The sequence below is a fragment of the Acidovorax radicis genome, from assembly GCF_020510705.1.
Lineage (GTDB): Bacteria > Pseudomonadota > Gammaproteobacteria > Burkholderiales > Burkholderiaceae_C > Acidovorax > Acidovorax radicis_A.
The window spans coordinates 458464-516134 of sequence record NZ_CP075184.1 but is presented as its reverse complement, the minus strand read 5'-3'; the positions used below and the strand labels follow the sequence as shown (position 1 = coordinate 516134).

Here is a 57671-nt window from a genome sequence, read left to right as displayed (position 1 = left end):
GGGCAGATCGGCTTTCGACAACAGCCCACCTTGTACCGCCGCCTGCCGAAGCAGCTCGGTGCAGCCGCGCTGGCGCAGTGTTTCTTCATCCAGCCACTCTGCCGCAGTATTCAGGGCGATGCCATTGATACGGGCAATAGGGGCTGGAGCCGCTGGGCCCTGCCCTTGTTGTGCTTGGGCGACCGGTGCCTGCTGGCCCAGATCCATCGTGCCCACGGTGGCGGACAGGGCTTCGTAAGCCGCAGCCTGCTCAGCCGTCAAAATATTTTGGGAGGCAGCGCTTTGGCTGGCTTCCGTGGAGCTGCAACCGCAGCTCCCGCTTCCACATCCGCTCATGGTGTGCTCCTTGGATCGAGGTAAAGGGCTTGCTTCAGTGGCCGCTATGGTTTTGCGGCGGCATGTTGTGGCCGGGCCGCAGGTTCAGGCGGCGCGCGCGCACCACTTGATAAGGACGCAGCACGTAGGCCAATGTCCCGAAGCCACTCCACACATGCACCAGACGGGTAAACGGGAAAATCAGAAAGATGCTCATCCCGAGGAACATGTGCGTCTTGAAGATCCAGCCTGCGCCGGTCAGCAGCTCTACCGCACCGCTGCGGAACGTGACGATCCGTTGCCCCCACTCTGCCAAACGCATCATCATGGAACCGTCCAGATGCTGGGCCGACAACGGGATGGTGGCCAGGCCCAAGGCCAGTTGCAGCCACAACAGCACCAGAATCAGGATATCGCTCGTCTTTGACGTGGCGCGAATACGATCATCCGACAAGCGGCGGTGCAGCAGGATGGACAATCCAACGAACCCCATCAAACCAGCAGCGCCACCAGACACCATCGCCATCATCTGCTTGGCACCGGCGCTCATGAAGTGCTCATAAACAAAATGGGGCGTGAGCATGCCCACCGTGTGCCCAAAGAACAGGAACAGCACCCCTACGTGAAATAGGTTGCTGCCCCATCGCAGGCTGCCGGCGCGCAACAACTGCGATGAATCGCTCTTCCAGGTGTACTGGTCGCGATCAAAACGAATCCAGCTGCCCACGAAGAAAACCGTCAGGCAGACATACGGGTAGATACCAAAAAGGAGGGTATCGATCCATGCGTTCAAAGTCATACGTTGGCTCCTTCAGGTGCACGCGTGGTGCGAACGAAATGCAGCGGTTGTTCTGCGCCGGGTTTGGACTGGCCGTCGGTGCTGCACCCCCCAAACGCCTCGGGCTCTGCCCACGCTTCATCCATGGCGGGCTCGGGCGTGAGCGCCACCGACTGCACCCGCTGGCCAGAGACCTCGAGCACAGCGGCCACGACGCTGGCGTAGGGGCTGCCTTTGGCCATCAAGGCACTGAACAGCGCATTGAGGATGTGCGCCATCTCGCCGAGAAACTCGCGCGCCACCTCAGGCGGCTGGGTGGATGCAAATTCGAGCACCACAGGCAAGTGGTCGGGCAGCTCTTCGGCTTCAAACTTCAGGCCCGCCCGCTCGTAGGTCTGCAGCAAATCCACCAGCGCCGGGCCCCGTTCACGCGAGTCGCCGTGAACATGCTCGAACAGGTGCAGCGAGGTCTGGCGACCCCGGTCGAAATTGTCGACATAACGCGCCTCGGCCTCCAGCGGGTCGAGCGCGCCCAGATGGCCGCACAAAACATCGATCTCGGCCAAGCGCTCGGGGGTGAGCGCCTGCTCCAGCTTGAGCGCGTCCATCAACTGCGGCAGTGCACTGCGATGCTGCGCATCGGGGTAGCTCAGCAAATACGCAAGGGCACGCAGCGTCAGGCGCATGGATACCGGGTTCTTTTTGAACATGGTGTATTCCTTCTATTTAGTTAGCCCATGGCGCCCGCAACGAACGGGGCGTGTGGGACTGCCACGGCGTTGTCGCAAGGACGGCCAGCAAGGGCCGCCCCCGCAGCAACGGCCGTCGTCCCCCTTGAGGGGGAAGGCGCAAAGCGACTCAGGGGGTGCTTCATACCGTGGCCTTGATCGGGATGGTGCGGGGCTTTTTGCCGCCAAACATGCTCGTTTCGGTGGCGCCATCAGAACAACCGTTACCAAACGAGAAACCACAGCCGCCACGAATGTCGAACGCGTTTTCTGCGTATTCGCGGTGTGCCGTGGGGATGACAAAACGGTCTTCGTAATTGGCAATCGCCATCACCTGGTACATCTCTTCCACCTCGGCCATCGACAGACCGGCCTGCTTGAGCACGGCCAGGTTCTGGCGCTGCTCAACGTGTTTGTCGCGCTGGTAGGTGCGCATGGCCAGCATGCGCTCCAGCGCACGCACCACGGGGCCGGTGTCTCCGGCCGTGAGCAAGTTGGCCAGGTACTGCACGGGAATGCGCAGCTGCGACACGTCGGGGATATCGCCATTCACACCCACATGACCGGCATTGGCAGCGGCCGTGATGGGCGAGAGCGGTGGCACATACCAGACCATGGGCAGCGTGCGGTACTCGGGGTGCAGCGGCAGGGCCACCTTCCACTGCACCGCCATCTTGTAGACGGGGCTGTTGCGGGCGGCTTCCATCCAGTTGTCGGCGATGCCGTCAATCCGCGCTTGCTTGATGACCTCGGGGTCGTTGGGGTCGAGAAAGATGTCGAGCTGCGCCTGATACAGGTCGCGATCGCGCTCCACGCTGGCGGCCTCCTGAATGCGGTCTGCGTCATACAACAACACGCCCAGATAGCGAATGCGGCCCACGCAGGTTTCCGAGCACACAGTCGGCTGACCAGCCTCGATGCGGGGGTAGCAGAAGATGCACTTCTCGGCCTTGCCCGACTGCCAGTTGTAGTAGATCTTCTTGTAGGGGCAGCCGCTCACACACATGCGCCAGCCGCGGCACTTGTCCTGGTCGATCAGCACAATGCCGTCTTCCTCGCGCTTGTAGATCGAGCCCGACGGGCACGATGCCACGCACGCCGGGTTCAGGCAGTGCTCGCACAGGCGCGGCAGGTACATCATGAAGGTGTTTTCGAACTGGCCGTAGATGTCCTTCTGGACATTGTCGAAGTTCTTGTCCTTGTTGCGCTTGTCAAACTCGCCGCCCAGGAGCTCCTCCCAGTTGGGGCCCCATTCGATTTTCTCCATGCGCTTGCCGGTGATCAGGCTGCGGGCCCGCGCCGTGGGCATCGCCTTGCTTTCGGGCGCCGACTGCAGGTGGTCGTAGTCAAACGTGAAGGGCTCGTAGTAATCGTCGATCTGCGGCAGATTGGGGTTGGCGAAGATGCGCATCAGCAGCTTCCACTTGCCGCCCTGGCGGGGCGCAATGGAGCCGTCGGGGTTGCGCACCCAGCCGCCGTTCCAGCGGTCCTGGTTTTCCCACTCCTTGGGGTAACCGATGCCGGGTTTGGTCTCGACGTTGTTGAACCAAGCGTATTCCACACCCGGGCGGCTCGTCCAGACGTTTTTGCAGGTGACGGAACAGGTATGGCAGCCAATGCACTTGTCCAGGTTCAGCACCATGCCGATTTGTGCGCGAATTTTCATCGTGTTTCTCCTTGTCGTCGGCTTCAGGCGTGGGCGGCCGTGGTGGTGGTGGTGGCGGGCTCGTCATCCAGCCAATCGACCTTGTTCATCTTGCGCACGACCACAAACTCATCGCGGTTGGTGCCGATGGTTCCGTAGTAGTTGAAGCCGTAGCTGTACTGCGCGTAGCCACCAATCATGTGGGTGGGCTTGAGCACAATGCGCGTGACCGAGTTGTGGATGCCGCCGCGTGTGCCGGTGATCTCCGAGCCGGGGGTGTTGATGGTTTTCTCTTGCGAGTGGTACATCATCACCATGCCGTTTTTCACGCGCTGGCTCACCACCGCACGGGCGGCAATCGCGCCGTTGGCGTTGAAGACTTCAATCCAGTCGTTGTCCACAATGCCGGCGGATGCTGCGTCGTCTTCGCTGATCCACACCACCTGGCCACCGCGATTGAGCGTCAGCATGATCAGGTTGTCGCCATACGTGCTGTGGATGCCCCACTTCTGGTGTGGCGTGATGAAGTTCAGCGCAATCTCGCGATTGCCATTGGGCTTCTTGTTGTGCACTTCGTGCAGCGCCTTCAGGTGCACGGGTGGACGGTAGCTCACAAAACCTTCACCGAAGTCGCGCATCCAGGGGTGGTCTTGATAGAACTGCTGACGGCCCGTGAGCGTGCGCCATGGGATGTACTCATGCACATTGGTGTAGCCCGCGTTGTAGCTGACCTTCTCGCTTTCCAGTCCGCTCCAGGTGGGCGAGCTGATGATCTTGCGCGGCTGCGCCTGGATGTCGCGGAAGCGGATCTTCTCGTCCTCGCGGTGCAGCGCCAAGTGCACATGATCGCGCCCGGTCTGCTTGCTCAGCGCCTCCCAGGCCTTGCAGGCCACGTGGCCGTTGGTCTCGGGGGCCAGCATCAGCACCACCTCGGTGGCGTCGATGTCGCTCACGATGCGCGGCATGCCCAGCGTCACACCCTCTTCCTTCACACGCCCGTTGAGGTCACCGAGCTGGCCCACTTCGGTCTGTGTGTTCCAGCCAATGCCCTTGCCTCCGTTGCCGACTTTTTCCATCAGCGGGCCAAGGGCCGTGAAGCGCTTGTAGAGATTCGGATAGTCGCGCTCCACCACTTGAATCTGTGGTGCGGTCTTGCCAGGGATGAGTTCGCAATCGCCCTTCTTCCAGTCGCGCACGCCATACGGCTGGGCCATTTCACCGGGGGTGTCGTGCATGATGGGCGTGAGCACCACCTCTTTTTCGACGCCCAGGTGGCCCACGCTCATCTCGCTGACGGCCTTGGCAAAACCCTTGTAGATATCCCAGTCGCTCTTGGCCTGCCAGGCAGGATCCACCGCCGTGGACAGCGGGTGGATGAAGGGGTGCATGTCGCTGGTGTTGAGGTCGTTCTTTTCGTACCAGGTGGCGGTGGGCAACACGATGTCGGAGTACATGCACGTGGTGCTCATACGGAAGTCGAGCGTGACCAGCAGGTCCAGCTTGCCCTCGGGCGCCTTGTCGTGCCACGTCACTTCTTCGGGTTTGGCCTCGTCTTTGCCGAGATCCTTGCCCTGCACGCCGTGGGTGGTACCCAGCAGGTGCTTAAGGAAATACTCGTGCCCTTTGCCTGACGATCCCAGGATATTGGAGCGCCACACGAACATGTTGCGCGGCCAGTTGTCGGGGTGATCCGGGTCCTCGCAGCTCATCTGCAGCGTGCCGTTCTTGAGCGACTGCACCACGTAGTCCTTGGCGTCCATGCCCGCGGCGGCAGCGTCTTTCACCACCTGCATCGGGTTGGTCTTGAGCTGGGGCGCCGAGGGCAGCCAGCCCATGCGTTCGGCGCGCACGTTGTAGTCGATCTGGGCACCGTGGTAGGCGCCCTCATCGGCCAGCGGCGAGAGGACTTCCTCCATGCCCAGCTTTTCATAGCGCCACTGGTCGGTGTGCGCATAAAAGAAGCTGGTGCTGTTCATCTGCCGGGGTGGGCGAATCCAGTCAAGCGCAAAGGCCAGTGCCGTCCAGCCCGTTTGGGGGCGCAATTTTTCCTGGCCCACGTAGTGCGCCCAGCCACCACCGCTTTGGCCGATACAGCCGCACAGCATCAGCATGTTGATGATGCCACGGTAGTTCATGTCGCTGTGGTACCAGTGGTTCATGGCCGCGCCGATGATGATCATCGACTTGCCATGGGTCTTGTGTGCGGTGTTGGCAAACTGGCGCGCCACCGTGATGATCTGGTCGCGCGGTACGCCCGTGATGGCTTCTTGCCATGCGGGGGTGTAGGGGCGGTCGCTGTCATACGTCACACCAGCCTCTTCGCCCGGCAAACCACGGTCCACGCCATAGCTGCCGGCCAACAGGTCGAACACCGTGGCCACCATCACGTGGCCCTCGGCCTGGTGGCCCGACAACTCCAGATGCGACACCGGAACCCGGCGCACCATCACGTCGCTGCCCTGGTCGTTGGCGGGGAAGTTGGGGGTCTGCACGCCACCAAAATACGGGAAGGCGACATCAGCGATGTCGTGGGCCTGCTCGCCGTCTTCGATGACCGACAGCTTGAGCTTGACGTCGTTGCCGGTGCGTGCGTCCTTGTTCTCCAGGTTCCACAGGCCCTGGTCAGGGCGGCCATCGGTGCCCCAGCGGAAACCGATCGAGCCATTGGGCAACGTGACCTGGCCCAGCTCGTCGTACCCCACGGTTTTCCAGTCGGGGTTGTTGGACTGGTCGAGCTGGTTGGGGAAGTCGCTGGCGCGCACGTAGCGGTCGGGCACCATCACCTTGCGGCCGTCGGGCAGTGTTTTTTCTTTCAGCACCACCAGCAAAGGCAGGTCGGTGTAGCGGCGTGCGTAGTCGTCAAAGTAGGCGCTGCGGCCCTTGCCCCCGTCCTTGAAATAGAACTCTTTGAGGATGACGTGGCCCATGGCCATGGCCACGGCGGCGTCGGTGCCCTGCTTGGGGTGCATCCACAAATCGCCCAGCTTGGCCACTTCGGAATAGTCGGGGGTGATCGACACCACCTTGGTGCCCTTGTAGCGCACCTCGGTCAAAAAGTGCGCATCGGGCGTGCGCGTTTGGGGCACGTTGGAGCCCCAGGCGATGATGAACGAGCTGTTGAACCAGTCGGCGCTTTCAGGCACGTCGGTCTGCTCGCCCCACACCTGCGGGCTCGCTGGTGGCAAATCGCAATACCAGTCGTAAAAACTCATGCACACGCCGCCGATCAGGCTCAGGTAGCGGCTGCCAGCGGCGTAGCTGATCATGCTCATCGCCGGGATGGGCGAGAAGCCGATGATGCGATCAGGCCCGTGCTTCTTGATGGTGTACACGTTGGCCGCGGCGATCATCTGGTTGACTTCCTCCCAGGTGCTGCGCACAAACCCGCCCAGGCCGCGCTGCTTTTGCCACTCGCTCTTGGCCGCGTCGTTTTCAACAATGCTGGCCCACGCATCGACCGGGCTCTTGGCCAGCGCGATAGCGGCGCGCCAGTGTTTGAGCAGGCGGCCACGCACCATGGGGTACTTCACACGATTGGCGCTGTACAGATACCAGCTGTAGCTGGCACCACGCGAACAACCACGAGGCTCGTGGTTGGGCAGGTCAGGCCGGGTGCGGGGGTAGTCGGTCTGCTGGGTTTCCCAGGTGACGATGCCGCCCTTGACATAGATCTTCCACGAACACGAGCCCGTGCAGTTCACGCCGTGGGTGCTGCGCACGATCTTGTCGTGGGCCCAGCGGTCGCGGTACGCATCTTCCCAAGTGCGATCTTCGCCATTGGTTTCGCCATGGCCTTGGGCAAAGGTCTCGCGGGGCTGCGAGAAGTAGGTGAGACGATCAAGAAAGTGGCTCATCGGGGGCTCCTTGTTCTGAGTTTTGAGGGCGGGCTGATCAGGGGAGAAATCAGCAAGGCATCTCGGCGTTCTTGCGGGCGTAGTACCACCAGGTCACCACGATGCAGACGAGATAGAAGGCGGCAAAACACCACAGTGCAGCGTTGGGGCCACCCGTCAATGCGATGGAGCTGCCGTAGCTCTTGGGGATGAAGAATCCACCGTAGGCCGCAATGGCGGCGGTAAAGCCCAGCGTGGCGGCACCCAGGGTGTTGCCTTCCTTTTGGGCGTTGGCCAGGGCGGCCGGATCATTGGAGTTCACGCCCCGCATGGCCTCGGTCAGGAAGATCACGGGAATCATGCGGAACGTGGAACCGTTGCCAATACCGGTGGTAAGAAACAGCACCAGAAAACACAGGAAGAAACCCGCGAACTGCCCTGCATTGCCGGCCGATGGCAAAAAGAACGTCACCCCCACCACGGCCAGGCCCATGACGATGAAGTTCCACAGCGTGACGCGCGCACCGCCGAGCTTGTCGGCCAGCCAGCCCCCAAAAGGCCGCACCACAGCACCCACCAGCGGGCCCAGCCAGGCGTAGGCCAGCGGGTTGACGCCCGGAAACTGGCTCTTGATGAGCAACGGGAAACCAGCGGCATAACCAATGAACGAGCCGAAGGTGCCCAGATACAAAAGGCACATCACCCAGTTATGCTTGCGCTTGAAGATGGCGGCCTGTGCGCCAAACGAGGCCCGTGCATCGGCGATGTCGTTCATGCCGAACCAGGCAGCCACTGCGGCCAGTGCGATCCATGGCACCCAGATGAAGGCGGCGTTCTGTGTCCACACCTGAACGGTGTTGCCATTCTTCATGACCGTCTGCGCGTCGCCGCCAAAGATGCCGAAGATGCCGGCAGTGACCACCAGCGGGCTCAAGAACTGCACCACCGACACACCCAGGTTACCGAGACCCGCATTCACGCCCAGCGCCGATCCCTTGCGCTCCTTGGGGAAGAAGAAACTGATGTTGGCCATGCTGGAGCTGAAGTTGCCACCGCCCAGACCACACAACAGCGCCAGGATCAGCATGGTGGGATAGGCGGTGGTGTTGTCCTGCACCGCAAACCCAATGCCCAAGGCGGGGATCATCAGCGAGGCGGTAGAGATCGCCGTCCAGCGGCGCCCGCCCACCAGGGGCACCATGAACGAATAGAAGATGCGCAGCGTGGCACCCGAAAGCGCAGGCGCGGCCGCCAGCCAGAACAGCTGGTTGGTCGAATACTTGAAGCCCAGGCCCGGCAGGCTCACCGCCACCACGCTCCAGACCTGCCAGATAGCGAAAGCCAGGAACAGTGCGGGCACCGAGATCCAGAGGTTGAGCTTGGCAACCGCCTCGCCCTCACGCTCCCAGAATGATTTGTCCTCTGGAGTCCAGAGGGTGAGCAGGCGCCCCGAGCGCCCGCTGGCAGGAGTGGCAGACATGGGTTTTTCCTTGGAAAGTGAAGGGTCAGCGGCCAGTGGTCGCCGTTGCGGCAGGCGCACTCCGCGTCGCCAGAAGATCCGTGCGACGCACTTCGGTGAAGTACATCCAGATGAGCGAGATCCACACCACGCCATACATCAGCATGAAAGCGCTGGAACGCACGCCCGTAAGGTCCATCAGCGCGCCAAACATGATGGGGAGCACAAAGCCGCCCATGCCGCCCGCCAGCCCCACGATGCCGCTGATCGCACCGATGTTTTGTGGATAGTCGTCGCTGATGTACTTGAAGACGCTGGCCTTGCCAAAAGCAAAGGCCACACCCAGCAAAGCCATCAGGCCGGTGAAGGCATACACGTTCAGGCCCAGATGAAAGGTGCTGGGGCCGTTGACCGTGAGGACGGTGAAATCGGTCTGTGGGTACGACAGCAGAAACAGGCAGATCCAGCTGACCCACATCACCCACCAGGTCACGCTGTGCGCGCCGTATTTGTCACTGAGCATGCCGCCTATGGCACGCAACACGCCGCCAGGGAGCGAAAAACACGCTGCCAGCAGGGCAGCGACACGAATGTCCAGGCCATATTCGCCCACGTAGTACTGCACCATCCACAGCGACAGCGCCACGTAGCCGCCAAACACGATGCTGTAGTACTGGCAATACTTGAGCACCTTGGGGTCCTTCAGCGCCTTGAGCTGATCGGTGAACTTCACGTTGCTGGGCACCAGATGGGCCGGGTCGCTGTAGCTGAACATCCAGAACAACACGAGGGTGCCGAGCATGATGGCGGCGTACACATGCGGCACAGCGGCCCAGCCAAACGCCACCAGAATCACCGGCGCCACAAACTTGTTGACCGCAGCGCCCGAGTTGCCGGCGCCATACACCCCCATGGCCGTACCTTGGCGCCCCTTGGGGAACCAGCGCGCCACGTAGGGCGTGCCCACCGAGAACGAGCCCCCGGCCAACCCCACGAACAGGCCAATGGTGAGAAAGTGCCAATACTCCGTGGCGTAACCCATGATCCAGATGGCGGGCACCGTGGCAGCCATCACGGCCGCCATCACGATGCGACCGCCGTACTTGTCGGTCCAGATACCCAGGGGCACCCGCACCAGCGAGCCCGTGAGCACGGGCATCGACATCAACAAACCGAACTGCGTGGAGTTCAAGTTGAGCATCTTCTTGATGGGGATGCCGATCACCCCGAACATCATCCAGACCATGAAGCAAACCGTGAATGCCAGGGTGCTGACGATCAGCACGGACCAGGCCTGACGGGTGCGCTGCGGGCTATCGCCCGGGGGCAAAGTGGTATGAGCCATTGCGCGAGTCCTCTCTTTTTATATGCCATGAATGGTCTCGCGTTGTGGCGTGTTTGCCCATCCTTCGCTAGAGGGTGTGCGGCACGGCAAAAGGAGTAGTCACACCGGGCTGCCATCGTTCGAAAGGACTATGTGCCGGCACAGGACAACACCCGCGACAGGGGTTTTCAGCGCCATGGACGGAGCGGCTCGGGCGAGAGAGGATGTGGTGGGGTGACTGCGATGCGCTCTTAATTTATGAGCGTCTTGCGCATGTAGTGAGCGGAATTGGGCGCCAAAACAGCTTAAAAACCAATGAAAATCAGCGCAAGCAGCTCTATTTTCAGGAGCACATCAACAAAAGATGCCCAAAAGATGCCCCCAAGCCGCCACCACACTGGGGCCTGGGTTGTGGGTGTGAGCGACGTTGGAACGGCCTGAACCAGCCTGATAGCGCCCTGAACCGGCCCGATAGCGCCTTGTGAGCGCCCCGGTACAGCCTGCAGGCGCGTGCGTTTATTCGGGCCGTTGGCGGTCCGATGCGTACACCGCGGCCTGCACGCGGGACGTCAGGCCGAGTTTGCGCAGGATGTGTTGCACGTGAATCTTCACGGTGGTCTCGGCAATGTCGAGCGTGCGCGCTATTTCCTTGTTGCTGGCGCCACGTGCGATCTCACGCAGCACGTCTTCTTCGCGCGGGGAAAGTGGTGCGCCCCCACCGACGAACGCGCCATTGGGGAGTGCCGACACACCGGGCTCTGCCGCCATCGATGCGCCACTCACCGAGCCCGCCGAACTCACCGCAGGCGCTTTCGCCGACGGCTCAGGCAGCCCTTGCGACTGAAACGCGGCCACCAGCTTGTCCATCAGTTCGGGGCTGACCACCGGCTCGCCCCAGGCGGCGCGGCGGATGGCCTGCGCCAGAAGGTCGCCATCAATGGTCTTGAGCAGGTAGCCCTGGGCACCATTGCGCAGCGCCGTGGCCAGGTCCTGGGCGTCCTCGCTCACGGTGAGCATGAGCACCCGCGACGTGGGCGAGGCCTCCCGCAGGCCACGGATGGCGTCCACGCCTTTCACGCCGGGCAAATGGTTGTCCAGCAAGATCACCTGGGGTGCCAGCCCGGGCGCCAGGCGCAGCGCTTGGGCCGCATCGCCCGCTTCGCCCACAACCAGCAAACCATCGTCCTGCCCCAGCAGGGCGATCAGCCCACGCCGAAAAAGGGTGTGGTCGTCCACCACCAGCAGGGTGACGGGCGGGGCGGGGCACTCTGGCATGGCGGCCTGCGCTGCCCGGGTGAGCGTGGTGTTCATACAGTGGGCTCTTTCTGCAGTGCCGTGAGGGAGGCCATCGCGGCAAAAGCCGCTGTGGCAGACGCGGTGGCCGCCGCGCCCTGCGGTGGCGCGCCAGGCAAAGCAGATGCGACAGAAGCGGGCCGCGCTGCGGATTCCATGGTGACGCTGGGCAGCTCGATGCGCACACAGGTGCCCTGCCCGGGCACGGAGGTGACCTGCACCAGCGCACCGATGCGCTGCGCACGCTCGCGCATGATGCCCAGGCCCACCTGCAGAGAATCCGGGGGGACCGACGCCACGTCAAAACCCGACCCGTTGTCCTGTACCTCAAAACGCCAGCGGGGGTGGCGGTTCACGCGCAAATCCACGCGGCTCGCCCCCGCATGTTTGCGCACATTCGACAGGGCTTCCTGCACCATGTGCAGCACCTGAATCTGCAGATCGGGGGGCAGCGGCAAGCCATGGCCTTCCATGCTCAGCGTCGTCGCCACACCGGTCTGGTGCTCGAACTTGGACAAGGTGGCGCGCAGGGCGGCCTCGATGTCCTCCTCGCTGGTGCGCGTGCGAAAGTGCACCAAAAGCTCGCGCACATCGGCGTAACACTCGCGCACGCCCGCATCAAGCTCGCCCATGCTGCGGTCGCGTTTGACCTCGTCGCCACGCGCCACGGCATCGCGCAGCAACTGCGCCTGAATCTTCAGAAACGCCAAGGACTGCGCAATGGAGTCGTGCAGTTCGCGCGCCAGCATGCCGCGCTCTTCGGCCACCGCAGCCTCGCGCTCCAGCGCAGCGGCGCGCAGGCTTTCCATACCGCTGGCCAGATGGCGGGTCATGGCGTCCAGCAGGTCGCGCAGCTCCTCGTTGATCTCGACATGCGAGCGAAAGAACAGATCCACTTCGCCCAGCAGGCGTTGCTGCATCTGCACCGGGATGGTCACCATGGTCTGAAAGCCCGCCTCGCGGCAATGGGGCAATGCCAGCTCGGTCGATGCAGTGATAGGGATGACACGCGTGCGCGCCTGGCCCTGGGGCTGGCCGCACAGGCAGCTGCCGGTGTGCAGGCAATGCTCGCCCTCGGACATGGTGCGGGGCAAGCCGTCGCCCGCCAGCAGCACATAGCGCTCGTTGGCTTCGTTGGACCAGCGCACGGCCACCGCGTCAGCCCCGGCGACGCGGCGGATCTGCTGTGCAAACCCCTTGGCCAGCAGCTCCAGGCTGCCCGCCGTGGAGGTCAGCGCGCTCACGTCATACAGGGCGCGCAGCCGGTCGTTCTGCACGGCAATGTTGGTGGTCTTTTCGCGCACCTTGAGCTCCAGGTGGTCATGGGACGCCTGCAGCGCATGCGCCATCAGGTTAAAGCCCGCCGCGAGCTGGCCAAACTCATCATCGGTTTCTACCGGCAAGCGCGTTCCCAGCTCGCCCTGCCGCAAGCGCACCTGGGCCTGCTGCAGGCGCGCCAGCGGGTTGATCACCAGCAGGTAACTGACCGCCATGAAGGTCACCGCCGCCATGATGGCCACGGCCATCATGCACAGCTGAAACAGGTGCAAGGCGGCCGTCCAGCCCGCGATCTGCACCTCGATGGCTTCCACAAACCCGTCCACCTGCAGCACAAAGACGTCGGCATCGGCCAGGATCTGGGCGCGATCTGGCGGGCGGGCACTGCTCCAGGCGGTGCGAGCCACCGCCCACTGGGCGCGAATGTCATCAAACCGCGTGCGGGTTTCTTCGCTCCACGGCACAAACAGAGGGCGCGAGGGGTCGCCAGTGCGCAGCAGCTCCAGGCTGGTTTCAAACTGGCGCGCCCGCTCCTGCACTGCGGCAGGGGGATTGGCCTGGAGCACCATGGCCATGCGCAGCATGCTCATGCGCAGGCGGCCCGCCTCGTTGACGGCGGCAGCGCCCCCTTCGAGCTTCCAGGTGACCCACAGCGTGATGCCAATGGAGCCCAGCGCCACCAGCAAAAAACCCGCGCCCATGGCCAGGAGCTTGGTGGTGAGGCTGGGTTTGTTGCGCATAGGGGGCAGTTTAGGGAGCAAGCTTGTGGCAAGGCTTGACGTGAGTCAAGCCTTGAAGGCCTCAGGGGCGGGTATATCGCCGGCTCCCCATGCGCGCATCGCCCCCGGGCAGCCCGGCCGCGTAGCATCGCGCCCATGCGCGCACCACCGTTTTTCCGCTCCATGGCCCGTCTTTTTGCACCGCAGCCCGCCCCGGCAGCCGCCATGCGCCGCGCCCGAGACACCCGGCACACCCCACACGCCCCGCAGACGCGCTGGCTGATTCTGGCCTGCGTGGCGGCGCTGGCAGCCTGTGCGGGCGTGCCCTCGCTCCCCGCCCCCCCGGCGTCTTTGTCTTTGGCACCCCCCGCCTCCTCGCTCATGGGGGTGGAACGCTTGCAGTCGCTGCAGCCCGCCGATGTGTTGCTGCTTGGCGAACGGCACGACGCCCCCGACCACCAACGCCTGCAGCGCGAGGTGGTGCTGTGGCTGGCGGAGCGCGGGCAACTGGCGGCGTTGGTGATGGAAATGGCCGAGCGTGGTCACAGCACCAGCGGTTTGCCCCGCAACGCCAGTGAAGCGCAAGCGCAGGCCGCCCTGCAATGGAACGACGCCGCCTGGCCCTGGCGAACCTATGGCCCGGTGGTGATGGCCGCAGTGGCGAGCCGCGTGCCCGTGCACGGCGGCAACCTGCCACGCGCCGACATGCGCGAGGCAATGGCGCAAACCCGCTGGGACCAGCACCTGCCACCCGCCGCGCTGCAGTGGCAATACGAGGCGCTGCGTGAAGGCCATTGCGGGCTGTTGCCCGAATCGCAGATCATCCCCATGGCCCGGATCCAGATCGCACGCGATGCCAGCATGGCCCAGGCGGTGCAAGAAGCGCTGCGCCCCCACCAGACCGTGGTGCTGGTGGCTGGGGGCGGCCATGTGCTGCGCACCGTCGGCGTGCCCACCCACTGGCCGGCAAATTTACGATCAAAAGTGGTTCTTGCGCAGGCGTATCAAGCGCAACCAGCTATTAAAAACGAAGCATCCACCGACGCAGACCTGATGATCAAAACACCCGAACTGCCTGAGCAGGATGTCTGCGCGCCGTTGCGCGGCAAGCCGCAGCCCTAGCGCCATAACCCCTGATACCCCTGATTTACAGAGGTGCGATGCCATGGCGCGCCTGCAGCAACGCGGCAAAATCCGACGCCGCCAGCGGGCGGCTGCACAGGTAGCCCTGGTACGCATCGCACCCGCGTGCACGCAAAAACCCAAGTTGCCCCTCGGTCTCGACCCCTTCGGCCAGCACCGACAGGCCCATGCTGTGCCCCATGGCGATGATGGCGGCGCTGATGGCCATGTCATCTTCGTTTTGCGGAATCTCGCGGATAAAGCCCTGATCGATTTTCAGCACATCAATCGGAAACCGCTTGAGCTGCGCCAGCGATGAATAGCCCGTCCCAAAGTCATCCACGGCCACCCGCACGCCCAGGCCCCGCAGGCGCACCAGCACCTGCCGCGCCTCCTCGGTGCGCTCGGCCAGGGCCCCTTCGGTGATCTCCAGCTCCAGCAGCCGGGCCGGAAACCCCGAATCGGCGAGCGCAGACGACGCGCAGCCAGCCAGATCGGTAAGGTGAAACTGGCGCGGCGACACATTCACCGCCAGCGTCACTTCGGGCAGGCCGGCCTGCCGCCATTGCTGGCCCTGGCGGCACACCTCACGCAGCACCCATTCACCGAGCGGCCCGATCACGCCAGAGGTTTCGGCCACCGGAATAAACCGCGCGGGCGATATCAGCCCTTCTTCGGGGTCGTTCCAACGCACCAACGCCTCGGCGCCGACGATGCGGCCCGAGGCAATGTCCACCTGCGGCTGGTAGTGCATCTGCAAATGGCCATGGGCCAGCGCCAGGCGCAGGCGCGACTCCAGCTCCAGCCGCTCGCGCGCGGCCTGGGTCATGGCCTCATGAAAAAAGCACCACGCCCCCCGGCCCCGGGCCTTGGCGCCGTAGACGGCGGCATGCGCGCCTTGCAGCAGCAGCTCTTTGGTGCTGGCGTGTTCGGGGAACATGCAGATGCCCACACTCACCCCGGCCACCACCTCCAGCCCGTCGGGCGAGCGCCAGGGCTCGGCCGCGGCCCGAATCAAATCACGGGCCACGCTGGCAGCACCGTCTGCGTGGCGCAGGTGGCGCGCCACCACCGCCAGCTCGTCGCCCGCCATGCGCCCCAGCACATCCCCGGGCCGCAGGGCCGACTGCACCTGCCGCGCAATGTGCTTGAGCACTTCATCGCCCGTGGCATGGCCGTAGCTATCGTTCACGTCCTTGAAGCGGTCCAGGTTCAGCAGCAGGACAGCCATCTTCTCGCTGTTGTCGTGCGCCTCCTGCACCGCCAGCTCCACCTGCTGGCCAAACCAGGCACGGTTGGACAAGCCCGTGAGCGGGTCGTGGTGCGCCAGAAACTCCATGCGCTGCAATTGCGACTTTTCCTCGGAGATATCGCTGAACACGCACACGTAGTGCGTGACCTCGCCCGCAGGGTCGCGCACCGCTGACAGCGACATGTGCTCGGGGAATATCTCGCCGTTCTTGCGGCGGTTCCATATCTCGCCCTTCCAATGCCCGGTCTCGGCGATCGACGCCCACATGGCCTCGTAGAACACCTGGTCATGGCGGCCGGATTTGAAGGTGCGCGGCGTCTTGCCCAGCAGCTCGCTCTCGGTGTAACCCAGCAGCCGGGTCACCGCCGCATTCACAGACAGAATGCGGCTGTGGGCGTCGGTGACCACCACCCCTTCGAGGGTGTTGTCCACCGCGCTCGCGGCCAGCCGCTGCCGGGTCTCGCTGGTTTGCAGGGCCGCGCGCGCGGCGTTGATCTCCTGCAGATCCTGGCACACACAAATCAAATGGTCAGGCGCATCGCCCGGCGCATGCGCCAGGGTCACGGTGCACAGCATCACCACCGCCAGGCCATTGTCCAGGCGCTGGCAGTGGCGTTCGCCCGCAAAATGATCGACTTCCCCGGCGATCAATTGGTCAAGCTGACCGGCCACCCACGCATCGTCGTGCGCGATGGCCACCTGCCGAAAATTGAGGGTCAGCATCTGCTGCATCGACGCGCCCAGCATGTCGCACAAACGCTGGTTCGCCCAGAGCAGCTGCCCATCCAGCGCCACGCGCGCAATGCCCGCCGGGGCATGGCGCACGATCTGCGCCAGCTCATGCGCCATGGCCATGCGCACTTCTTCGGCCCGGTTCACGCGCCGCAGCAGCCACCAGGCCAAGGCACTGGTCAAGCCCACATAGCCCCAGCCCTTCCAGGTCTGGAACCGGGTCAGGAGCTGCGGATCGGTGACCCAGTGGGCCAGCAAGGCGTCGCCCGCGAACACCCATGCCACGCCCAGCGCCAAGTACAGCAGCATGCCCCGCCAGGGGCGCAATGCGGGGGTATCCCTCGCGTTACCCGCGTCAGCCATCACGTTCCTTGTTTCACTGCCACCTGCTGCAAAGGCCTTGCTGCGACAATCGCCCGGCTATGACCAACGCCTACATCCTTACCCTGTCTTGCCCCGACCGCCTGGGGCTGGTGCACGCCGTCTCGGGTTTTTTGCTCGAACAAGGCGGCAACATCGAAGAAGCCGCGCAATACAACGACCACGCCACGGGCCTGTTCTTCATGCGCGTGCAGTTTGCCTGCACCCTGCATGACCACACCACCCTCAAGGCCCGCCTGGCCACCTTTGCCGAGCCCCACAAGATGCACTGGAGCCTGGACGCCACCGCCGCGCCCATGAAAACCGTGCTCATGGTCAGCAAGGAAGGCCACTGCCTGAACGACCTGCTGTTTCGCTGGAAGAGCGGCCTGCTGCCCATCGACATCCGCGCCATCATCAGTAACCACCGCGACTTCTATCAGCTCGCGGCCAGCTACAACGTGCCGTTTCACCACATTCCGATGACGGCGGCGACCAAGCCGCAGGCCGAAGCCAAGCAGCTGGAGATTATCGAGGCTGAAGGGGCCGAACTGGTGGTATTGGCGCGCTACATGCAGGTGCTTTCGCTTGATCTGTGTCAAGCATTGGCCGGACGGGCCATCAACATCCACCACAGCTTCCTGCCCAGCTTCAAGGGCGCCAAGCCTTACTACCAGGCGCATGACCGGGGCGTGAAGCTCATCGGCGCCACCGCCCACTATGTGACAGCCGACCTGGACGAAGGCCCCATCATCGAGCAGGACGTGGCCCGCGCCGACCACACCGACACGGTGGAAGACCTCACCGCCCGGGGCCGCGACACCGAAAGCCAGGTGCTGGCCCGCGCGGTGAAGTGGCACAGCGAACACCGCGTGCTGCTCAACGGCCATAAAACCGTCGTTTTCCGCTAAACCACCCCGCCTAGCAACCATGGCCACGGCAGCTCCGTCGTCCTTTCTCAGCAGCGCGGCGCGGCGCATTCCGCCCATCCAGTGCCTGCTGACGTTTGAAGCGCTGGCGCGCCTGCGCAGCGTGACGCAGACGGCGGACGAACTCTGCGTCACGCCCAGCGCGGTGAGCCACCGCGTCAAACAGCTCGAGCAGATTCTGGGCGTGCAACTGTTCGGGCGGGCCGATTTTTCGCTGACCACCGAGGGCAGCGCCTACCTGGCGCATGTGCGCGAGGGGCTGGGCGCGCTGCAGCGTTTTCCGGGGGCTGCGGCCACGCCGGGCCGTCGGCGCCTCAAGCTGGCGGTGACGCCCACGTTCGCGCGCACCATCCTGATCCCGCGCCTGCGCCAGTTCACCGAGGCCTACCCCGAGATCGACCTGGCGCTGCAGGTGTCCATCCCGCTGCTTGACGTGGTGGCCGAAGACGCCGACCTGATGGTGCGCTATGGCGCCGGGCACTACGCCGATGTGGAATATGTGGAGCTGGCGGGCGACGTGGTCACGCCCCTGGCCTCCCCCGCTTTCGTGCGCGAGCACGGCCCCTTTGACCGCCCCGAGGACCTGGAGGGCGTGTCCCTGCTGCGCAGCCCGCTGGAGCCCTGGCGCACCTGGTTCGCCGCCACGGGCCTTGCCTGGGCGGAGCCCAGCGAGGGCTCGCAGTTCAACGACGTCGGCCTGATGTGCGACGCCGCCGCCGCTGGCATGGGCGTGGCCCTGGTGCGCCTGAAGCTCGGCGCGCCCTGGCTCGAAAACGGCACGCTGGTGCGCCTGTTCTCCATCGACACCGCCAGCCCCCACGCCCACTACCTGTGCTGGCGCACCGGCACCATGGACCGCTGGGAATGCGCCGCGTTTGCCGAATGGCTGCGCAAGACCATGGCGTGAGCAGCCATCATTTTCAATGCCTTTTTGGCCTGCAGCGCTTATTCCACAAGCGCTAGAAGCTATACATTCAATAGCATTCACACCAACATCAACGCCAGCGCGTGTGGCGGGTCATCATCCTGGCACGGCGGCCACCCAACACGCGCCACCCCACCCCGGTAAACCACACCATGGCCTTGCCGCAAGACATTCACTTCAAAAAAAGATACCCCACGCTGGAGCAGAACGAGGTTCTGAACGCCACGGCGAGTGCGGTGCTGGTCAACGCCCTCGCGGGCACCGGCAAGACCACCACACTGGCGATCAAGGCCGCCGACCTCATTCGCACCAAGGGGGCGAGCCGGATCCTGATGCTGGCCTATTCGGAGGCGGGGCTTACCGCCATGGCGCAGCGCCTTGAAAACCTGGTACCGGCCATTCCGCGCCAGGTGCAGATCATGACCGTGGAGCAGCTGTGTGCCACGGTACTCAAAGACCAGGGCGACGCACTTGTGCGCGTCACCGAGCCGCTGCAAAAAAACCTGCTGATCCGCCAGGCCCACACCGCGCTCACCCAGGACCCGCAACGGCAGGACATGCCCCCCGACGTCGCCGACTTCCTGTCGCGCGATCTGGACGTGCAGGCCTTCCTGGACTTTGAAGCCCAAGCCAAACAGCGGCTGCTGCTGCGCGACCTCGAAAGCTCGGACCTCGGCGCCTTGGCGTATTGCCATGAGCACGAGCTGGACTACGGCCTCTACCAGCTCTTTGTCCGCTATGAACGCCTGCGCAGCGGGCTGAACAACGAACCGTTGTTCTATGCACCGGGCGACTGCACCTACGAGGTCGCCCGACAGCTTTGTGCGCTGGATTTCAGCGAGCCCTTTACCCCGCTGCAAGGCCGCTTCGACGCCGTCCTTTTCGACGAGCTGCAAGACCTGGACGAAGCCGCCATGCTGGTGCTGCGCACTCTGGTACAGGGCGGCAACGGCATTTTTGTGGGCGTGGGAGACTTCAACCAGCACATCCTGCCCGGTGCGTTCTCCGTCTTTGGCAACAGCCTGGCCCGCATACGGCAGGAGCTGCCCGCAGACACCCAGGTGGTCTCCCTCCACACCACCTACCGCTTCGGCAACGCGATCTGCCAAGGCCTCAACCCACTGTTCGGCGTGGCGTTTGCCGCGCACTACCCCACCAAGCCCGCCTGGTTCGAGCAGCGCAGCTACAGCGACGATGAGGACTGCGCGCGGCAACTGCTGGCGATCCACGAAACCGTGCGGCAAGAGCAGCCCCATGCACCGGGGCCCCACGCGCCCGCCAGCCTGCATGTGGTCTTGCGGTCGCCGGAGGATTCGGTGCTGCTGGAGTGGATGTTTGCCCACGAAGGCGTGCACTACGCCTGCAAAGGCATGAAACGCTTCTACCAGCGCCGCGAAATAGCCCTGGTGCTGGCCATCATGTGGGCCATGCAGGGCTGCGGCGACACGGTGCGGCTCACGCAAGGCATCGTGAGCAGCGCCATCGAAGGCCTGCTGCGCTATGTGCGGCGCGGCAGCCTGCCCGATCACGACGTGCTGGCCAACGGTGCCTTCGACATGCAGGCGCTGCAGGGAGACTCCCCCGTTGAACTGGATACCCGGGCCGTGGCAGTCGGTCTCATTGACCAGCGGCCCCTCTTGCGGCGTTTTTTGGCGCATGCCAGCTTCGACCCCACCGCACCGGTTGCCTCGCCCATTTGCGAGCAATTGCTGGCCCTGCCCGCGCAGGTGTGCGCCGACGCGGGCCAGCTGTGTGGGCACCCGCTCATCCATCAATTCTTCGCCCACGCGCCCATCAGCCCCGACGAGCGGCGCGATAGCCTGGACAGCCTCCGAGCGCTGGCCCGCATCTGCACCGGGCTGTCTGTGGACGAGTTCCTGGGCCGGGTCACGCTCATGGTCAGCACCAGCATCCAGCAGCACCAGCACAACGAGGCCCCCAGCCTGACGCTACTGACGGTAGAGCGCTGCAAGGGACATGAATACGACCATGTGGCGGTTCCTTTTGTGGAACGCGGGCGTTTCCCGCGCAGCGCCGCCCGGCACGACGCCTACCGCGAACGCAACATGCTCTATGTGGCCATGACACGGGCCAGCAAACGCCTGTGGCTTTTGGAGAGCGGCGCGCGCCCTGTCAGCCCCGGCCCGGTATGAAGGGGGTGCGACATTTGGTCAAATTGGCCTCTGGCGCTTATTGCATAAGCGCTATCAGCTCACTTATCAGGAGCAAAAACGTACGGCCCGGCTATTTCACGCGCGCCTGCAAAAAAACTCACGCAAGGCCTGCCCGCCTTCCTCTACAGTGACAGACATGAGCACCGTTTCCGCCACCACATCCCCTGCCCCCGCCCCCAGCCCCCACGAACGCGCCGCCCGCCAGGCCCAGGTGGTGCAGGCCCTGGGCCGCGTCGTGCCAGCCCACGCGCTGCTGTGGAACGCCGAAGACACCACACCGTACGAATGCGATGGCCTCACCGCCTACCGCCAGCGCCCGCTGGTGGTGTGCCTGCCCGAAACCTACGACGAGGTGCAGGCCGTGCTCAAAACCTGCCACCAACTGCAGGTGCCGGTGGTGGCACGGGGCGCGGGCACGGGCCTGTCGGGCGGCGCCATGCCCCACGCCATGGGCGTGACGATGTCGCTGGCCAAGTTCAACCGCATCCTCGACATCAACCCCGAAAGCCGCACGGCGGTGGTGCAGTGCGGCGTGCGCAACCTGGCCATCAGCGAAGCCGCCGCGCCATATGGCCTGTATTACGCGCCGGACCCCAGCAGCCAGATCGCCTGCACCATCGGCGGCAACGTGGCCGAGAACTCGGGCGGTGTGCACTGCCTGAAATACGGCCTGACCGTACACAACGTGCTCAAGGTCAAGGGATTCACGGTGGAAGGTGACGCGGTGGAGTTCGGCAGCGAGGCGCTCGACGCCCCCGGCTACGACCTGCTGGCCGCTGTGATCGGCAGCGAGGGCATGCTGGCCGTGACCACCGAGGTCACCGTCAAGCTCATCCCCAAGCCCCAACTGGCGCGCTGCATCATGGCCAGCTTTGACGACGTGCGCAAAGCAGGCGACGCGGTGGCCGCGGTGATCGCGGCCGGCATCATCCCCGCCGGGCTGGAGATGATGGACAAGCCCATGACCGCTGCCGTCGAAGATTTTGTGCATGCAGGCTACGACCTGACAGCCGAAGCCATCTTGCTGTGCGAGTCCGATGGCACGCTCGAAGAGGTCGAAGAAGAAATCGGCCGCATGAGCGAAGTGCTGCGCGCTGCGGGCGCCACGGCCATTTCGGTCAGCCAGGACGAGGCCGAGCGCCTGCGCTTTTGGAGCGGCCGCAAGAACGCCTTCCCGGCCAGCGGCCGCATTAGCCCCGACTACATGTGCATGGACTCGACCATTCCGCGCAAGCGCCTGGCCGACATCCTGCTGGCCATCCAGGAGATGGAGAAAAAATACCAGCTGCGCTGCGCCAACGTGTTCCACGCGGGCGACGGCAATCTGCACCCGCTGATCCTGTTCGACGCCAACGATGCCGACCAGCTGCGCCGCTGCGAGCTTTTTGGTGCCGAGATCCTGGAGACCAGCGTGGCCATGGGCGGCACCATCACGGGCGAGCATGGTGTCGGGGTGGAAAAGCTCAACAGCATGTGTGTGCAGTTCACCGCCGAAGAAAACGCACAGATGTTTGGCCTCAAACACGCGTTTGACCCGGCCGGCCTGCTCAACCCCGGCAAGGTGATCCCCACCCTCAACCGCTGCGCCGAATACGGAAAGATGCTGGTGCGCGGCGGGCAGATCCGCCACCCCGACCTCCCGCGTTTTTGAATGAAGCCGCGCCACGACCCTCTGGCATCCGCCCGAGCCCTACACGCCACGCAAGCCACCCATGTCACACAGGCCCCAGCCGACGCGGCTGCGCAGGGCACTGTCACTGCGGCCACCCGTGCTGCTGCCCCCAAAAGCGCAGCACGCCCCCCGAGCCCGCTCAAGCCGCTGCAAGGACTGGCCGTGCTGCTGCTCATGCAGTCGATAGGCGAGGCACTTTCGCATTTCCTGCATCTGCCCATCCCCGGCCCTGTGGTGGGCATGGTGCTGCTGCTGCTGGCCCTGCACTGGGGCCCCGTGCAGCGCGCCGTGGCACCCGCCGCTGGTTTTTTGCTCACCCACCTGTCGCTGCTTTTTGTGCCTGTGGGCGTGGGGGTGATGACACACCTTGACCTGCTCGGCGCCTACGGACTGCGCCTGCTGGTGGTGATCGTGTTGTCTACCTGGGCGGGCATGGCGGCCACCGTGTGGGTGCTGCGCGCCTTTCGGCGCGATGGGCGCGCTGGGCGCAGTGCGGTCGACGGAGGCAATGCAACATGACCAATTTTGTGCAACTGTGGGTGTACCTGTCGTCGGCCCCGCTGTTCGGGCTCACGTCCACGTTGGTGGTGTATGTGCTGGCGCAGGCTTTTGCCGCGCGCATGCGGCATGCGGCCTGGGCCAACCCGGTGCTGTGGTCGGTGGTGGTGCTGGCCTGCGCGCTGCTCGCCACCGGCACGGCCTACCCCACGTTCTTTGCCGGGGCGCAATTCATCCACTTCTTGCTGGGCCCTGCCGTGGTTGCGCTGGGCTGGCCCCTGTGGCAACGCCGCGCCGAACTGCGCCGGCGCTGGGCCCGCCTGCTGCTGGCCGCGCTGGCCGGTGGCACAGCCGCCGCCACCAGCGCCGTGGGCCTGGGCTGGGCGCTGGGCTTGCCTGCAGACATGCTGCTGTCGCTGGCCCCCAAATCCGTCACCGCGCCCGTGGCAATGGGCGTGGCGGCACAAATCGGCGGCGAGCCCGCGCTGGCTGCGCTGTTTGCGGTGCTGACAGGCATGGTAGGCGCGCTCTCGGGCCGCACGCTGTTCCGATGGCTGCGCGTGGGCACCAACGCCGAGGGCATGCTGGCGCGCGGCTTTGCACTGGGCACCGCCTCCCACGGCATCGGCGCCGCGCAGGCGCTGCAAGACGATGCAGATGCAGGCGCCTATGCCGGTTTGGCGCTGGGGCTGCAGGTGGTGTTGGCCGCACTGCTCGTGCCTTTGGTGGCGCGGCTTTTTTGAGTGCAGACCTTCTTGCGGCTTTCACAGCCATCAACGCAGCGACGATAGGCATGCCACTGTAGGCAAGGTGGTGTGAGCGGCGGCCCCATCTGGCCCGCGCGGCATGGCATCGTGCCAACCCGATGCCTCCACGGAGGCTGGGCCGGAGCGAAAAAAAACCGGCTCCGCAGAGCCGGTTTTTCGCAAAAAGTGGCGGGGTTTAGTAGCGGCCACCGCCGTAGCCACCCGTCCCGTAGCCCACGTCCGAGCGCTTGCCAGCACCATAGCCAGCGGCGCTGTAGCCACCCGCATCGCTGCGCTCTTCACGCGGGCGGGCCAGGTTCACGACGATCGAGCGGCCATCGACGGACATGCCGTGAAGACCGGTAATGGCTGCCTGGGCCACTTCGGCGTTCGCCATTTCCACAAAGCCGAAGCCCTTGGAGCGGCCCGTTTCGCGGTCCATCATGACCTTGGCGGAAGAAACGCTGCCAAATTCGGCAAAGTTGCTTTCCAGGCTGGCGTCGTTCACGGAATAGGGCAGATTGCCCACGTAGATTTTGATGCTCATGGATGAGTCTTTCTTAAATGTGGTGCGCAACGAAGGGCGTACCGTTGGGGGTGCAGATGCGCGGCGCGAGAGGCCGCAGCAGCGGGGAACGGTGGATGCAATCTGCGGGACGCAGATCAGGTCCTCAGCACGTTGGAGGGTGCTGCATGCACGTTTGCAGCCAGCCCTGGGTGACTGCAAAGAGCCGGGCGGCTTCGCGCGAGGCAAAGGCTTTGTCAAAACGGAACACACGGCAGTAGCTGCCGTTGCCTTGGGAACGATGGACCGAAAAGGAGGCGCGGAAGCGGCCGCAGTCGGTCGGGTGTGTCGCGGGCGAGACGACGTACTTGCCCATGGAAATGGCGGTCTGTGAAATCGGATTCATTCAGGAACGCAGGCTGGGAATCAACCTGCGTGAGCATCGAGGGACTCGGTGGGCTGCAGCTCTGCAGACCCACTGGGCGACAAAAGTCGCAAATGGCGGCCTGTATTAGTCGGCGGCTTGCCGTCTTGTGCAGGCGTTGCGGTGACGACCCTAGTCAGGGGGCGTGACTGCAACAGCGCCCAGTATATCTCAATTTGCATGTAACAAGTGATTAATATTCTTTTTGGTTTTAAAAAAGGCGCTCCGGGGGCGCTCTGACCGACGATCACCTCACTTCACCCCAGCCTGAACGGGACGGGATGAACACGCGGCACGGTGCATTGGTGTTTTCGCATACCCAGCCGCGACGGAGCGGCGCCAGCACCGTCGACAATCCCCACACCGTCTTTTCTCGTTTCCCCACCCATGACCTCCGACTCCACCGCCACCCTCCTCCAATCCGGCAACGCCCTCGTCGCGCAGGCACAGGCCGTGGCCACGCAAGACTTTGCGGCGGCACGGGCGTTGTGGCGGCAGGCGGGGGCGCTGTTTCAGCGCGCGCACGAGGCGGACCCCGAGCAACACGCGGCGGCATTTCGCCTGGGGCAGGCGTGGATTGCCGAGGCCCATGCCCTGCAAAAAGAAGGATCAGAGGATGCGGTCGCGATGTGGCGCCAGGCGGCGCTGCAGTGTGAGGTGGCCTTTGCGCTGGACCCGCACCATGCGATCACGGCCATGCACATTGCCAGTTGCTACGCCTGGGCGCAAGACGCCGACGCCAAACAGGCATGGGCGCAGATTGCCCAGCACCTGCAGGAAGAACACGCGGCCCACCTGGCGGCGGATGCCGCCGCAGACCCACACGACGACAACTGAACGCTAGCGCGCAGTGCGTGCGGGCGCTTGCCTCACCCGCCCCACACCTTCAACGCCTTCCACACCTCGCCTGCGTGTGAGACGGAAAACAGCACCAGACCGATGAGGCTACCCACCACAGTGCCGTTGATGCGGATGGTTTGCAGGTCTTTGCCAATGTTCAGCTCGATGAGTTGAGACATTTCCTGTGCGTCCCAGCGCTGCACCGTGTCTTGGATGTGCTCTGCCACAAACTGCGACACCTCGGGCGCCAGGCCCTGCACCCAGCTTTCGACGCGCGCATTGAGCACCTGGCGCAGCGCGGTGTCTTGCGCCAGCGACTCGCCCAGCCACTGGCCCATGGTGCGCACGTTGCGGGCCACGGCAGAGTCTTCGTTGGCCAGGTCGCGCTGCAGCGCGCTGCGCATGCCGCGCCACAGGGTGTGCACGTAGCGGCCTAGCGTGGCGTCGGTTTGCAGATAGTGGCGCACCGACTCGGCCTTGCGCGCCCAGTCGGGGTCGGTTTGCAGCCGCGTGACAAAGTTCTGCACCGCCTCGTCAAACCGCCTGCGCAACTGGTGCTGGGGGTTGGCGACCACATCGGCCAGCAGGCTCTCCAGCGCGTGCGCCACCATGGCCGCACTTTTGTCACCCAGCCAGTCGGTGGGCAGCATCTTTTCTTTCACCGGATGCTCTTTTTTGAGCCACTGCACGACGGTGTGCGCAATCAGCGCGCGCGTATCAGGCACCTGCAACGTTTCGATGAGCTTGGCCAGCGCCTCGTCAAGCAGCGCCTGGTGGCGGCCGTTGTGGGTGAGTGCCCCCAACACCTTGGCCAGAGCCTGCGACAGATCCACCCGCCCGATCAGGGAGCGCGCGGCTTTTTGCAAAAACTTCTCGACCTGCTGGTCTTGCACCACATCCAGCGCTGCCGCCAGCATGCGCGCCACCTGCTGCCCCAGCAGGCGGGAGTGTTCGGGCTGAACCAGCCACTGGGCCAGCTGGCCCACCACGTCGTGGCGTCGGATCAGCGCCACCAGCGAGGCGGGGTCAAGAAACTTGTCGCGCACAAAGTGCGCCAGGTTTTGCCCAATGCGGTCCTTGTTGCGCGGGATGATCGCCGTGTGCCGGGCAATGAACGGAATCGGCACGCGCCGAAACAGCGCACGCACTGCAAACCAGTCGGCCAGCGCGCCCACCATCGCCGCCTCGGCCATGGCCTTGATGCCATCGAGCACCAGGCCGCGCTCGACCACACTGGTCGCCACAAACACCGCCGTCACCAGCAGCAACAGGCCCAGGGCCTGCCGCTTGGCGGTGCGCAGCGAGCGGTGCGCGGGGCTGTGTTCAGCGTTGTCCATGGTCATCCGCGCAGGGCTTGCAGGCTGTGCAGGGCACCGCCACGCTCATCGATAGTCGACGCAGTGTTCAGGCCGCAGCCGCAATCTGGTCCAGCGCCTTGGACAAATGGCCTACCGTGCGGTCCACGTTGTGCCACTTCTCCAGGCCAAACAGGCCGATGCGGAAGGTCTTGAAGTCCGGCCCCTCATCGCACTGCAGCGGCACACCCGCAGCAGTTTGCAGGCCCACTTCCATGAACTTCTTGCCGTTCTGGATGCCGGGGTCGGTGGTGTAGCTCACCACCACGCCGGGGGCCTTGAAGCCGCCGGCCGCCACGCTGGGGAAGCCGCGCGATTCGAGCAGCGCGCGCACCTTGGCGCCCAGCTCGATCTGTTCTTCGCGCACCTTGGCAAAGCCATAGTCGCGCGTCTCGGCCATCACCTCGGACAGGCGCACCAATGCATCCGTGGGCATGGTGGTGTGGTACGCGTGCTGGCCCTTTTCGTAGCCCTCGGCGATCTGCATCCACTTCTTGAGGTCGCACGAAAAGCTGCTGCTCGTCGTGCCCTCGATGGCCTGGCGTGCTCGCTCACTCAACATCACCATGGCGCAGCAGGGCGATCCGCTCCAGCCCTTTTGCGGCGCGCTGATGAGCACATCCACGCCGGTGGCCTGCATGTCCACCCACATCGCACCAGAGGCCACGCAGTCCAGCACAAACAGCGCGCCCACCTCATGCGCAGCCGCCGTCACGGTGCGGAGGTAGTCGTCAGAGAGGATGATGCCGCTGGCCGTCTCGACATGCGGCGCGAACACCACCTTGGGCTTTTCGGCGCGGATGGTGGCTGCAACCTCGTCGGCCGGGCATGGTGCCCAGGGCGCCTGCGGGCCGCTGCCCTGCTGGCGCGCCTTGCACACCACGGAACCACCACCCAGGCCCTTGTCGGCATCAAAGATCTGCGTCCAGCGGTAGCTGAACCAGCCGTTGCGCACGATGAGCACCTTTTCCTTGTTGGCAAACTGGCGGGCCACGGCCTCCATGCCGAAGGTACCGCTGCCGGGCACCAGCACGGCGGTGTGGGCGTGGTAGACCTCTTTGAGCGTGCCCAGGATGTCCTGCACCACGCCGGTGAAGCGCTTGGACATGTGGTTGAGCGCGCGGTCGGTGTAGACCACCGAAAATTCAAGCAAACCATCGGGATCGATATCGGGCAGCAGTCCGGGCATGGTGAAAAATCTCCATCAAACAAGGGCGCCGCCTCGGTGCGGGCGGGCAAGGCGGGCCAGCTTAGCATGCACGGCGCGGCCCGCGCAGGGGCTACCAGGTATCGATAAAGCGGTGCCCCAGCGGCCCCACCTGCGCCGACGCGAGGCCCCGCACCAGCCAGGCCCGCGTGTCGGCCGGGTCGATCACCGCGTCGATCTCCAGTGTGGCGGCCATGTGCATGGCCTCGCCATTCGCGTACGACTTGGCGAGCAGCTTGGCAAACAGGGCATCGCGCTCGGCACCTTCGGGCAGGGCCTCCAACTCCTTGCGAAAACCCAGGCGCACGGCGCCTTCGAGCCCCATGGCGCCGAACTCGCCCGTGGGCCAGGCGACAGTGAACACGGGCGCATGAAAGCCCCCGGCCGTCATGCCCATGGCGCCCAGGCCGTAGCCTTTGCGCAGCACCACGCTGAAGGTGGGCACGCGCAGGCTGGCGGCGGTGACGAACAGGCGGCTCACATGGCGCACCTGGGCCGTGGCCTCCACCTCGGGGCCGACCATGAAGCCGGGCGTGTCCACCAGGCTCACGATGGGCAGGCCATGCGCGTTGCACAGCTGCATGAAGCGCGCACCCTTGTCGGCCGCATCGGCATCAATGGCGCCGCCCAGGTGCTGCGGGTTGTTGGCCAGCAGGCCCACAGGGCGGCCTTCGATGCGCGCCAGCGCCGTGTGGATGCCCGCACCGAAGCCGGTGCGCAGCAGCAGCAAGCTGCCTTCGTCCACCAGGCCGGCCATCGCCGTGCGGGTGTCGTACACACGCAGGCGGTTCTCGGGCACCACAGCGCGCAGCTGGCGCTGGTCGGGCGCGGACCACTGCGATGTGCGGCCCTGGAAGAACGACAGGTAGTGCCGAGCTGCGGCCACAGCCTCGGCCTCATTCTCCACCAGCACGTCGATCACGCCATTGGCATGCTGCACGCGGCTGGGGCCGATCTGCTCGGGCTTGAACACGCCAAGCCCGCCGCCTTCGATCATGGCCGGGCCGCCCATGCCGATGTTGCTGCCGCGCGTGGCAATGATCACGTCGCTGCAACCCAGCAGCGCTGCGTTGCCTGCAAAACAGCGCCCGGCGGCGATGCCGATGACCGGCACCTGGCCCGACAGTGCTGCGTAGCTCGCAAAGGTGTGCACGTGCAGCCCCGCCACGATGGGCATGTCGGTATCGCCCGGGCGGCCACCGCCGCCTTCGGCAAACAGCACCACCGGGAGCTTCTGCGCCAGGGCAATGCCCAGCATGCGGTCTGTCTTGGCGTGGTTGCGCACGCCCTGTGTGCCTGCGAGAACGGTGGCGTCATACGACATGACCACCGCGCGGGATTTTTCGGGCCCGAACAGCGCGCCATTGATGCCGCCAATGCCCGTGACCATGCCATCGGCGGGCGTGTTGGCGATCAGGTCGTCCAGGCTGCGGCGGCGCGTTTGCGCGGCAATGGCCAGCGCGCCGTATTCGATGAAGCTGCCGTCGTCGCACAGGTCGGCGATGTTCTCGCGTGCGGTGCGGCCGCCTTGCGCGTGGCGTTTGGCGATGGCGTCAGGGCGTGCGGCGTCGAGCGTGAAGGCGTGGCGGTCGGTCACGCGTTGCAGGTCGGCACGGATGTGGTCCGGGTCGTGCGCAGCGCTGCCCTGCACTTCCACATCGGCCGCATCGTCCACCGCATCCAGCACCAGCAGCGGCTGCCCCTGCGCGACGTAGCCACCGGCCACGGCCAGCAGCGCGCCCACCCGGCCCGCGTGCGGGGCCAGCAGCACATGCTCCATCTTCATGGCTTCGAGCACGGCCAGCTCAGCACCCGCAGCGACCACATCGCCCTCGGCCACGCTCAGCTGCACCAGGCGGGCTGGCATGGGGGTCAGCACGGCACCTTCGGGTGCAGGCACTGAGAAATTTGAGTCTTTTTGGCCGCTAGCGCTTGATGGATAAGCGCTAGCAGCTATGTTTTTGGAAGCATCCAGCAATGCAGGCAACACGGATTCCAGCCAGCGCGTGTGCACCTGCTGGCGTTCCATCTCGGGCCGTGCTGCCAGGGCCTGCAGCAGCGCCAGGTTGGTGGCCACGCCTTCGATCCGGCACTCGGCCAGCGCGCACTGCGAGCGGCGCAGGGCATCCGCAAAGCGCGGGCTGCGCGTGTGCACGATGAGCTTGGCCAGCAGCGTGTCGTAGTGCGGCGATGGCGTGGCGCCCGCTGCGCCGTGTGTGTCCACGCGCACGCCGGGGCCTGTAGGCAGGTCGAAGCGGCTGAGCGTGCCGCTGCCGGGGGTGGCGCCGCCCTGCGCATCCAGCGTCTCGGCGTTGATGCGCCACTGAATCGCAAAGCCCAACACGGCGGGCGGTGCGGCGGGGTCGAGGCCGATGTCCTGCAGCGTGCGGCCCGCCGCCAGCGCGATCTGCGCCTGCACCAGGTCCACGCCCGTGACTTCTTCGGTGATGGTGTGCTCCACCTGCAGGCGCGGGTTGCATTCGATGAAGACAAAGGGCAGGTCGCTGGAGGCCAGATCCACCAGAAACTCGAAGGTGCCCAGGCCTTCGTAGGCCACGGCCCGCGCCATGGACAGGGCCGCAGCGGTGATGCGCTCGCGCAGAGCATCGGGCAGCGACGGGCTGGGCGCGATCTCCACCACCTTCTGAAAGCGACGCTGCAGCGTGCACTCGCGCTCGCCCAGGGCGATCACCTCGCGCCCGTCGCCCAGCACCTGCACCTCGATGTGGCGCGCGTTGCCCATCAGGCGCTCCACGTACACGCCGTCCACACCAAAGGCGGCCTGCGCCTCGCTGCGGCAGCGCGCGTAGGCGGCTGGCAAGTCATCGGCCAACGCCACCGCGCGCATGCCGCGCCCGCCGCCGCCGCCGATGGCCTTGATGACGATGCCGGCATGGGCGTGCTGCGCGAAGAAGGCCTGCGCCTCCTGCAGCGATACCGCCGCCTGCGTGCCGGGCATCAGCGGCACGCCCTGCTGCTGCGCCAGCGCACGGGCCTGCGCCTTGTCGCCGAACAGCGCCAGCTGTGCAGGCGTGGGGCCGATGAAGCGCCACCCGGCATCGGCACAGGCGCGGGCAAAGTCGGCGCGCTCGCTCAAGAAACCGTAGCCGGGGTGCACGGCATCGCAGCCCTGCGCTTGGGCAATGGCGATGAGGCGCGCACCGTCCAGGTACGCCGCAGGGCCGGTAGCGCCCAGCGCCACGGCGGCACTGGCTGCGTGCACATGGGGGCTGGCGGCGTCGTCATCGGCAAACACGGCCACGCTGGCAATGCCCAGGTCGTGCAGGGCGCGCACCGTACGCATTGCGATTTCGCCCCGATTGGCAACCAGCACTTTGGTGAACAGAACAGAAGATGGCATGGGGAGGTCGCTATATTTTGTATAGCCACCAGCGCATATTCATCCAGCGCCAGCAGCCAATTTCTTGTCAAATCACGCAATATCCCTTAGCAGGCGGCGCAGCACCTTGCCCGCGCCCGTGGCGGGCAGCGCATCGATGAAGCGCAACTCGCGCGGAGCCTTGTAGGGCGCCATGTTTTCGCGGCACCACGCCACCAGCGCTGGGGCGTCCAGCTCCTGGCCGGGTTTCTTGACGATGAAGGCGCGCACCACCTCGCCCTTTTCCGCATCCGGCACGCCGATGACGGCGGCCTGGGCGATGGCGGGGTGTTTGATGAGCAGGGTCTCGACCTCTTCGGGGAAGACGCTGTAGCCCGAGACCTTGATCATTTCCTTGAAGCGGCCGATGAAGGTGAGGTAGCCGTCCGCATCGATCTTGCCCATGTCGCCGGTGTAGACCCAGCCGTCACGCAGCGTCTTGGCGGTGGCCTCGGGCTTGTTCCAGTAGCCCTTGAAGTTGCCGGGGCCGTGGATGGTGATCTCGCCCACCTCGCCAGCAGCCAGCGGCGCGCCGGTGTCAGGATCCACGATGCGCAGGGTGTTGCCCGGCACGGGCTTGCCCTGGGTGCCCCAGCGGATCGCATCCACCGGCATGGCGGTGTCCACGGTGTGCGTTTCCGACAGGCCATAGGCCGCCTCGTGCGCAATGCAGTTGGGCGCGAACTGCTGCCACTGCTGGGCCAGCGCCTCGGTGAAGGTGATTCCGAAGCTGGTGACCGGGTTGCGGCGCAGTGCGCTCCAGTCCATGTCGCGCGCGCTGGGCACCTGCATGAGCGCGCCGTTCATGGGCGCAATGCTGTACCACCAGGTGACGCGGTGGCGCTCCAGCGCCTGGGCCACGCCCAGTGGGTCAAAGCGGTAGAGCAGCACGGCCGTGGCGCCGGTGTAGATGGGCAGGTTCACGCCCATCACCATGCCCGCGATGTGGTACAGCGGCGCCACTGCCAGCAGCGTTTCGTTCGGCGTCATGCCGTTGCAGTCGGCGGAAGCGGCGGTCTTGAACGTGGCATTGCCGTAGCTCAGCATCGCGCCCTTCGGTAACCCGGTGGTGCCCGAGGTGTAGGTCATGAGCGAGACGTCGTCCATCGACAGCGCCACGGGCGCAGGCCGTGCGCCGGTGCGGGTGGCGGCCAGGAAGTCTTCGCAGCCCGCAGGCACCGGCACCATGGCGGCGCGCATGGCCAGCAGCTCGGCGGGTACCTCGATGCTGGGCGTGCCCTCGGGCAGCAGCTCGGCATAGCGCACCACAAACACCTGCTGCAGCGCTGTCTTGGCGCGCACCTTGTCCACCACGGGCAGCAGCACATCGGCCGCGACGATCACGCGGGCCTGCAGGTCGGTGAGCTGGCATTCCAGCTCATGCTCCTTGTTCAGCGGCCCGCAAGGGCAGACGATGGCGCCGATCTTCTGGATGCCGTAGTGCGCCATCACGTACTGCGGGCAGTTGTTCATGAACAGTGCCACGGGCTCGCCCTTGGCCACACCCAGCGCCTGCAGGCGCGCGGCAAATGCATCACTGGCCGCATCAAGCTGCGCCCACGTGAGGGGCTGGCCGTACCAGAGGTAGGCGGTGCGGTCGGGTGTTTCGCGGGCGTGGCGGCGCAGGTGTTCGTGCAGCGGCAGCTGCGGTGCGGAAGAAGGCATGGCATTGTCTCCAAGGTGTCTGGAATCGCTGGTTCTTGGCGGCCACTCAGGGTTTTCTCTGAGAGCCCACACCCGCCAGCGTCTTGCCAATATATACCGCACGGTAGAACAATGCTACCCATGGGTATAACTCCAACGTCGCGCAAAGGACACCGATGAACCAGCAGCCCCCCGTGCAGGCCAGCGGCCGCCAGAAGGCCGCCACGGCCGGGTCGGACGAGAAGCGCGAGCGCATCCTGCGCGCGGCCGAGGCGCTGTTTGATGCGCAGGGCTACGCCAACACCACCATTGAGCAGATCGTGCAGCAGCTGGGCGTGACCAAGCCCTTTGTGTACTACTATTTTCGCAACAAGCAGGAGATCTTCGAGACGCTGTCGTGGGCACCTACCGTAGCCTGCTTCACGGCCATGGACTTTGCGGCAGAAGATGACCGGCCTGCGCATGTGAAGGTGACGGAGGGCATCGAGCGGCTGATCCGCGCCACGCTGGAGCACCACCCGTCGGCGTTCTTCCCGTACCGTGAGCCCCAGGTGTACCGGCCCGAGTACCTGGCGGCCCAGAAGGACCTGGCCAACCACTTCTACGACCAACTGTGCGCGCTGCTGGAGCAGGGCCGTGAGGACGGCAGGTTCGAGTTCAACGACACCAAGATCACCGCGCTGGCCGCCTGCAGCCTGCCCGGCTTTCTCTACAACTGGTACCGCCCTGACGGCCGCCTGTCGCAAGACGAGGTGGCGCAGGAGCTGGCGCAGCTGGCCTGGCGCGTGCTGGGACTGCGGCGCACCCGCAAGCGGAACACGGCGTAGCGCGCCATGCCACCGCGTGCGGCAAGGCAGCGCAAGCCACACGACATACCGAAAAACACAGGAGACAAAGACACCATGAAGACACGCTTGCTCACCCCCCTGGCCACAGCAGCGGCCCTGCTGATCGGCACGGCAGCCCACGCACAGGAGACCTTCAAGGTCGCCTACATCGACCCGCTGTCGGGCCCGTTTGCGAACGTGGGCGAGCTGATGCTCACGCACACGCAGTACGCCATCGAGGACATCAACGCCAAGGGCGGCGTGCTCAAGGGCACCAAGCTGCAGCTGCTGCAGTTCGACAGCAAGTTGTCGGCGCAGGAGAGCCAGAGTGCGCTGCAGGCCGCCATTGACCAGGGAGCCAAGGCCATCGTGACGGGCGGCTCGGGCTCCTCCGTGGTCACGGCACTGGTGCAGGCGGCGGCGCGCCACAACCAGCGCAACCCGGGCAAGGAGATTTTGGTGCTGAACCACTCCTCCATCGACCCCGAGCTGACGGGCAAGGCCTGCAACTTCTGGCACTTCCAATTCGAGGCCAACACGGCCATGAAGATGAAGGCCATTGCCAACTACATCAAGAAGCAGCCTGACATCAAGAAGGTGTACCTGCTCAACCAGGACTACGCACACGGGAAGCAGTGGGCGCACTATGGCCGCGAGATGGTGGGCCTGGCGCGGCCTGACATCCAGTTTGTGGGCGAGGCGCTGCACCCCATTGGCCGCGTGAAAGACTTCGCGCCGTATGTTGCCAAGATCAAAAGCACCCAGGCCGATTCGGTCATCACTGGCAACTGGGGGCAGGACATGACGCTGCTGCTCAAGGCGGCGGGCGACGCGGGCTACAACCTGCGCTACTTCAACCACAGCGCAGGCTCCATGCCCGGCACGGTGCTGGCGGTGTCGCAGGCCAAGCAGGGCCAGCTGACCTGGGTGGCCGAATGGCACCCCGGCCAGGCCGACACCCCCAAGGTGGACACTCTGGTCAAGGCCTACAAGGCCAAGACGGGCAAGGACTTCCTCGCGCCGCGCATCGAGATGACGCCGCGCTTTCTGGCAGCCGCCATCAACAAGGCCCAGTCCACCGATCCGGTGAAGGTGGCCCGCGCGCTGGAAGACCTGACCATTGACTCCGTCGTCGGCCCCGTCCGCATGCGCGGCGAAGACCACCAGCTGCTGCTGCCCCAGGTGGTCAACACCATCGTGCCGGTCGACGGCAAGGCCGTGAAAGTGGGCTGGGAAGGCACCAACTACGGCTTTCGCACCGACGCGGCCTACACCGGCAACGAGCTGGCGCAAGGCACCGAGTGCAAGATGGCCCGGCCCTGACAGCACGGAGCATCAGCGCGCGGTAGACCCCACAGCGGCAGCTGCCACAGGCCGCCGCTAACATGGCCGGTCATTGCATTGATTGACCCGACCCACAAGGACCGCGCCCATGCCCGACTTTCGCAGCGACACCGTCACCCAGCCCACGCCCGCCATGCGCGAGGCCATGTTCAAGGCCCCGCTGGGCGACGATGTGTTTGCCGACGACCCCTCTGTGAATGCACTGCAGGAGCACGCGGCGCAGCTGCTGGGTTTTGAGGCCGCGCTGTTCGCCCCCTCGGGCACGCAGACCAACCTGATCGCGCTGTGGGGCCACTGCCAGCGCGGCGACGAGGCCATCGTGGGCCAGAGCTGGCACACCTATCGCTGGGAGGCGGGCGGCATGGCCGTGCTGGGCTCCATCCAGCCCCAGCCCGTTGAGACCCAGCCCGACGGCACGCTGCGCGTGGCCGACATCGCCGCCGCCATCAAGCCCGACGACCCGCACTTTGCGCGCACACGACTCGTCGTGCTGGAGAACACCACGGGCGGCCAGGTGCTGCCACCCGCCTACATCGCCGAGGTGGCGCAACTGGCGCGCAGCCGGGGGCTGGCGCTGCACCTGGACGGCGCGCGCTTGTTCAACGCGGCCACCGCCAACGCCGCGCGCCATGGAACCGATGTGTATGACGAAGCGCGGGCGCTGTGCGGCGCTTTTGATTCCGTATCGCTGTGCCTGAGCAAAGGCTTGGGTGCGCCAGTGGGCTCGCTGGTGCTGGGCACGCGTGATTTCATCCGCCAGGCCCGCCGCACCCGCAAGATTCTGGGCGGTGGCATGCGCCAGGCCGGTGTGCTGGCTGCCGCAGGCCACTATGCATTGCAGCACCATGTGCGGCGACTGGCCGATGACCATGCGCACCTGGACCAGTTGGCCCAGGGACTGCAAGAGGCGGGCCGCAGCCACCCGGTGTTACAGGACCGCATCACCGTGCTGCCCTGGCAGACCAATATCCTGTTCACCGACTTGCACCCCGATGTGGCCCCTGCCTTTGCCGCCTGGCTGGCGCACCATGGCGTGCGCGTGACAAGCAGCCTCTATGGCGGCAACACGCGGCTGCGCTGGGTGGCACATCTGGATGTGGGCCAGGCCGACGTAGCGGCTGCGCTGGACTGCGTGGCGCGTTTTACGGGGTGATGGGCATACACGCCGGCAAGCTGGCTTGAATGCCCGTACCGGCGTCCAACGGGCGTCCGTCGAGGGCGCCTTGCGCCAGCGGCCACACGGGTCCGTGGTCACCCATCCACCAGCGGGTAGGTGCGCCCGCCGAAGATGCCGGTGCCCACGCGCACCATCGTGCTTCCGGCCTGGATGGCGGCCTCCAGGTCTGCGGTCATGCCCATGGAGAGGGTGTCGAAATCTTCCAGCCCCGGCTCCGCCCGGGCACGTATCTCGTCAAAAAGCTTTCTGGCGCTGGTATGGATTGCCAACTGCGATTCGAAATCAGGGGCATGGTCAGGAATACTCATGAGCCCGCGCACCCGCAGACGTGGCAGTTTCGCCACAGCACACACCAAGCCCAGCACGTCCGCCGAGGCCACCCCGGACTTGGTGGCGCCACCGTCCATATTCACCTGCACACACACTTGCAACAGGGGCAGATGCGCGGGGCGCTGGGCCGACAGGCGCTCGGCAATTTTGAGCCGATCCACCGTGTGCACCCAGTCAAAATGCTCGGCCACAAGCCGTGTCTTGTTGCTCTGGACAGGGCCGATACAGTGCCACTGCAGCCCGGCGCCAGGCATTGCAGCGCGCAAGGCAGCGATCTTGTCCACACCTTCCTGGATGTAGTTTTCGCCAAAAGCGGTTTGGCCTGCGGCCACGGCCTCAACCACCGCATCGGCGCCAAACGTCTTGGAAACGGCGAGCAGATTCACACTGGCAGGCGCACGCCCGGCGGCATTGCTCGCTTGGGCAATCCTGCCGAGAACCTGTTGGAGGTTGTTAGCAATCGTGGTCATAATGATTGGCAAGCGTACCAAACGATAGAGGGACTCCGTGGACATTACCCAATTGCTCGCGTTCAGCGTCAAGAACAAGGCATCCGACCTGCACCTTTCCGCAGGCCTGCCGCCCATGATCCGGGTCCACGGCGATGTGCGGCGCATCAACGTCGATGCGCTTGACCACAAGACAGTCCATGCCATGGTGTACGACATCATGAGCGACTCGCAACGCAAGACGTACGAAGAGTTTCTGGAGGTCGATTTCTCCTTTGAAATCGAAGGCCTGGCCCGTTTCCGCGTCAATGCCTTCAACCAGAACCGCGGCGCGGCGGCCGTGTTCCGGACCATTCCGAGCAAGATCCTCACGCTGGAGCAGCTCAACGCCCCCAAGATCTTCGGCGACCTGGCCCTGAAGCCGCGTGGCCTGGTGCTGGTGACGGGCCCCACAGGTTCAGGCAAGTCCACCACGCTGGCGGCGATGGTGAACTATCTGAACGAAACCGAATACGGCCACATCCTCACGGTAGAAGACCCGATCGAGTTCGTGCACGAGTCCAAGAAGTGCCTGATCAACCAGCGCGAAGTCGGGCCGATGACCTTGTCGTTCTCGGCAGCGCTGAAGTCAGCGCTGCGCGAAGACCCGGACGCCATTCTGGTGGGCGAAATGCGCGACCTCGAAACCATCCGCCTGGCCATGACGGCCGCCGAAACAGGCCACCTGGTGTTCGGCACGCTACACACCTCCAGCGCCGCCAAGACGATTGACCGGATCATCGACGTGTTTCCTGCCGAAGAAAAGGAAATGGTCCGATCCATGTTGTCTGAATCGCTGCAGGCCGTGATCTCGCAAACCCTGTGCAAGACCAAGGACGGATCAGGCCGCGTGGCTGCGCACGAAATCATGCTGGGCACCAGCGCCATCCGTAACCTGATCCGCGAGGCCAAGGTCGCACAGATGTATTCGACCATCCAGACCAGCAACAGCGTGGGCATGCAGACACTGGACCAGAATCTCACCGACCTGGTGCGGCGCAACATCATCAGCCCCGCTGAGGCGCGCGGAAAAGCCAAGATCCCCGAAAACTTCCCGGGCTGATCGGCTCACACAACCAAGACCTTGCGGCCGCAGACCGGCCGCAGACCGGAGCGAGATATGAAAGGCATTTTGAGCCTTCTGAAGATGAAAAGCCGCAGCGGCAAGGCGAACGAAGAGCACACGGACTCCGTGTTGTTCTCCACCGCTTTTGCAGGCCAGGGCGTGGACGAGTCGATGCTCGTCCCCTGGGAGGCCCGCGCGGTTGAAGTGGGGGCCAAACGCCTGCCCACGAGCCGTGGCGGCAAGCTCCTGCAGGGCCTGTGGGCCAAAGACAAATACATGGCCCACCTGGACAAGGACGCTGTGGAGCGCATGGAGCGCTTTTTTGAGTTTGCGGCCGTCCAGTCCAACCGGGACGTGATTCGGCAAGATGAATACGGCAACTTCATGGTGGTGCTGCTCACCGGCACCATCGCAGTGGACCGCATACAGCCCTGGGGCGAACAGTTGCGCCTGGCAGAAACACGCCCTGGTGACATCCTGGGCGAGATGTCGCTGCTCGACAGCGGCATTCGCTTTTCGGCCTGCACCACGCTCACCGACTGCGAGATCGCCGTGCTGAGCGCCGAAGCCATGGACGACATGATGACCAAGGACCCGCAACTGGCCGCCAGCCTGATTGCGCTGCTGGCCCGCAAACTGTCGCTGCGCCTGCGCGTTGTCAGTGCGCGTCTGAGCGACAACCAAAAGTGATGCGCGACCACAAGACCAAAAATCGTCCGTCAGACGGACACCCCAGGGAGAACTTCTGATGGAACGCGATCAGGCCAGTAAATTCATCAATGACCTGCTCAAACTCATGGTGAGCCGCAACGGCAGCGACTTGTTCATCACCGCTGAGTTTCCGCCCGCCATCAAGGTGGACGGCAAGGTGACCAAGGTGTCGCCCCAGCCGCTCACGGCCAACCACACGCTCACGCTGGCCCGCGCCGTGATGAGTGACAAGCAAGTGGCCGACTTTGAACGCACCAAAGAGTGCAACTTCGCCATCTCGCCCGCAGGCATTGGCCGCTTTCGCGTCAACGCCTTCATCCAGCAGGGCAAGGTAGGCATGGTGATGCGGACGATTCCGCTCACGTTGCCCACCATCGACGGATTGGGCGTGCCGCAGGTGCTCAAGGAAGTGACCATGGCCAAGCGCGGCCTGTGCATTCTGGTGGGCGCCACGGGCTCGGGCAAATCAACCACGCTCGCCGCCATGGTGGATTGGCGCAACGAGAACTCGTTCGGCCACATCATCACGGTGGAAGATCCGGTCGAATTTGTGCATCCTCACAAGAACTGCGTGGTGACGCAACGCGAAGTGGGCCTGGACACCGACAGTTGGGAAGCCGCCCTGAAAAACACGCTGCGCCAGGCGCCTGATGTGATTTTGATGGGCGAAATCCGCGACCGCGAAACCATGGAACACGCCGTGGCCTTTGCGGAAACCGGCCATTTGTGCCTGGCCACGTTGCATGCCAACAGTGCCAACCAGGCGCTCGACCGCATCATCAACTTCTTCCCCGAAGAACGCCGTCCCCAGTTGCTGATGGACCTGTCGCTAAACCTGCGCGCCATGGTGTCACAGCGTCTGATCCCCAAGCAGGACGGCAAAGGCCGCGCTGCGGCGGTCGAAATCATGCTCAATACCCCGCTGATCTCCGACCTTATCTTCAAGGGCGATGTCTCCGAGATCAAGGAGATCATGAAAAAGAGCCGCAACCTGGGCATGCAGACCTTCGACCAGGCGCTGTTCGATGCGTACGAGGCTAACGTGATCAGCTACGAAGACGCGTTGCGCAACGCCGACTCTTTGAACGATCTGCGCCTGCAGATCAAGCTCAACAGCCAGCGCGCCAAGTCGCCGGACCTTGCGTCGGGCACGGAACACTTTGCGATTGTGTGACAACCCCCTGAGCGGCTGCGCCGCTTCCCCCTTCTCTCGCGCTGCGCGCGGGAAGAGGGACGACGCTGGTGGCCTGGCAAAGCCAGTTCCACGGCGTCCGCTGGCCTGGGCCGCGCCAGTTTCAAACGCTGCCCCCGTGGCGGCCTTTTTTTGCAAGAACCACTCCCATGCCAAGCACCAACCCCCGCAACTACGACGCAACCCCATCCCGCAAGGTCGCCTTCCTGGGGCTGGGCGTGATGGGCTACCCCATGGCTGGCCACCTCGCCCTCGCGGGGCATGAGGTCACCGTGTACAACCGCACCGCTACCAAATCAGTAGCATGGTGCGCAGAGTATTCAAGCGCTAGAGCCCCAAAACATGCAGCAACGCCCCGAGAGGCTGCTGCTGGGGCCGATATCGTTTTTTGCTGCGTGGGCAACGACAACGACCTGCGCTCCGTCACCCTGGGTGCCGAGGGTGCGTTCGCGGGCATGAAACCCGGCGCCATTTTTGTGGACCACACCACAGCATCTGCCGAAGTGGCGCGCGAGCTGTATGCGGCGGCCAAGACCTTGGGTCTGCAATTTGTGGATGCGCCCGTATCCGGGGGCCAAGCGGGCGCTCAAAATGGCCTGCTCACCGTGATGTGTGGCGGTGATGCTGCTGCGTTTGAGGCCATACAGCCTGTCGGCATGGCGTTCTCCCGCGCCTTCACGCTGCTGGGCGCCAGCGGCGCAGGCCAGTTGGCGAAGATGGTCAACCAGATCTGCATTGCGGGCCTGGTGCAAGGTTTGTCCGAGGCGGTGGCTTTTGGCCAGTGCGCGGGGCTCGACATGAAACAGGTGCTCGACGTCATCGGCAAAGGTGCGGCCCAAAGCTGGCAAATGGACAACCGTGGCAAGACCATGGTGGATGGAAAATTCGATTTCGGGTTTGCGGTGGACTGGATGCGCAAGGACCTCGGCCTGGTACTCGATGAAGCCAAGCGCAATGGCGCCCGCCTGCCTGTGACGGCGCTGGTGGACCAGTTTTATGCCGATGTACAGAAGATGGGCGGCAACCGCTGGGACACCTCCAGCCTTATCAAGCGGTTGACCTGATCCGAGCCCCGGCGCTTTCTCCGAGAATGCGCCGGTCAAAAAAAAGCCACCCGAAGGTCAATGCCAGTCAGTTAAGCCCTGGCTGGCATTTTCTTTGGAGGGTACTTGCTGCGCGTGGAGCGCTTGACCTCGCGAGGGAAACTTCGGCCTTGCCTGCGTGGCGGCAGCACGAAGTGCCTTGCCTCGTCCATCAGCCACTGCAGGTGCTGCGGCACCACACCAGCGCGCGCCAGGTGCACGCTGCGCAGCACCCCGACGATGGCATGGCGCGCCGTGTGAAAGCTGATGCGCACGGGCTCCACCTTGGCGTGCTGCGCCATCAGCCGCATGCACCTGCGCAGCAGTGTGTGGGCGATCAGGACACCCCAGACCTCCTGCATGACCAGCTCGGGCTGGCGGCTGCGCAGCACGCTGTGGCTTTGCTGCAGTGACTGCTTGATCTCACGAAACCCCAGCTCGATCTCCCAGCGCTGGCGGTACAGCTGCACCAGCTGCTGTGCATCAAACCGCTGGGCGTCCAGCATGGAAGTGATGAAGCGCCTGGGTTTGCCATCGACCAGCGTCTGCACCATACGGGCCTGCCAATGGCTGGGCAACTCGGGGCGTAGCTGTCTGGCCCTTTGCGACACAGGCATACGGATCAGCCAGTCGCTCTCACCCAGGGTTTGCTCCACTTCGTGGCGCAGGTTGTCCCTGGCGCGCATGAGCCAATGGCGCTCGCTTCCTGCACTTTGCCAGTCCAGCAAGAAGGCTGCAGAAAAGTACGCGCGGTCAAACAGCGTGATCGAGTCATCCAGCCCGCACAGTCCAGCAGCCAGCGTCAGCTCCCCTTGGTGGTAGTCGCCCAGTTGAGCATCAAGCAGTTCGTGGCTGTCGGTGTCCAGCAGGCACACCGCGCGAACCATGGGCCAGGGCTGCGGGCCGTACTGCGTGTGTCCGCTGCCCAGCACCTGGCGGTTGTCCGCGCTGTCGGGAGCCGACCAAACCACGCCATCGACGGCCAGCACGCGCAAGCTGTCGGGGTGCACCGGGTGGGCGCGTCCCCAGGCCTGGGTGAGCAGGCCAAACAAGTGTGCCAGCGGCTCGGCGCCCAGCCTCTGGCGGGCCTGCACGCTGGCACTGGGTGCGGGCAAGTCCTGTCCGTCCACGGTCAGTGCCATCTCTTGAACTACCTGCCACAGCGGCATCTGGCGCAACAGGGCCAGCCCAATCACCAGCCACACGGCATGCTCAGCGGGCAGCTTGCGACGCCGGATCGAGGCCTTGCCTGTGGCTTGCAATGCTTGCGCGATCCAGCTCGGATCGATCAAGGCGCTCAACTCAGCCATGCCGCCAGCGGGCAACTCGGCCAAGGTCTCATTGAAGATGGTTTGCAGTCGAGCAGACAAAAGAAAAAGGGATCGTGGTGAACACGTTCCCTTTTTACAGGCATTCAGCCTCGCCTGGGCTTAACTGACTGGCATTGGCCGTACGGCCCCTTTTTATGTAGTGCGGCCCATGGCCTTCCATGGCCTTGCCGCCAGCTCAGCGGCTGGTCGCTGGCGCGTCCTGCGTCACGGGGGCGGGCTGCGTGGCGATGCGGCGCAGTTCTTCGTCCGACAGGATCTCGAACACGCGCACCACTTTGCTGACGTTACTCACACCCCGGGCGATTTCGGTGGCGCGCTGGGCTTCGCGCTGCGACACACGGCCCATCAGATAGACGACGTTGCGCTCGGTCACCACCTTGAATGAATTGGCCGAGATGTCATTGGCATCCACCAGGCTCGCCCGCACCTTGCCGGTGATGAAGGTGTCGGTGGAGCGCTGGCTCAGCGACGACGGGGGCATCACCGCCAAGTCGTTCACCACAGAGCGGGTGTTGTCGACCTGCGCCATGATTTTTTCGACCTTTTCGCGGTCTAGCGCGCTGGGCACCTCACCGGTCAACAGCGCCTGGCGGTTGTAGCTGGTGATGTTGACGTGGGCACGGTCGCCCAGGGTTTCGCGAATGCGATTGGCGGCACGCAACTCGATGCCTTCGTCCTCGATCTGCGTGCCCGCAGTGCGGCGGTCAACGGCCATTACGCCGCCCATCACGGCGCCTCCCACGATGAGTGGGGCACACGCCGACAGGCCTGCTGCCAGGGCAGTGATGGCCAGCGCGGTGCATACGGTGCGCTGGGTTCGGTTCATGGATGGTGTCATATCGGGCTCTCCTGTTCGCCAAGTAACTGGGTGTCCACGCCGTCGCTCAGGCAATGCAGCACAAGGCCATGGACTTCGCGCACACGCGCGGCGCGGTCGTGGGGCACGCTGATCAACACATCGGTCTCGCGCAACATGGCAGCGAGCTTGCCGCCGGTGCGCCCCGTCAGCACCACCACGGTCATGTCGCGCTCATGGGCGGCTTCAGTGGCGGCCAGCACGTTCGCGTCGTTGCCGGTGACCGACAAAGCCAGCAACACGTCGCCAGCCTGCCCCAGCGCACGCACCTGGCGCGCGATCTGCTGCACCGCATCGTTGCTGCCCGCAGCCGGTGCCATCAGGGTGCCGTCGGTGGCGAGGGCGAGGGCTGCCAGCTCGGGCCGCTCACGCTCAAAGCCCGCTACACAGAACGCGGCGAACTGCTGGGCCGCAGCGGCCGACGGACCATTGCCACAGGCCAGCACTTTGCCCCCGCTGGTCACGCAGGCCAGAACGGCCTGGACTGCGGCGGCGATGGGGTGGCTCAGGGTCTGGGCGGCCTGGTATTTGAGGTCAGCGCTGTCGATGAAGTGCTGTTGGATACGTTGCTCAAGCATGGGGGGCCAATGATACCCTTCGCGTGTTACAGCTTTTGTAGCAAACCGTAGCCACCGGCCTTGCGATTGCGGCGTGAATGCGCCGTCAAGTAGCCGTCCGGCCGCAGCGCAATCACCGCACTGTCTTTCTTAGAACGTGAACACGTTTTTACTGCGCGTCAAAAGCGGCCTGCAGCCATTCCACCGACTCTTCGACCAGCACCACATCAAAGCGGCAGGGCGGCGGCGAGGGCATGCGCAGCAGGTAGTGGCGCGCCGCAAAGACGATGCGCTGCTGCTTGACGGCACTGATGCTCGCACCGGCGCCGCCGAAGGCGCTGCTGGCACGGCTGCGCACCTCCACAAACACCAGGGTGCCACCCCGGTCACGCATCACCAGATCAATCTCGCCACCACCACGGCCGGGCGTCCGATAATTGCGCTCCACCAGCTGCAACCCGGCGGCCTGCAAAAAGGCCAGCGCTTTGTCCTCTGCTGCGTTGCCACGCTGTCGCGTGGTGACCTTGCGGGTTGCAGCGGGGCCGGGCGAGGCCAATGCCTGCGGCGCGGCCATTTCCGGTTTTCGTTTTCCAAGGAATTTCATTGAGCGCATCTTTCGCTTCAGCCCAGGGCGCCGCGCGCGAAGCGGCGGCTGCGCAGCATTATCCGCAGGGCGCCTTGTATGTGGTGGCCACTCCCATTGGCAACCTGGCCGACATCACGCTGCGCGCCATGCACGTGCTGCTCCTCGCCGACACCGTGGCCTGTGAGGACACCCGCCACACCCAGGCCCTGCTGCGCGCCTATGGCATCGACAAAGGCGCGGCACAGTTGCTGGCCGTGCACCAGCACAACGAGGCAGAGGCGGCACACCACGTGGTGCAGCGGCTGCAGCAGGGCCAGCGCGTGGCTTATGTGAGCGACGCAGGTACACCCGGCGTCAGCGACCCGGGCGCACGCCTGGTGGCGGCCGTGCACGCGGCCGGCCTGCGCACCGTGCCCCTGCCCGGGGCCAGCAGCATCACCACGGCGCTGAGCGTGGCCGGTGCTGTGGCCCACAGTGGCGAACAAGGCGGTTTTGTGTTTGCCGGCTTTTTGCCCGTGAAGAATGCCGAGCGCGCGGCCGTGATCGAGCAGCAACTGGCCCACGAGGCCCGCTGTGTGGTGCTGCTGGAGGCCCCTCATCGCATCGAAGAACTGGCCAAGGCGTTGGGGGTGCTGGGCCAGCGCCCGGTCACCCTGGCACGCGAACTGACCAAACAGTTTGAAGAAATCACCACCCAGCCCGCCGAGGCGCTGACAGCGTGGCTGAGCGGTTCGCCCCAGCGCTCGCGCGGGGAGTTTGTGGTGCTGCTGCACCCGACCCCCGTGGCCAGCGATGATGGCGACAGCCTGCGTGTGCTGCGTTTACTGCTGCAAGAGCTGCCGCTGAAAACCGCCGTGCGCGTGGCCGCCGAGATCACAGGCGCATCACGCAACGTGTTGTATGACACGGCCTTGCAGTGGAAACGCGACGGAGCCCCCACCGAGGCGGCGGCAGGCGGTGACGCGGATGGATAGCCTCAGAATATGAGCAAAAACGGCCTCTAGCGCTTATTCAATAAGCGCTAGCAGCTATCTATTTAATAGTAATCCATCGCGCAGGCTGCGATAAAAAAGGGCCTGTGACGACACCGCCCCTCGCCCGCCGCGCAGTCCATCCGTCCATCCGTGCGACTGCCTCAGCCCGATACCGCCAGACCCGCCGCCACGCCACCAAACAAGTCGCCCTCGAGCTGCGGCGTATCGGGGAAAGCAACCCTCAGCGCCGTACGCAAGGGCCGCAAGGCCGATGAACCACCGGTCAGGTAAATGGCATCCAGCCCCTGCGGGCCCAGGCCGGCCAGTTGCGCACATTCTTGTGCGCATGCCACCACCTGCTCCAACGGCTGCGCCAGAAACTGCGCCAGTCCCTGGGCAGTGACCGCACCGCCCAGCCCCGGCTCGATCCAGTCGAGCACCATCGGGGCGTCGCCGCCCGACAGTGACGCCGCAATCTTGGCCTGCTCCACCGTGTTGGCCAAACGGTGCCCCAGGCGCTCGTTGAGCACCTGCATCAACCGTGCATGCAATCGCGCATCGGCGTAGTCCGTTCGCAGGCCTTGCGCATCACGCACGGCGCGCGGTGAATACGACCATTGAATCAAATGCCAGGTCGAGAGGTCGAAGAACACGCGGCTCGGCACCTCGCGCCCCGTGGGCCCCACATGGCGAAACCCCAGCAGCGGCATCAACAGCTCCAGGCTGAGCCGACGGTCAAAGTCGGTCCCGCCGATGTGCACACCCGTCGTGGCCAACACGTCGCGGCTGCGGTCTGCGTGGCGCATGCGGTCGGGCCCCAATCGCACGACCGTGAAATCGGAGGTGCCACCGCCAATGTCCACCACCAGCACCAGCGACTCGCGCGTGATGCGCTGCTCGTGGTCCAGCGCCGCCGCAATGGGCTCGAACTGAAACGACACGTTCTCGAACCCGGCCCCGTGCGCTGCGTCGCGCAATGCATCTTCGGCCTGCTGATCGCGGGCGCTGTCCCCATCCACAAAATGCACAGGGCGGCCCATGACCACCCGCCCCGGCATGCCACCGAGCTCATCGCGCGCTTTGGCCGCCAGCATGCGCAAAAACAAACTGATGATGTCCTGATAACTCACCAGGCTGTTGTGCACTGCCGTTTTGTCTTGCAACAACGCACTGCCCAAAAGACTCTTGAGCGAACGCATCAGCCGCCCCTCGGTGCCCGACAGGTAGTGGCTGACAGCATCGCGACCGAAATGCGTGCTGTGATCTTCGGCATTGAAGAACAACGCGGTGGGCAGCGTGGGGTGGGCAGCACCTTCGACCACCACCATGCGGGCCTGCCCGCCCGGCTGACGCACCGCCATGGCGGAATTGGAAGTCCCAAAGTCGATACCTAACGTGGTGTCCTTCAAAAGAGGCATGGCAAAAACAACGGTGTATTGGATAAATAGCTACTGCGCTGAAGGCGAAAGCGCTTTGTCTTGCGCACAAAGCCGCAACCGTCGCAATCGTTCCCTCGGGCCGCGAGAACCCAGGGCTTTTTTCCGAGCGCGAAACGGTGGCCAACGCGCAATGAAGCACAAGGACTAGCCACTCGACTGCAGTGTCTTGCGCACACAAGTGTCAGAACTTGCGCCAGAAAAACAAAAAAGCGACCGTTTTACGGGTCGCTTGTTTTGCAATTACTTCGCTAATCTGTTGATTTGCAAAGCAATTTATTTGGTGGCTGGGGCTGGATCGAAAGATCCTTCGCAACCCGCGCCAGCACTAGCTTTTCCCTGACTGTCCTGGTTCCTGGGTACACCTCTGGGTACACCAGACCAGTAGCAGCGCTTCGATTCCGATTTGGAACCTGATCGCTGTTTCGAATTATCCCACTTCACAGGATTGAAGGCACTCCCTCAGGGCCGTTGCACTGCTGATGTGTCGCGCACAAACATTGGCAATCCCCGATATACGACATTCATACACCAAAGCAAGTATCTTGCAGAAACTGGATTTGGCATATATATTGGCATTTCCCGATAGAGAACATCGCATGGACTTCCCGATCCACCTGACCAGCCAGCTTCGCGAGCACCTGCGCGCGCTCAGGAAAGCGCGCGGCCTGACCCAGGCCGCGCTCGGGCGGCTGCTCGGCGTGGGACAGGCCCGCATCGCCGAGATCGAAAGCAACCCTGGCGCCGTGAGCGTCGACCAGTTAATGAAGGTGCTCTCGGCGTTGCGCGCGTCCCTGTTGTTGAGGGATGACGTGATCGACGTGACCGCGAATCAACCGGATGCGACCGCCTCGCCCCCCTCCCCTCCTGCGAGCAAACCCCGCAAGCCGGCCAAGCAACCGTCGGTCAACATCCCACCGACGGGTCAGTGGCGCATGCAGCCCTTGACTGGCAGCGGCCGGCACCAGGCGGCATCGGTTCTCGCAAGCCGCAGTGATGCGAAGACCCCATCGGACGCGCAAGCGCTGCGGGACGCGAACCCGAACTCGGATGTCACACCGACATCCAGGCGCAACTTCGTCATCCGGCCAAAGAAAGGCTCTTGGTAATGGTGGCGCTCAACGCGTGGATGAATGGCGAATTCGTCGGAGCCTGGCAGGTCAACCGCGGAGCTCACAGCTTTTCGTACGCCCCGTCATGGCTGGAGTCCGAGAAGTCCCGACCGCTGTCCCTGTCGCTACCGCTCACCCGTACCCTGGAGGTCAAGGGGGAGGTCGTTGCGAACTACTTCGACAACCTGCTGCCCGACAACGAGCGAATCCGCGAGCGCATCGGCCGGCGATTCAAGACCAGGACACTCGATGCCTTCGCCTTGCTGGAGGCCATTGGCCGTGACTGCGTCGGCGCAGTGCAGTTGCTTCCGGAAGGAACGACGCCTGACGGATGGAACCGCGTGGCATGCGAGCCCCTCACTGATGAGCAGGTCGCGGCCGCACTTCGCGCCGTGCCCGACGACCCGGTCGCGCGCCACATCGACGAAGCTCCGCCGTTCCGAATTTCCTTGGCGGGCGCCCAGGAAAAGACCGCCTTCGTGCGGGTCAACGGGCAGTGGTGCAGCCCCGTCGGGGCCACTCCCAGCACCCATATCTTCAAACTTCCGCTCGGCGTGATCGCCAACACGACCCGAGTGGACATGTTCGACTCCGTCGAGAACGAATGGCTTTGCGCGCAGATCATCCAGGCGCTCGGCCTGCCCATGGCACACACCGAGATGGCCACGTTCGGCGACCAGCGCGCACTGATCGTGGAGCGCTTCGACCGGGAATGGATGGAGGATGGGAAGTGGATCGCCCGGCTTCCCCAGGAAGACTTCTGCCAGGCGCTGGGCCTGCCTCCGCGCCTGAAATACGAAGGCGATGGCGGACCATCCACCGCCGCAGGGCTCACGCTGCTGGCCGGGAGCGCGGATGCAGAGACGGACCGGATGGCCTTCCAACTCGCCCAGTTGGCCTTCTGGCTCATGGCGGCACCCGATGGCCACGCCAAGAACTTCTCGATCTTCCTGCGCCAAGGCAATGCCTACGAAATGACGCCCTTGTACGACGTCCTGTCCGTGTGGCCGTACGTGGGCAGGAGCCGGAGGCAATTGCACTGGCGCGACGTCCGCCTTGCAATGGCCTTGCGCTCGAAGAACACGCACTACGAGATCCACACCATCCGTGCCCGCCACTGGCATGACCTGGCCATGAAGAACGGCGGCCCCCCGATCTGGGACGCGATGCAGGGTTTGATTGACCGCGTCGCGCCAGCCCTCGACGCCGTCGAGGCACAACTGCCCCAGGACTTCCCTCAGCGCATCTGGGAACCGATCTCGAAAGGCATGCGGGGCCAGGCAGAGAAGTTTCTCTCAGAGGCCGCCGACCTCTCCTGATCACGAGCACACGGCCTTCTGATGGCTTCGAGCGTGGCGAAAGCGTGCAGCACCAACGGGATTGCGCATTCTGCTCAGCATCACCGCGATTTGATGATCGTTCCGTTGGGCGTTTCCACCCCATGCATATCTGGACACGGTGAATCTAGACAGGACACGAACACCGCACACTCCGATTCTTGCGCTCGGAAATCCACGAACGTTGGCGAGCCCCCCGGCTGGGGCGTGCATTGTTCCACGTTGTTCCAGTTTGCTTGACAGTCAGCAAACATGCACCTACAGTGCGGCTTTGGTACAACATGGAACAACAAGGAGCGCGCCCCGTGGCCTACACCGCCTCTCTCTCGACAACGCCCGGCCGGCCGGGGTTCAGCGTCAGTTTTCGGCACCCCCTGAAACTCGATTCCAAGGGCAAGCCCGGCCTGAAGATGCGCCGTGGCCTGGGCACTGATGACAAGGCAAAGGCCGATGTCCTCGTCGCCCAGATGAACCAACTGCTGCAGGATGAGGCCTGGTGGACGGCAGCGAAGCATCAGGATGCGCTCCGAGCTTTCGACCAGCGGATCGTCGATGCCTTTTATGACGGCATCCAGGCCGGTATCGCAGACTCCTTCGAAACCCGCAACCGCGTCATCCCCCTGCCTGGAAAGGCTGAGGGCTACGCCAGGACACTGTTTGTCGGTACCACGGGCGCCGGCAAAACCTCGCTGCTGCGCCATCTGATCGGCTCAGACCCCGAACTCGATCGCTTCCCCTCCACCTCGACAGCCAAGACCACCGTATCGGACATCGAGGTGATCCCGGCCACTGGTGCATTCCAAGCGGCGGTGACCTTCTTCTCCGAGACAGTCATCCAGGCCAACGTCGAAGACTGCGTCCTCAATGCCTGCGCGGCAGTGTGGGACAAACTGCCGGAGGACAAGGTCGCGGACCGCTTTCTGCATCACCCCGATCAGCGCTTTCGCCTGAGCTACTTGCTTGGTTCGTGGCGCAAGAACCTGCCCACCGAGCCCGCAGCCGACGAATGGGACTTCGGCGCGCCCGATGAAGCGACCACGGCGGCAGCGAACAGCGATGAAGCGGTGTCAACGGCCGATGCCGAGGCACTGCAGGCGCGGCTCGTGGACTATGTCGGCCGCATCACCAAGCTCTCTGCCTCGAAAGCGAAGTCGATCAGCCACGAACTGCTGCCCGATCCGCACTCGGCGAGTGCCGAGGACCGCGAAGCTGCCCTGGAAATTTTCCAGGACGAACTGTTCGCCGACGGGCAGTTTCACGACATCGTTCACGACGTGATCGACGAAGCGCTGCAGCGATTTGAAGCGCTGCAAAGCGGGGACCTGACCTACCGCAGCGCAAGCTCTAAGTGGCCGGTCATGTGGACATACAGCACGGAAGACCGGACGGAATTCCTGAAGCAGGTGCGTTGGTTTTCGAGCAATTTCGCGCCCTCGTTCGGTAAGTTGCTGACGCCCCTGGTCGATGGTATCCGTGTCATGGGGCCACTGTTTCCGACCTTCACTGACCATCAGGCCAAGGTCGTCCTGCTCGACGGTCAGGGGCTCGGCCACACGCCGGACTCATCCACGAGCGTGACGACGCACATCACGCGGCGCTTCTCGGAAGTCGATGCCATCCTCCTGGTCGACAACGCCGAGCAGCCGGTGCAGGCCGCAGCCCAGTCTGTACTGCGTGCAGTCGCATCGAGCGGCAATTACAACAAGTTCCTGATTGCCTTCACGCACTTCGACCAGGTCAAGGGCCTCAATCTGCCGACCTTCGCCGACAAGCGAGCGCACGTACTAGCCTCTGTTCACAACTACCTCTCCAAGCTGAAGGAAGTGCTGAACGCGCCGATCGTGGCCGCAATGGAACGAACGATCGACGACCAAAGCGTCATGCTGGGCGCACTTGACGGACCGAGCGCGAAGTTGCCACCCGGCGTGCGCGCACAACTCAGCAAGTTGATCGCCTTCGTCGAAAAATCGGTCGAGCCGCCTCCGGTGCCGGACGCGAAGCCGCAATACGACGCCTCCGGGCTCGGCTTTGCCGTGCAGCGCGCCGCAGACAGTTTCCAAAAGGCATGGGCGGCTCGATTGGGTTTGTCGATTGGCGCGACGCTTCCGACCGAGCACTGGACCCGCATCAAGGCACTCAACCGCAAGATTTCGAACGAAACGGGCGTCGAGTACGACTCGCTGCGGCCTGTCGCCGATCTCGTTGGTCGCATCACCGAAGAGGTGGCCAATTTCCTCGATAACCCGATCAGTTGGTCACGTTCGCCAAACGACGCCGATGAAGCGCAGCAAGCCATCGCGCCGATCCGACAGATCGTATTTAGCCGTCTGCATCAACTCGCGCTACAACGCCTGATTGAAGAACATTTGACGGACTGGCGGCGCGGCCTGGAACACAAGGGTAGAGGTTCGGCAGCACGCCGTGCCGTCGATATCCGCGGCATCTATGAACTCGCGGTGCCCATTCCAGGCACGGTCAACTCGGCGCCGGCGCTTGAATTCCTTCGTGGCGTTCGCGATCTCGTGCGCACAGCTGTCGTGGAAAGCGGTGGGGCGATGCAACCATGAGCCGACGCCTTACAGCACTCGTCATTGGAAACGCAGACTATGCGGATGCCGGCAAGTTGAAAAACCCGGTGAACGATGCCGGAGATATCTCCGCGAAGCTTGCTGAATGCGGCTTCACAGTGGATACCCGACTGGACTGTTCCCACCAGGAGATGGAGGAGGCGCTAAGAGACTTCAAAAAGGCGCTAAGGGACAGCGATGTTGGCCTGTTTTTCTTCGCCGGTCATGGCATGCAGATTGACGGCCACAACTATCTTGCCGCCATTGATACCGATGTGGAAGGCGAGATCGAGGCAAAGCACTCCTCGCTGCCACTCAATCAGATCATCGAAATCATGGAGAAAGCGGACAACGCATCAAGCATCATCATCCTCGATGCATGCCGTAACAACCCCTTCGAGCGTGCCTGGGCCCGGTCGATGAGTTCCCGCGGTCTCGCGCCGGTCTACGCACCGAGGGGAACCTTGGTCGCCTACGCGACCTCTCCAGGTCAGTTGGCCGCCGACGGACGTGGCCGCCGAAACGGAGCCTACACGGCGGCGCTGCTTCAGCACCTTGCGACCCCTGACTGCTCGATCGAGAACATGTTCAAGCGAGTTCGCAACACACTCAACACCGCAACCGGCGGTAAGCAGATTTCCTGGGAGCACACATCCCTCGCCGGCGACTTCTTCTTCAACATGAGCTTGGGAGCGCGCATCGACGAGTATGCGGATACTGCGCTGCGCGACAGCCTCTTTGTTATCGACGACAAGAAAGCTTCTCACCGCGTCATTAAGGCCCTTAAGACGCTCGACTGGTACAGACAGAATCCAGCCATCGAAGAGTTCACGTCCGCCGTGGCCGGCCGTGCATCACCAGACTCCCTCTTCGTGGTGGGGCGCAACATTTACCAGGCTGCGTGCGGAGGATCGAACGGAGCGAATACTTACCTGACCGATTTCACGTCCCGCGCGGCGGGGCTGAAGCCAGAGCGGCGCAAGGCGCTTCTAGATGGAATGCTATTTGAGGTGTTCTTCGATCCTGACGCTCGTCTCCGCAAGGAATTCAAGATGAGAAAATTCCAGGAGCTATTTCATCTGCAGCAACACGCGCAACTCAAATCGAGCTTCGACTTCATCGCCGAATGCCTGCTGCCAGAGGTCGGACGCTTCTATTCGATCCCGGGCAAGGGCCATGCGGTCGTTGTCGATGTCGTCACGAAGGCGGGCGCGAAGCCTGGGAGCCAAGTTCTCAAGTCGGTTCACATTGGCGGAGACAACATCCTGTGGATGGAAGACGCGGACTATGCACCTGAGCCCGGCGAGGCTCCCATGCTCGAAAAGCTTAGCCTTGCGAAGTTTGAAGACCGCCTTGCTGAACAGATGGTCGTTCCCGCTGAATTCCTCACCATCAACTACGCTTCTTTTTCCAAGACGCTTGCTGAGCAGGTCTACTTTCCATATGGTTGGACGACGCGAAAGCGGTAGTCCATCGCATCGGGCATAGGACACATGCCGTGATCACATGCCATCGAAGATTTCGGACCGCTCCTCATTCATATGAACGCCTAGCGTCGGTTCATTGCCTTGAACCCCCGATCTCGTGCAATGAAAGCCGCCAGCATGTGAGGGATCAACGCCACCGCGTCCACCGGTACTTGATGCACCCGCCCATGCACCTCCGCATAGGCATCGAGCTGAGCCTTTAACTCGGTGGATAGAGCGATCGTAAGCTTTACCGCTTCGGACCGTGGAAGCGCCCCCAAGCTAAGCCGGTCCGCGCCTTTGCTCATTGCAGCGCTCCCCGCTGGAAGAACAACGGTTGGTACGGCCGCAACACCAAATCCTTGTTCACCATTACCCGCATCGGGAACCCCGGCCGGATCGTCAGCGTCGGCTGCACACTCATGTTCCGCTTGGTGATCTCCTGCCCGACCTGGTTCACCGCATCCTGCGCGCCTTCCCTGGTCGCAATCACGATGCGGTTGCCATCGGTGAGCGCGGCAACCACGACGGCAGGTTCCACGTGCGTGTGGTACGGCAAGAGCTGGTCGATGTCCTTCAGCGGCATCGCCTGGTCATAAGCGCGGCCATCCCAAGGCAGCATCCGGTGGCTGAAGCCCTGAAAGGCGGGGTGGTTCAGCAGGTCACCAAGGCGATCATCCGCGCGCAGATGGGGATGCCGGAATGTTGAACGGCCCTCCTGGGTGGCATGAACCGCAGTCTTGTCGGCTGACACGGGGATCACTTCACTGGCGTCGCTGCATGGCGATGCGAGGAGCACGGGCAGCACCCCGCCAGCCAGCTTCCGGCAGTGGGAAAGCCAACGTGCCTTCTTCATGGCGTTACCGTCCTGGCGTCGACGCGTCGCGCGAGGGGCTGCAAGACTGCACGATGCGTCGTCATGGACTGCTCGACCTCTTCATCGCCCAGTCATCTTCAGCGCGGCCTCGGGCAGGCGCTCACCCTGGACCTGGATCTTCGACACCTCCTCGTTGATCTGGTCGAGATCGTCCGTGCTCAAGTCGAGCGCCACCGCACCCAGGTTCTCCTCCAGGCGATGCAGCTTCGTCGTGCCAGGAATGGGGACGATCCAGGGCGCTTGCGCGAGCAGCCAGGCGAGTGCCACTTGCGCTGGCGTGGCGCCCTTGCGCGCGGCAACGCCTTTGACGACATCGACCAAGGCCAGGTTGGCTTGGCGCGCTTCGGGCGAGAAGCGCGGCACGCTGTTTCGGAAGTCCGTCGGATCGAACTGAGTGTTCTCGTCGATCTTGCCGGTCAGGAACCCAGCGCCCAGTGGGCTGAATGGCACGAAGCCGATGCCCAGCTCCTTCAGTACCGGCAGCAGCTCCAATTCCGGGCCGCGCCAGAACAGCGAATATTCGCTCTGCACAGCTGTCAAGGGCTGCACGGCGTGGGCGCGGCGGATCGTCTGCACTCCCGCTTCCGACAGTCCGAAATGCTTGACCTTGCCCTCGGCAATCAGATCCTTGACCGCGCCGGCCACGTCCTCGATCGGCACGTCCGGATCCACGCGGTGCTGGAACAGCAGGTCGATGCGGTCGGTACGCAAGCGCTTGAGGCAGTGCTCCACGGCGGCCCTGATGTGGGCGGGGCGACTGTTGGTGCCACTGCCGCGCTCGCCGGTGACTGGGTTGATGTCGAAGCCGAACTTGGTCGCGATCACCACCTCGTCGCGGATCGGCGCCAGCGCTTCACCGACCAGTTCCTCATTGACGAACGGGCCATAGGCCTCGGCGGTATCGAAGAAAGTCATCCCGCGTTCGTGGGCGGTGCGGATCAGGGCGATCATGTCCTGCCTGTCCGCGGCCGGACCGTAAGCGGAACTCATGCCCATGCAGCCCAGGCCCAAGGCCGAGACTTCCAGGTTGTTTCCAAGTTGGCGATGCTTCATGGTGTGTGCCTCATTTCTGTCTCACTTGACGGCGACGCCCTTCAACCAGTTCGTCACGCGCTCCATCGTTCGCCGCTCCTGGTCCATCTCCATGACGAAACCCTTGAGCAATCGCGCCTTCGGGGCATGGCTGGCCAGAACGGTCTGGCTGTTGCCGAGCCCGTAGCCGCCGTGGGTGACGAAGGGGATCAGGGTCTTGCCAGACAGGTCGTGCGCGGACAGGAAGGCGCGGATCACCGGCGGCGCGGTTTCTCCCCAGATGGGAAAGCCCAGGAACACCGTGTCGTAGTCCGCCATGCTGGACACCTTGGCCTGCAAGGCTGGCTCATGGCCGCTGTCGCGCTCTTTCCGGGCTTGCTCGACCGTCTCCAGATAGTCTTCGGGATAGGGCGTTGCGGGCCGGATCTCGAACAGGTCGGTGCCACGTCCGCGCTGGATCAACCCGGCGACGACGCGCGTGTTCCCGGACCGGGAAAAGTAGGCGACGAGCGTCCGTGCGCCTGTTCGCCGCTCCGCCGCATCGCCTTGTCCAGACGCCGCCTCGGCACTGCTCAAGGAAAGCGTCGCGAACGCCGCCATCACCGCCCGGCGGGCTGGATCGTGAAACGATGTCACCATGGCGCCCCCCCGAGTCAGCGCCCCACGCGCGCCTGCAACGCGGCGGGATAGCGATCGCCCTGAACCTTCACCTCGTGCAGGGCATCAGCGATGCTTTGAAGGTCGAGTTCGGACAAGGGCACGGAAGCGGCGCCCAGGTTCTCCTCCAGCCGGTGCAGCTTGGTGGTGCCCGGGATCGGCACGATCCACGGCTTCTGGGCCAGCAGCCACGCGAGCGCGATTTGCGCGGCCGTCACGCCCCTGCCCTTGGCCATCTGGCCGAGCAGGTCCACCAAGGCCTGGTTTGCCTTGATCGCCTCCGGCGAGAAGCGCGGCACCTTGCTGCGGAAGTCGTCGCTGCCGAAGGTCGCACCTTCCTTGATGGCGCCAGTCAGGAAGCCTTTGCCCAAGGGGCTGAAGGGCACGAAGCCGATCCCGAGTTCTTCCAGCGTCGGCAGGATCTCGGTCTCGGGCTCGCGCCACCACAGCGAGTATTCGCTTTGCAGGGCGGTGACGGGCTGCACCGCATGCGCACGGCGAATGGTCTGGGCACCGGCCTCGGAGAGTCCGAAATGTTTGACCTTGCCCTCGGCGATCAAGTCCTTGACCGTGCCGGCCACGTCTTCGATCGGCACGTCCGGATCAACGCGATGCTGGTAGAGCAAATCGATCACGTCGGTCTTCAGGCGCTTGAGCGAACCTTCCACCGCCCACCGGATGTGCTCAGGCCGGCTGTTGAGAATCTGCTGCTTGTTGTCGTCGCCGAAGGTGAAGCCGAACTTGGTGGCAATCACCACCTGGTCGCGTACCGGAGCGAGCGCCTCGCCAACGACTTCCTCGTTGAGGTACGGGCCGTAGACCTCGGCCGTATCGAAGAAGGTCACACCGCGATCGACCGCAGCCCGGATCAGAGAGACGGCCTGCCCGGTGTCCGTGGCCGGACCGTAGCCGTGGCTCAAGCCCATGCAGCCCAGGCCGAGGGCCGAGACCTCAAGACTGCTCTTTCCAAGTTTTCGCTTTTGCATAGGGGGCTTCTCCTGTGGCGCCGAGCCGGAACTGCATCGGCGTAGGGCGAATGGCAACGGGTCAACGCAGAAGGATTCAAGGGTCGACTTCTGATCCGTCGCCGCGATGGACGACGTACGAAACAATGAAGGACCTTGGCGACCTTGCTGGGTCCGTTGCGGGGTTACTTCTGCTCAACAAGCAATGTAGTGATCGCGCCCCGACACGACTAGATGGCAAAATCGGCAAATACTTGTGAAGTGGGCTCATGAATGCCGAAAGAGAGCTACAACGACCTGCTGGCCTTTATTGCCGTAGCGCGCGCGCAGAGCTTCACGCGCGCAGCGGCGCAACTCGGTGTGTCTCAATCCGCGCTGAGCCACACGATCCGCGCCCTCGAGGCCAAGATGGGGGTCCGGTTGCTGACCCGGACCACGCGCAGTGTTTCTCCCACAGAGGCGGGAGAGCGATTGCTGCTGAACGTCGCCCCTCGCTTTGAGGAGATCGAGGCGGAGCTCGCGGCGGTGGGAGAACTGCGTGACAAGCCTGCGGGCACCATCCGCA

At 64.2% G+C, this 57671-nt stretch carries 47 protein-coding genes and 1 pseudogene (2 of these 48 only partly in view); 21 read left to right on the top strand and 27 right to left on the bottom strand.

What is annotated here, in order from left to right:
- From KI609_RS02330 to KI609_RS02290, 9 genes are all read right to left on the bottom strand, one after another.
- On the bottom strand, window positions 1–336 hold the 5' portion of the coding sequence (locus KI609_RS02330) for a peptidylprolyl isomerase (RefSeq protein WP_226446696.1). 618 nt of this gene lie to the left of the window's left edge; only the first 336 of its 954 coding nucleotides appear in the window; it begins with the start codon at window positions 334–336; its stop codon lies beyond the left edge, outside the window.
- Window positions 337–370: 34 nt separating this feature from the next.
- Window positions 371–1108, bottom strand: a complete 738-nt coding sequence (gene narI / locus KI609_RS02325; RefSeq protein ID WP_413463409.1) for a respiratory nitrate reductase subunit gamma — start codon at window positions 1106–1108, stop codon at window positions 371–373.
- A gap of 2 nt (window positions 1109–1110) precedes the next feature.
- Window positions 1111–1803 carry a nitrate reductase molybdenum cofactor assembly chaperone gene (gene narJ / locus KI609_RS02320; RefSeq protein WP_226446691.1) on the bottom strand — a complete coding sequence of 231 codons (693 nt, stop codon included), beginning with the start codon at window positions 1801–1803 and terminating at the stop codon, window positions 1111–1113.
- Between the two features lie 160 nt (window positions 1804–1963).
- Window positions 1964–3487, bottom strand: coding sequence for a nitrate reductase subunit beta (gene narH / locus KI609_RS02315; RefSeq protein WP_226446680.1), 1524 nt, complete (start codon window positions 3485–3487; stop codon window positions 1964–1966).
- Window positions 3488–3510: 23 nt separating this feature from the next.
- A complete protein-coding gene (locus tag KI609_RS02310) occupies window positions 3511–7320 on the bottom strand; it encodes a nitrate reductase subunit alpha (protein ID WP_226446678.1) in 3810 nt (1269 codons plus the stop codon).
- A gap of 49 nt (window positions 7321–7369) precedes the next feature.
- Window positions 7370–8779 carry a NarK family nitrate/nitrite MFS transporter gene (locus KI609_RS02305; RefSeq protein WP_226446676.1) on the bottom strand — a complete coding sequence of 470 codons (1410 nt, stop codon included), beginning with the start codon at window positions 8777–8779 and terminating at the stop codon, window positions 7370–7372.
- Between the two features lie 25 nt (window positions 8780–8804).
- Window positions 8805–10103 carry an MFS transporter gene (locus KI609_RS02300; RefSeq protein WP_226446673.1) on the bottom strand — a complete coding sequence of 433 codons (1299 nt, stop codon included), beginning with the start codon at window positions 10101–10103 and terminating at the stop codon, window positions 8805–8807.
- 495 nt (window positions 10104–10598) lie between these two features.
- A complete protein-coding gene (locus tag KI609_RS02295; protein ID WP_413463408.1) occupies window positions 10599–11357 on the bottom strand; it encodes a response regulator in 759 nt (252 codons plus the stop codon).
- Window positions 11358–11389: 32 nt separating this feature from the next.
- Window positions 11390–13393 (bottom strand): type IV pili methyl-accepting chemotaxis transducer N-terminal domain-containing protein, encoded by a 2004-nt coding sequence (locus KI609_RS02290; RefSeq protein WP_226446669.1) that lies wholly within the window; start codon window positions 13391–13393, stop codon window positions 11390–11392.
- Between the two features lie 162 nt (window positions 13394–13555).
- Between KI609_RS02290 and KI609_RS02285 the strand changes: the two genes are divergently transcribed.
- Window positions 13556–14494: a ChaN family lipoprotein gene (locus tag KI609_RS02285; RefSeq protein ID WP_226446666.1), complete on the top strand. Its 939-nt coding sequence runs from the start codon at window positions 13556–13558 to the stop codon at window positions 14492–14494.
- A 25-nt stretch (window positions 14495–14519) separates the two neighbouring features.
- Here the strand turns inward: KI609_RS02285 and KI609_RS02280 are convergent, their stop codons facing one another.
- Window positions 14520–16841 carry a putative bifunctional diguanylate cyclase/phosphodiesterase gene (locus tag KI609_RS02280; RefSeq protein WP_226446664.1) on the bottom strand — a complete coding sequence of 774 codons (2322 nt, stop codon included), beginning with the start codon at window positions 16839–16841 and terminating at the stop codon, window positions 14520–14522.
- Window positions 16842–16900: 59 nt separating this feature from the next.
- On the opposite strand from KI609_RS02280, the gene purU reads away from it, so the two are divergent.
- The 6 genes from purU to KI609_RS02250 all read left to right on the top strand — a co-directional run bounded on the left by purU (window position 16901) and on the right by KI609_RS02250 (window position 23779).
- Complete coding sequence (gene purU / locus KI609_RS02275) at window positions 16901–17749, top strand: formyltetrahydrofolate deformylase (RefSeq protein ID WP_226446661.1); 849 nt, start codon at window positions 16901–16903, stop codon at window positions 17747–17749.
- Between the two features lie 19 nt (window positions 17750–17768).
- Window positions 17769–18674, top strand: a complete 906-nt coding sequence (locus KI609_RS02270; RefSeq protein ID WP_226446659.1) for a LysR substrate-binding domain-containing protein — start codon at window positions 17769–17771, stop codon at window positions 18672–18674.
- Between the two features lie 170 nt (window positions 18675–18844).
- Window positions 18845–20845 (top strand): UvrD-helicase domain-containing protein, encoded by a 2001-nt coding sequence (locus tag KI609_RS02265; protein ID WP_226446657.1) that lies wholly within the window; start codon window positions 18845–18847, stop codon window positions 20843–20845.
- 157 nt (window positions 20846–21002) lie between these two features.
- Window positions 21003–22517, top strand: coding sequence for an FAD-linked oxidase C-terminal domain-containing protein (locus tag KI609_RS02260; protein WP_226446654.1), 1515 nt, complete (start codon window positions 21003–21005; stop codon window positions 22515–22517).
- A 195-nt stretch (window positions 22518–22712) separates the two neighbouring features.
- Window positions 22713–23057, top strand: a complete 345-nt coding sequence (locus KI609_RS02255; RefSeq protein WP_226450138.1) for a CidA/LrgA family protein — start codon at window positions 22713–22715, stop codon at window positions 23055–23057.
- Window positions 23054–23779 (top strand): LrgB family protein, encoded by a 726-nt coding sequence (locus tag KI609_RS02250; protein WP_226446652.1) that lies wholly within the window; start codon window positions 23054–23056, stop codon window positions 23777–23779. The genes KI609_RS02255 and KI609_RS02250 overlap by 4 nt, the downstream gene beginning before the upstream one ends.
- Before the next feature lie 199 nt (window positions 23780–23978).
- Here KI609_RS02250 and KI609_RS02245 read toward each other — a convergent pair whose 3' ends face one another.
- Both KI609_RS02245 and KI609_RS02240 read right to left on the bottom strand, forming a co-directional pair.
- Window positions 23979–24329, bottom strand: coding sequence for an RNA recognition motif domain-containing protein (locus tag KI609_RS02245; RefSeq protein ID WP_226446650.1), 351 nt, complete (start codon window positions 24327–24329; stop codon window positions 23979–23981).
- Between the two features lie 124 nt (window positions 24330–24453).
- Window positions 24454–24693 (bottom strand): hypothetical protein, encoded by a 240-nt coding sequence (locus KI609_RS02240; RefSeq protein WP_413463365.1) that lies wholly within the window; start codon window positions 24691–24693, stop codon window positions 24454–24456.
- A gap of 405 nt (window positions 24694–25098) precedes the next feature.
- Here KI609_RS02240 and KI609_RS02235 point away from each other — a divergent pair, with 405 nt between their 5' ends.
- A complete protein-coding gene (locus tag KI609_RS02235) occupies window positions 25099–25548 on the top strand; it encodes a hypothetical protein (protein WP_226446648.1) in 450 nt (149 codons plus the stop codon).
- Between the two features lie 32 nt (window positions 25549–25580).
- Here KI609_RS02235 and KI609_RS02230 read toward each other — a convergent pair whose 3' ends face one another.
- From KI609_RS02230 to KI609_RS02215, 4 genes are all read right to left on the bottom strand, one after another.
- A complete protein-coding gene (locus KI609_RS02230) occupies window positions 25581–26888 on the bottom strand; it encodes a DUF445 domain-containing protein (RefSeq protein ID WP_226446646.1) in 1308 nt (435 codons plus the stop codon).
- A 67-nt stretch (window positions 26889–26955) separates the two neighbouring features.
- Window positions 26956–28095 (bottom strand): aminotransferase class V-fold PLP-dependent enzyme, encoded by a 1140-nt coding sequence (locus tag KI609_RS02225; RefSeq protein WP_226446644.1) that lies wholly within the window; start codon window positions 28093–28095, stop codon window positions 26956–26958.
- Window positions 28096–28186: 91 nt separating this feature from the next.
- The gene (locus tag KI609_RS02220) at window positions 28187–31459 is read right to left on the bottom strand and encodes an acetyl-CoA carboxylase family protein (RefSeq protein ID WP_226450134.1); all 3273 of its coding nucleotides are present in this window, start codon (window positions 31457–31459) and stop codon (window positions 28187–28189) included.
- Window positions 31460–31546: 87 nt separating this feature from the next.
- Window positions 31547–33157 (bottom strand): AMP-binding protein, encoded by a 1611-nt coding sequence (locus KI609_RS02215; protein WP_226446642.1) that lies wholly within the window; start codon window positions 33155–33157, stop codon window positions 31547–31549.
- A 155-nt stretch (window positions 33158–33312) separates the two neighbouring features.
- Here KI609_RS02215 and KI609_RS02210 point away from each other — a divergent pair, with 155 nt between their 5' ends.
- The 3 genes from KI609_RS02210 to ltaE all read left to right on the top strand — a co-directional run bounded on the left by KI609_RS02210 (window position 33313) and on the right by ltaE (window position 36460).
- The gene (locus KI609_RS02210; RefSeq protein WP_226446640.1) at window positions 33313–33963 is read left to right on the top strand and encodes a TetR/AcrR family transcriptional regulator; all 651 of its coding nucleotides are present in this window, start codon (window positions 33313–33315) and stop codon (window positions 33961–33963) included.
- A 75-nt stretch (window positions 33964–34038) separates the two neighbouring features.
- A complete protein-coding gene (locus KI609_RS02205) occupies window positions 34039–35286 on the top strand; it encodes a branched-chain amino acid ABC transporter substrate-binding protein (protein WP_226446638.1) in 1248 nt (415 codons plus the stop codon).
- A 109-nt stretch (window positions 35287–35395) separates the two neighbouring features.
- A complete protein-coding gene (gene ltaE, locus KI609_RS02200; RefSeq protein ID WP_226446636.1) occupies window positions 35396–36460 on the top strand; it encodes a low-specificity L-threonine aldolase in 1065 nt (354 codons plus the stop codon).
- A 98-nt stretch (window positions 36461–36558) separates the two neighbouring features.
- On the opposite strand, the gene KI609_RS02195 is transcribed toward ltaE, so the two are convergent.
- The gene (locus KI609_RS02195) at window positions 36559–37284 is read right to left on the bottom strand and encodes a YggS family pyridoxal phosphate-dependent enzyme (protein ID WP_226446634.1); all 726 of its coding nucleotides are present in this window, start codon (window positions 37282–37284) and stop codon (window positions 36559–36561) included.
- 37 nt (window positions 37285–37321) lie between these two features.
- Between KI609_RS02195 and KI609_RS02190 the strand changes: the two genes are divergently transcribed.
- From KI609_RS02190 to KI609_RS02175, 4 genes are all read left to right on the top strand, one after another.
- Entirely contained in the window at window positions 37322–38365 is a 1044-nt protein-coding gene (locus KI609_RS02190; RefSeq protein WP_226446631.1) for a type IV pilus twitching motility protein PilT, read from the top strand.
- Between the two features lie 57 nt (window positions 38366–38422).
- Window positions 38423–39058 carry a cyclic nucleotide-binding domain-containing protein gene (locus KI609_RS02185; protein ID WP_226446629.1) on the top strand — a complete coding sequence of 212 codons (636 nt, stop codon included), beginning with the start codon at window positions 38423–38425 and terminating at the stop codon, window positions 39056–39058.
- A 58-nt stretch (window positions 39059–39116) separates the two neighbouring features.
- Window positions 39117–40253: a PilT/PilU family type 4a pilus ATPase gene (locus tag KI609_RS02180; protein ID WP_226446627.1), complete on the top strand. Its 1137-nt coding sequence runs from the start codon at window positions 39117–39119 to the stop codon at window positions 40251–40253.
- Window positions 40254–40420: 167 nt separating this feature from the next.
- The gene (locus KI609_RS02175) at window positions 40421–41335 is read left to right on the top strand and encodes an NAD(P)-dependent oxidoreductase (protein WP_226446626.1); all 915 of its coding nucleotides are present in this window, start codon (window positions 40421–40423) and stop codon (window positions 41333–41335) included.
- A gap of 71 nt (window positions 41336–41406) precedes the next feature.
- Here the strand turns inward: KI609_RS02175 and KI609_RS02170 are convergent, their stop codons facing one another.
- The 4 genes from KI609_RS02170 to KI609_RS02155 all read right to left on the bottom strand — a co-directional run bounded on the left by KI609_RS02170 (window position 41407) and on the right by KI609_RS02155 (window position 44701).
- Window positions 41407–42723, bottom strand: a complete 1317-nt coding sequence (locus KI609_RS02170; RefSeq protein WP_226445574.1) for an IS4 family transposase — start codon at window positions 42721–42723, stop codon at window positions 41407–41409.
- A 136-nt stretch (window positions 42724–42859) separates the two neighbouring features.
- A complete protein-coding gene (locus KI609_RS02165; RefSeq protein WP_226446625.1) occupies window positions 42860–43522 on the bottom strand; it encodes a BON domain-containing protein in 663 nt (220 codons plus the stop codon).
- Window positions 43519–44118 carry an SIS domain-containing protein gene (locus KI609_RS02160; protein ID WP_226446624.1) on the bottom strand — a complete coding sequence of 200 codons (600 nt, stop codon included), beginning with the start codon at window positions 44116–44118 and terminating at the stop codon, window positions 43519–43521. Before KI609_RS02160 ends, KI609_RS02165 begins: the two co-directional genes overlap by 4 nt.
- 148 nt (window positions 44119–44266) lie before the next feature.
- The gene (locus KI609_RS02155; RefSeq protein ID WP_226446623.1) at window positions 44267–44701 is read right to left on the bottom strand and encodes a YraN family protein; all 435 of its coding nucleotides are present in this window, start codon (window positions 44699–44701) and stop codon (window positions 44267–44269) included.
- Here KI609_RS02155 and rsmI point away from each other — a divergent pair.
- Entirely contained in the window at window positions 44701–45657 is a 957-nt protein-coding gene (gene rsmI / locus KI609_RS02150) for a 16S rRNA (cytidine(1402)-2'-O)-methyltransferase (protein WP_226446622.1), read from the top strand. The genes KI609_RS02155 and rsmI overlap by 1 nt on opposite strands.
- A gap of 161 nt (window positions 45658–45818) precedes the next feature.
- On the opposite strand, the gene KI609_RS02145 is transcribed toward rsmI, so the two are convergent.
- Entirely contained in the window at window positions 45819–47075 is a 1257-nt protein-coding gene (locus KI609_RS02145; RefSeq protein WP_226446621.1) for an Hsp70 family protein, read from the bottom strand.
- A 617-nt stretch (window positions 47076–47692) separates the two neighbouring features.
- Here KI609_RS02145 and KI609_RS02140 point away from each other — a divergent pair.
- The 4 genes from KI609_RS02140 to KI609_RS02125 all read left to right on the top strand — a co-directional run bounded on the left by KI609_RS02140 (window position 47693) and on the right by KI609_RS02125 (window position 53578).
- Window positions 47693–48202 (top strand): helix-turn-helix domain-containing protein, encoded by a 510-nt coding sequence (locus KI609_RS02140; RefSeq protein WP_226446619.1) that lies wholly within the window; start codon window positions 47693–47695, stop codon window positions 48200–48202.
- On the top strand, window positions 48202–49524 hold the full coding sequence (locus KI609_RS02135) for a type II toxin-antitoxin system HipA family toxin (RefSeq protein WP_226446617.1): 1323 nt from the start codon (window positions 48202–48204) through the stop codon (window positions 49522–49524). The genes KI609_RS02140 and KI609_RS02135 overlap by 1 nt, the downstream gene beginning before the upstream one ends.
- Before the next feature lie 323 nt (window positions 49525–49847).
- Window positions 49848–52109: a hypothetical protein gene (locus tag KI609_RS02130; protein WP_226446615.1), complete on the top strand. Its 2262-nt coding sequence runs from the start codon at window positions 49848–49850 to the stop codon at window positions 52107–52109.
- Window positions 52106–53578: a caspase family protein gene (locus KI609_RS02125; RefSeq protein WP_226446613.1), complete on the top strand. Its 1473-nt coding sequence runs from the start codon at window positions 52106–52108 to the stop codon at window positions 53576–53578. The genes KI609_RS02130 and KI609_RS02125 overlap by 4 nt, the downstream gene beginning before the upstream one ends.
- Before the next feature lie 80 nt (window positions 53579–53658).
- Here the strand turns inward: KI609_RS02125 and KI609_RS02120 are convergent, their stop codons facing one another.
- The 5 genes and pseudogenes from KI609_RS02120 to KI609_RS02100 all read right to left on the bottom strand — a co-directional run bounded on the left by KI609_RS02120 (window position 53659) and on the right by KI609_RS02100 (window position 57127).
- Window positions 53659–53883, bottom strand: a complete 225-nt coding sequence (locus KI609_RS02120) for a DUF2274 domain-containing protein (protein WP_226446611.1) — start codon at window positions 53881–53883, stop codon at window positions 53659–53661.
- Window positions 53880–54083 (bottom strand): annotated as a pseudogene (locus tag KI609_RS02115) (TrbI/VirB10 family protein); the annotation flags it as partial. The gene KI609_RS02120 and the pseudogene KI609_RS02115, both read right to left, overlap by 4 nt.
- 429 nt (window positions 54084–54512) lie before the next feature.
- Window positions 54513–55505, bottom strand: a complete 993-nt coding sequence (locus KI609_RS02110) for an aldo/keto reductase (protein WP_226446609.1) — start codon at window positions 55503–55505, stop codon at window positions 54513–54515.
- 21 nt (window positions 55506–55526) lie between these two features.
- Window positions 55527–56123 carry a flavodoxin gene (locus KI609_RS02105; RefSeq protein ID WP_226446606.1) on the bottom strand — a complete coding sequence of 199 codons (597 nt, stop codon included), beginning with the start codon at window positions 56121–56123 and terminating at the stop codon, window positions 55527–55529.
- A gap of 14 nt (window positions 56124–56137) precedes the next feature.
- Entirely contained in the window at window positions 56138–57127 is a 990-nt protein-coding gene (locus tag KI609_RS02100; protein ID WP_226446604.1) for an aldo/keto reductase, read from the bottom strand.
- Between the two features lie 252 nt (window positions 57128–57379).
- On the opposite strand from KI609_RS02100, the gene KI609_RS02095 reads away from it, so the two are divergent.
- Window positions 57380–57671, top strand: partial view of a LysR family transcriptional regulator gene (locus tag KI609_RS02095; RefSeq protein ID WP_226446602.1) — the beginning only. 611 nt of this gene lie beyond the right edge of the window; 292 of the gene's 903 nt are visible here — the first part of the coding sequence; the start codon lies at window positions 57380–57382; the stop codon falls past the right edge of the window.

Excerpts from the sequence above, each read along its gene's own strand:
- narJ (WP_226446691.1), bottom strand. The coding sequence starts at position 1,803 with ATGTTCAAAAAGAACCCGGTATCCATGCGCCTGACGCTGCGTGCCCTT.
- narH (WP_226446680.1), bottom strand. The coding sequence starts at position 3,487 with ATGAAAATTCGCGCACAAATCGGCATGGTGCTGAACCTGGACAAGTGC.
- KI609_RS02310 (WP_226446678.1), bottom strand. The coding sequence starts at position 7,320 with ATGAGCCACTTTCTTGATCGTCTCACCTACTTCTCGCAGCCCCGCGAG.
- KI609_RS02305 (WP_226446676.1), bottom strand. The coding sequence starts at position 8,779 with ATGTCTGCCACTCCTGCCAGCGGGCGCTCGGGGCGCCTGCTCACCCTC.
- KI609_RS02300 (WP_226446673.1), bottom strand. The coding sequence starts at position 10,103 with ATGGCTCATACCACTTTGCCCCCGGGCGATAGCCCGCAGCGCACCCGT.
- KI609_RS02295 (WP_413463408.1), bottom strand. The coding sequence starts at position 11,357 with ATGCCAGAGTGCCCCGCCCCGCCCGTCACCCTGCTGGTGGTGGACGAC.
- KI609_RS02290 (WP_226446669.1), bottom strand. The coding sequence starts at position 13,393 with ATGCGCAACAAACCCAGCCTCACCACCAAGCTCCTGGCCATGGGCGCG.
- KI609_RS02285 (WP_226446666.1), top strand. The coding sequence starts at position 13,556 with ATGGCCCGTCTTTTTGCACCGCAGCCCGCCCCGGCAGCCGCCATGCGC.
- KI609_RS02280 (WP_226446664.1), bottom strand. The coding sequence starts at position 16,841 with ATGGCTGACGCGGGTAACGCGAGGGATACCCCCGCATTGCGCCCCTGG.
- purU (WP_226446661.1), top strand. The coding sequence starts at position 16,901 with ATGACCAACGCCTACATCCTTACCCTGTCTTGCCCCGACCGCCTGGGG.
- KI609_RS02270 (WP_226446659.1), top strand. The coding sequence starts at position 17,769 with ATGGCCACGGCAGCTCCGTCGTCCTTTCTCAGCAGCGCGGCGCGGCGC.
- KI609_RS02265 (WP_226446657.1), top strand. The coding sequence starts at position 18,845 with ATGGCCTTGCCGCAAGACATTCACTTCAAAAAAAGATACCCCACGCTG.
- KI609_RS02260 (WP_226446654.1), top strand. The coding sequence starts at position 21,003 with ATGAGCACCGTTTCCGCCACCACATCCCCTGCCCCCGCCCCCAGCCCC.
- KI609_RS02255 (WP_226450138.1), top strand. The coding sequence starts at position 22,713 with ATGCAGTCGATAGGCGAGGCACTTTCGCATTTCCTGCATCTGCCCATC.
- KI609_RS02250 (WP_226446652.1), top strand. The coding sequence starts at position 23,054 with ATGACCAATTTTGTGCAACTGTGGGTGTACCTGTCGTCGGCCCCGCTG.
- KI609_RS02245 (WP_226446650.1), bottom strand. The coding sequence starts at position 24,329 with ATGAGCATCAAAATCTACGTGGGCAATCTGCCCTATTCCGTGAACGAC.
- KI609_RS02240 (WP_413463365.1), bottom strand. The coding sequence starts at position 24,693 with ATGAATCCGATTTCACAGACCGCCATTTCCATGGGCAAGTACGTCGTC.
- KI609_RS02235 (WP_226446648.1), top strand. The coding sequence starts at position 25,099 with ATGACCTCCGACTCCACCGCCACCCTCCTCCAATCCGGCAACGCCCTC.
- KI609_RS02230 (WP_226446646.1), bottom strand. The coding sequence starts at position 26,888 with ATGGACAACGCTGAACACAGCCCCGCGCACCGCTCGCTGCGCACCGCC.
- KI609_RS02225 (WP_226446644.1), bottom strand. The coding sequence starts at position 28,095 with ATGCCCGGACTGCTGCCCGATATCGATCCCGATGGTTTGCTTGAATTT.
- KI609_RS02215 (WP_226446642.1), bottom strand. The coding sequence starts at position 33,157 with ATGCCTTCTTCCGCACCGCAGCTGCCGCTGCACGAACACCTGCGCCGC.
- KI609_RS02210 (WP_226446640.1), top strand. The coding sequence starts at position 33,313 with ATGAACCAGCAGCCCCCCGTGCAGGCCAGCGGCCGCCAGAAGGCCGCC.
- KI609_RS02205 (WP_226446638.1), top strand. The coding sequence starts at position 34,039 with ATGAAGACACGCTTGCTCACCCCCCTGGCCACAGCAGCGGCCCTGCTG.
- ltaE (WP_226446636.1), top strand. The coding sequence starts at position 35,396 with ATGCCCGACTTTCGCAGCGACACCGTCACCCAGCCCACGCCCGCCATG.
- KI609_RS02195 (WP_226446634.1), bottom strand. The coding sequence starts at position 37,284 with ATGACCACGATTGCTAACAACCTCCAACAGGTTCTCGGCAGGATTGCC.
- KI609_RS02185 (WP_226446629.1), top strand. The coding sequence starts at position 38,423 with ATGAAAGGCATTTTGAGCCTTCTGAAGATGAAAAGCCGCAGCGGCAAG.
- KI609_RS02180 (WP_226446627.1), top strand. The coding sequence starts at position 39,117 with ATGGAACGCGATCAGGCCAGTAAATTCATCAATGACCTGCTCAAACTC.
- KI609_RS02175 (WP_226446626.1), top strand. The coding sequence starts at position 40,421 with ATGCCAAGCACCAACCCCCGCAACTACGACGCAACCCCATCCCGCAAG.
- KI609_RS02165 (WP_226446625.1), bottom strand. The coding sequence starts at position 43,522 with ATGACACCATCCATGAACCGAACCCAGCGCACCGTATGCACCGCGCTG.
- KI609_RS02160 (WP_226446624.1), bottom strand. The coding sequence starts at position 44,118 with ATGCTTGAGCAACGTATCCAACAGCACTTCATCGACAGCGCTGACCTC.
- KI609_RS02155 (WP_226446623.1), bottom strand. The coding sequence starts at position 44,701 with ATGAAATTCCTTGGAAAACGAAAACCGGAAATGGCCGCGCCGCAGGCA.
- KI609_RS02145 (WP_226446621.1), bottom strand. The coding sequence starts at position 47,075 with ATGCCTCTTTTGAAGGACACCACGTTAGGTATCGACTTTGGGACTTCC.
- KI609_RS02140 (WP_226446619.1), top strand. The coding sequence starts at position 47,693 with ATGGACTTCCCGATCCACCTGACCAGCCAGCTTCGCGAGCACCTGCGC.
- KI609_RS02135 (WP_226446617.1), top strand. The coding sequence starts at position 48,202 with ATGGTGGCGCTCAACGCGTGGATGAATGGCGAATTCGTCGGAGCCTGG.
- KI609_RS02125 (WP_226446613.1), top strand. The coding sequence starts at position 52,106 with ATGAGCCGACGCCTTACAGCACTCGTCATTGGAAACGCAGACTATGCG.
- KI609_RS02120 (WP_226446611.1), bottom strand. The coding sequence starts at position 53,883 with ATGAGCAAAGGCGCGGACCGGCTTAGCTTGGGGGCGCTTCCACGGTCC.
- KI609_RS02110 (WP_226446609.1), bottom strand. The coding sequence starts at position 55,505 with ATGAAGCATCGCCAACTTGGAAACAACCTGGAAGTCTCGGCCTTGGGC.
- KI609_RS02105 (WP_226446606.1), bottom strand. The coding sequence starts at position 56,123 with ATGGTGACATCGTTTCACGATCCAGCCCGCCGGGCGGTGATGGCGGCG.
- KI609_RS02100 (WP_226446604.1), bottom strand. The coding sequence starts at position 57,127 with ATGCAAAAGCGAAAACTTGGAAAGAGCAGTCTTGAGGTCTCGGCCCTC.